This is a genomic window from Isoalcanivorax indicus (genome assembly GCF_003259185.1).
Taxonomy (GTDB): Bacteria; Pseudomonadota; Gammaproteobacteria; order Pseudomonadales; family Alcanivoracaceae; genus Isoalcanivorax; species Isoalcanivorax indicus.
In genome coordinates, this window is sequence record NZ_QGMP01000001.1 from 2572038 (window position 1) to 2629708 (window position 57671).

Genomic DNA, 57671 nt, shown 5'->3' on the forward strand with positions numbered 1-57671 from the left:
ATGGCCGGGAATGAAGGCGCCCTCGTACAACACCACAGCATTCCAGTCGCGATACCAGTGCAAGCCCAGCTCCAGCACCGGCACCACCGCCAGGGCGGCCACATGCATGCGCATGCCCTCGGTGACGGCAAACCCCGCGCCCCCCAGCATGTGCTTGCGCACCATGAAGCGCTGCGCCATGGCCCCTATTCTTGCCCGCTGCGCCTCACCATAACGCTGCAGCCAGGCCATCTGCGGGACCTGCCTCTGCCATAGCGCCTCCAGCCCGCGTTGGCGGATACGGCGCTGATCGTGCCACTCGCGGATACGTCCGATCATGTTGCCTCGCCCGGCGCTGACGGCATCTTGCCCCAGCGGTCTGCTACACTCGAAGCATCAGTATAGAGGTTAATCCAACGGGAGAGATTGCATGGCATTGACGCCCTCCACCATGGTCGAACTGGGCCGCCCGCTACCCGCCTTCCGCCTGCCCGACGCGCGCGGCACCCTGTTCGACTCCGCCGACCTGGCCGATGCGCCAGTGCTGGTCGCCTTCATCTGCAACCATTGCCCTTACGTCAAACACATCGCCACGGTCTTTTCGGCCCTGGCGCGCGAGCTCACCGAGCAGGGGTTGGCCGTGGTGGCCATCAACAGCAATGACTGGGACAAGCACCCCGACGACGCCCCGGAAAAGATGCGCGCAGAAATCCTGGCACGCGATTATGTGTTCCCGTATCTGGCCGATGCCGAACAGGATGTCGCCCGCGCCTTCGATGCGGCCTGCACCCCGGATTTCTTTCTCTACGACAAGGGGCACCGGCTGGTCTGGCGTGGCCAGTTCGATGACAGCCGCCCGGGCAACGAGATACCGGTAACCGGCAAGGATCTGCGCGATGCGGCCAGGGCCGTGCTCGCCGGGCGCGCGCCGGAGGGCGAGCAGCAGCCCTCTATCGGCTGCAATATCAAATGGCGCGTCTGAATCGTGCAAATACCGTGGAACCCGCGCCTTGCCGTGCCACTCACAGGAGCATGCTGAAACTGTAACGCGTTATCATTACGCTCCCTCCCCATCCTCTTTTCGGAGACAGGCATGAAGAAGCAAGCGGGTATCGCCACACTGGTGCTGCTGTGCGGCGGCATTGGCGCATATCTGCTCAGCCCGGCGGGTCGTGAAGAGGCCCCGGCAGGCGCCCGGCCGCATACGCCGGTGAACGTGGCAGAGCCGCGCGTCGGCCAGGTTCGCGATCGCGTCAGTGCGGTGGCAACGACAGCCGCCCGGGACGCGATCGACATCACCAGCGAAGTGGACGGGCGCGTGTTGCGGCTGCATTTCCGGGAAGGTCAGCGGGTCGAGGCCGGGCAACCGCTGGTCGAACTGGATGACCGCCAGGCACGCGCCGACCTGCGCGCGGCCGAAGCGCAGTTGCGCGACGCCAGAGCCAAATCAGATCGCGCCACCCGATTACCCAGCCAGAGCATTTCCCGCGCAGATGTGGAAGAGCTGCAAGCCGCCAGAGAGGTCGCCGAGGCGCGACTGCTGTCAGCCCGCACCGTGCTCGACAACCACACCATTATCGCGCCGTTTGAAGGGGCCCTGGGCCTGCGCTATATCAGCCAGGGCGCCTTCGTCCGCGCTGGCGACCGGATCACTACTCTGGACAGCATTTCTCCCATCGAAGTGGTGTTTTCAGTGCCCGAGCGTTACCTGGCCGAGCTGGAAGCCGGCCAGAGCGTCACCGCGCTCAACGATGCCTTTCCGGGGCACGAGTTCAATGGCACCGTCACCGAACTGGGCACACGGGTGGACCCGATCAGCCGCTCACTGCAGGTCAAGGCGGCACTGGATAACGAGGAGGGCCGTCTGCGCCCGGGGCAGTTCATGTCGGTGGTGCTGACCTTCCGCGAGCGCGACGCCCTGCTGGTGCCCGAGGAAGCGCTGATGAGCCAGGGCTCCGAGCAGTATGTGTTTGTCGTGGTCGAGGACAACGAAGTCGAACGCCGCAGCCTGCGCCTTGGGCAGCGTCTGGTTGGCGAAGCGGAAGTGCTGGAAGGTCTGGCCGAAGGTGAGCGTGTTGTGATTACCGGGCAGACGCGCCTGAGCGCCGGTGACCGGGTTAACGTGCTGGACGACCCGGATGCCCGCGTCTCGGTACGCGCCAGCCAGCAGGGCCACCGCCAATGATCCTGTCGGATACCTCGATTAAACGGCCCGTCTTCGCGACGGTCCTCAGCCTGCTGATTGTTGTCTTCGGTATCGCCGCTGCCCTGCAGCTGCCGATCAGGGAATACCCGGACATCGATCCCCCCGAGGTCTCCATTGCCACCAGTTACGAGGGCGCGGCCCCCGAGGTCATCGATTCACAGATTACCCAGCTGATCGAGGGCGCCATCAGCTCTGTCGACGGCATCCGCTCCATGGAGTCCCGCAGCCGCATCGGCTCAAGTCGCACCACGGTGGAATTCGAGCCCGACCGCGACGTGGACAATGCCGCCAACGATATCCGTGACGCCATCGCCAACATCCTCGACCGGCTGCCGGATGAAGCCGACCCGCCGATTGTGGCCAAGGCGAACGCGGACGCCCGCCCCATGATGTGGGTCACCATGGCCAGCGACCGCATGAGCCCGGACCAGTTGACCGATTATGCAGAGCGCAATCTGGTTGACCGCCTGTCGGTGCTGTCAGGCGTTGCGGAGGTCATGATCGGCGGCCAGCGCCGCTTTGCCATGCGTGTCTGGCTGGACCCGGATCGCATGGCCAGCCGTCAGGTCACCGTGCCGGACATCGAAAATGCGCTGCGGGCCAACAACATCGAACTGCCAGCCGGTCGCGTGGAATCCACCAGCCGCGAGCTGTCAGTGCGCGCGGACAACCGCCTTCAGGACCCGGCCGATTTTGCCCGCATCACCATCCGCCGCGAAGGGGATTACCCGATTCGCATCGGCGACGTCGCCCGGGTCGAGCGTGGCGTGGAAGATGATCGCAGCCGCCTCTCCACCAACGGCCAGCAAGCCATTGGCCTGGGCATCATCCGTCAGTCGCAATCCAATGTGGTGGCGATTTCGGATCTGGTGCAAGCCGAACTGGACGCCATTCGCGAAAACCTGCCCGCCGGTATCTCACTGGCGGTGAACTACGATGAATCCATCTTCATTCGTGCCTCGATCCGCGAGGTCCTGATTACCCTGGCGATTGCGATGTCACTGGTGATTCTGGTGATTTTCGTCTTCCTGCGTTCCGTCCGCGCCACCCTGATCCCGGCCGTGACCATCCCGGTATCCGTGATCGGCGCCTTCATCGCCCTGGGCATGTTCGACTTCTCGATCAACGTCTTGACACTGCTGGCGCTGATTCTGGCCATCGGCCTGGTGGTGGATGATGCCATCGTCATGCTGGAGAACATCCAGCGGCGCATCGACGACGGCGAGCCTCCGCTGGTGGCCGCCTATCGCGGCGCCCGGCAGGTCGCCTTTGCCGTGGTCGCCACCACCCTGACGCTGGTGGCGGTGTTCGTGCCGCTGTCGTTCATGGGCGGCAACATCGGGCGGCTGTTTACCGAATTCGGTTTTACTCTGGCCGCTGCCGTGATCGTGTCCAGCTTTGTCGCCCTGACCCTGGCACCGATGCTGTGCTCCAAATGGCTGCATCCGGCCAAGGATGACGAGGGCAAGCATTCGGCGCTGTGGGAATGGACCGAACGGGGCTTCGAGAAACTCAACAGCAGTTACCGCACCCTGCTCCTGAAAGCGCTGGGCGCACCGCTGATCGTGCTTGCCGTGGGGATGACCGGTATTTTCATGGCCGTCGCCATTTTCCCGCAGTTGCCGCAGGAACTGGCGCCGATCGAGGATCGCGGCGTGTTTATTGTGCCCAGCCGCGCACCGGAAGGCGCCAGCATTGATTACACCGACCACCATACGCGCAAGCTGCAAGACATCCTGCAACCCCTGGTGGACAACGGCGAGGCCCAGCGCGTGCTGTCCATCGTCGGCTTCCGCGGCGAAGTCGAGCGCGGCTTCACCATTGTCCGCCTCAAGCCCTGGGGTGAGCGGGACCGTTCCCAGCAGCAGATTGTCGCGGAAATCATGCCGCAACTGCCGCAGGTACCCGGCCTGCGTTCCTTTGCAGTGAACCCGCCCGGCCTCGGCCAGAGCGGCTTCAACGAAGCCCTGCAATTTGTGATTGGCGGCCCGGACTATGAGTCTGTGGAGGAATGGGCACGCATCATGCTGGCGCGCGCCGAAGCCAACCCCAACCTGTTGCGTCCCGACATCAACTATGAAGTCACGCAGCCGCAACTGGGGGTCGACATGAACCGCGATCGCGCCGCTGACCTGTCGATCAACGCCAGCGATGTCGGCACGACCCTGCAATCCATGGTCGCCTCACGGGTGGTGACCCGTTATCAGGATCGCGGCCGGGAATATGACGTGGTGGTCCAGGCCGAGGAAGGCAAACGCGCCACACCCGGCAACCTGCACAACTATTTCCTGCGCACCGGCGCCGGGGATCTGGTACCCCTGAGCGCCGTTGCCGAGTTGCGCGAGTTCGGTGCCGCCCCGGAGCTGCGCCGCGTGGACCGCCTGCCTGCGATTACCCTGAGCGCCACATTGGGTGAAGGCTATGACATGGGGGCGGCTCTGGCCTACCTGAACGCTGAAGCCCGCGAGCACCTGCCAGGCGATGCACGTATCAGCTACCGCGGCGTCAGCCGGGAGTTCGTGGAAACCTCATCGGCCATCTATATCACCTTCGGCCTCGCCTTCCTGATCGTGTTCCTGGTGCTCGCGGCCCAGTTCGAGAGCTGGATACATCCGATGATCATCATGCTGTCGGTGCCGCTGGCGATCACCGGCGCCCTGCTGGCGCTGTACTTCTCCGGTATTTCGCTGAATATCTACAGCCAGATCGGGATGATCATGCTGTTGGGGCTGATGGCCAAGAACGGCATTCTGATCGTCGAGTTCGCCAACCAGATGCGCGATCAGGGCCTTGCTGTGCGCGAGGCCATCATCGAAGGCGCCACCCTGCGCTTCCGGCCGGTGCTGATGACCACCATCTCCACCATCTTCGGCGCCATCCCGCTGGTGCTGGCCACCGGCGCTGGCGCCGAAAGCCGTGCCGCCATCGGCACCGTAATCCTTGGCGGACTGCTGTTTGCCACCGTGCTGACACTGTTCATCATTCCGGTGCTGTACAACCTGCTGGCCCGATTTGCCGGGTCCGTCAACAAGGTCAGCCTGCAGCTGGAAGCGCAGACAGCGCACCACGAAGCCCGTGCCGGTGGGGGTGCAGCAGGGGTCAATCGCAAGGCGCCCTGAACGGCGCCCTGCAGACATCGACTCAGCTTTCCTGGTCCGCCAGCGCCTCTATGGTCTTGCGCAGCTCGTCAGCCTTGTCATAGGACGGATACAGGTGCAGGTAGCGCTCATAGTAGGGAATCGCTTCCCGATAGCGCCCGAGCTTGACCATGACATCGCCCAGATTCAGATACAGAGGAATCCGTCGGGGGGACAATTCCACCGTGCGGAAGTACCACACCAGCGCTTCTTCATACTCGCCGAGGTTGTACAGCACATAGCCGTAATTGTTGACGATAGTGGGATTGAACGGATTCAGCCGCACCGCCTCTTCCCATTCACGGCGCGCCTCCTCCAGCCGTCCTTCCTGAAAGAACTCCAGGGCCGAGGCGTTGTAACGTCGCGCTTCGCGAATGCGATCCGCATCTGCGGCGGCATCCGTCGGTGCGACGGCCAGCGCATCCGGGTCCCGCTCCAGCGCCACCTGCAGATCAAGTCGGCGCCGCATGTCAGATTGCGTATCGCGGCGCAGCGCCTGCATCTGTTGTTCGACCTGCTCGGCTTCCCGCGACAGGGCCTGGCTCACTTCGGCCACTGCATGGGCTTCCAGGCGAAAAACAAAATCTCCGCCCTGGCTGCCCACCAGATTACCGAACACCGGGGTCTGGCTGGCATAGCTCGACACCACCGGCGCCAGGTACGTCCCCAGTTCCGAGGCGGTGACATAGCCGTTGTCGTCGGTATCGGCCAACCCCATCAGCCCCTGCAACAACGTCCAGGTAAAGATCGAATGGCCACCGGGCCCGCCGTCAGCCACTTCTTCATCAGCGCCACCGGCCGTAAGTATCTGCCGCGCACGGCGCTGGGTAATCCGCTCCAGATACCCCTGACTCTGGCCTGTCGTCACCCCCGCCCGCGTCAGCGCCAGGCCGCTGTAACAACTGTCCATAACGAAAAACACATGCTTGGCTGGAATCGACGCTGAAAAATCATCCAGTTCGCTCATGCTGATGCCACGAATCTGGTAGCGCTGCAGGTCGGCATCTGCCGGAATGATATAGCCCAGCGAGCCGCCATCCGGCATGGACCGGGTTGTGCCATGTCCGGCGAAAAAAACGAACACCCGGTCGTTTTCACCAACCCGTTCCGGGTCCGACAAGTGATACCCCAGCGCTTCGATAATACGCTCCCGGGTCGCCTCAGCATCGTACAACCGAATGATATTCTGCTCAGGAAAGCCGAGCTTGGCGGCCAGCATGTCACCGACCGCACGTGCGTCGTTGACGGCATACTGCAAGCGCGGCCAGTGCTGATAATCGTTGATGCCGATGACCACCGCCCAGCTGTTGGCGTAAAGACGCTCATCGCGCACCGGCAACGTCAGGGCACCACCGGTGACTTCGTTGAACGGTTGGCCATCAAGAGCCACCACACGATAACCACGCTGGGCCAACGCCGTGAGAATGGTCGGTAACGCCTCAACGGTCTGGCGATGTATGTCATGAAACAGCAGGATGCCACTACCACGCTGATCAAGGGCCCTCAGCGTGCGGTCAGCGATGGATTCCGGGATCGGATCCGCCCAGTCCATCGAGTCGATGTTCCACATGATGGAGGCCATGCCCTTGCGGGCGGCCAACGCGTCGAGATCCTTGTCCTTGACGCCGTAGGGCGGCCGGAACAGTGTGTTTTCCTCACCACCGATCGCCGAGATCAGCTGATTGGTCTTGCTCAACTCCCGTGCCCGCTCGTCCTCTGACAGGCGCGAAAACGCACGATGGCTGAAGCTGTGATTGGCCAGCACGTGCCCGTCTTCAACGATACGGCGCGCCGTGGCAGACGCATTCCCCAGAGTCACGACTCCCTCATCACTGACGCTGCCCAGCTTCTGGCCAAGGGTAAAAAAGTAGGCCGTGGCATCATATTCAGCGAGGATATCCAGAACGCGATTGGTACGCAGGGCATGCGGACCATCATCAAAGCTGAGCACCACTGTTTTTTCCGGCAACCCACCCCCCCATATGACCTGGGGAGCGCCCTGCACCGGAGCGGGGGAAGCCTCCTGGTCTGCCGCCATGGCTTCCAGTCGTTGCACCATCACCTCATCAGGCACTGATGCCAGCAGTTCCGGGAACGGATACCGGACGCTGATGGCGGCAATGTAGTGGTCCCAGCTTTCCCGCGCCCCTTCACCGCGCGTTATCAACTGGCTCATGGCACGGGTGTACTCTTCCCGATAGCTGCCAAGCACGGCGGCAATGCGCTCGTGCAGCTGTCGCACCGGGGCCAGCCGGGGGCCATCGCCCACACGGAACTGCTCCAGCGCCAGTAACTCGTCCACCAGCCCGCCCAGTGCCAGCAAATCACCGTCACGCAGATCATCGCGGCTGGCAATATGGTCCAGCAACGCCAGTGTCTGGGCGGTCAATCGACTTGACGGCGTCAGGACAGCATCGCGCTGCGCGCGACCGAGACTGGCCTCGACCAGCTCATGCTGGCGGGAATAATGAAAGCGTGCCACCGCCACAGCGCGCGTCTGTTGCGCCGGCTCCCATGACCCGCGCGCCGCACCATCGGCCAGAATAATCATCTTGCGATAGGCCGAGATGATGTCATCAAACGGCTCGGCAGCCGCCACCACCGGCACCCCGACCAGCAGGCACACGAGGGCTGTCACCCAACGGAACATGGTCAATCCCCCAAGACAATCCTGTCGTTCCCCAGCAGGAAGGATAACGGCTGCTTCCCCGGGAAGGAACCGCCCTCACAGAACGCCCACATGGCGCACATGCTGCCCCCATGCGCACACCGCAGACTGCACCTTCAACCACTTACCGGGAGACGCCCATGATACGGCTTGCTCATATCACCCTGTGGCTGCTGGTCGCCTCACTGGCGCATGCCGACAGCCGCACACGCTGGCTCAACGAAGCCGAAACCGGCCAGCTACTGTTCCATGACGCCGAAAACGGGCGCTATCAGAGCGCGCTGCTGCAACAGAGTGATGTGCTCGTCCAGGTCAGCGGGCCGGTAGCCCACGTCACCCTGACACAGCATTTTCATAATCAGGGCCGGGAATTCGGTGAAGCACTCTATGTCTTTCCGCTGCCTGAGAGTGCGGCCATTCATCACATGGAAATTCAGGTGGGCGAGCGCCGTATCACAGGCGAAATAAAGGAACGTGCCGAGGCGCGCGCCCGCTACCAGCAAGCACGCGCCGAGGGCCGCCATGCCGGCCTCACCGAACAGCTACGCCCCAACCTGTTCACCACCAGCGTTGCCAACATTGCCGGCGGCGAAACCGTCAGCGTGACACTCCGCTACTCGCAGGTCCTGACACGAGATGGCGCCAGCTTCAGCCTGCGTCTGCCGCTGACCGTGACGCCCCGCTACCAGCCATTGATGCGCACACACCCGCTGGATGACGTGACCGGACACAATGATCACCATGGCCATCCGGTGACACTGCCTCTGGATATACACGAGATGGCAGACGCCACGGCACGGATGTCCGCCCGCGCCCAACAGGCCACCATCGCCGTTCATGTGGATGCCGGATTGCCCATCAGCAATCTGCACAGCTCAAGTCATGACGTTCGCCAGACCTTCGACGGCAACGGCTACCTGGTGGCCCTTGAACAGGAACAGACCCCCATGGATCGTGACTTCCTGCTCTCCTGGACACTGGAAGCGGGCGCCCGGAGCGAAGCCGCCCTGTTCACGGAAACCGTGAACGACGCCCATTACGGTCTGCTGATGCTGATGCCGCCCGCCCCTGCAACTCTGGAGCGCTTGCCACGCGAACAATTGCTGATCGTCGATACGTCCGGCTCCATGCACGGCCAGCGCATGCAACAGGCGCGGGAAAGCCTGGAGTACGCGCTCGCGCGCCTGACCCCGGGTGACCGGTTCAACGTACTCGAGTTCAACCATGTTCACCGCAGTCTCTTTCCTGAGCCGATGCCGGTCACTGCCGAGAACCTTGCCCTGGCCCGAGGCTTCATCAACGGCCTGCGTGCTGGCGGCGGCACGGAAATGCTGCCGGTACTGCGCACCGCCCTGAACATGCCGACCTCTGCCGAACACCTGCGGCAAATTCTGTTCATCACCGACGGTGCCGTCTCGAATGAACATGCCGTGCTGGCGCTGGTGCGCCAGCGCATCGGTGAGGCACGTTTCTTCAGTGTCGGTATTGGCGCCGCGCCGAACAGTTTCCTGATGCGCGAGCTGGCCTCTGCCGGGCGCGGCACCTATACCTATATCCACAACACCTCGGAAGTGCGTGCCCGGATGAACCGTCTGCTGGACAAGGTCGCACACCCGGTCATTCGCGATATCACGCTGACACTCCCGGAAGGCATCGAGTGGTCGCTGGCCGCCGACGAGATACCCGACCTGTATCTGGGCGAACCGGTCATGCTCAGCTTGCGCATGGACAAACTGCCGTCGTCTCTGACTGTTCGCGGCCAAACGCCTGAACCCTGGGCACGCGTGGTGACACGCACCCCGATACCCCATGCCGGCATCGGCAGTCTCTGGGCACGGGAACGGCTGCGCACACTGATGGCGCAGCAAGGCCCTGGCCAGATCGACAGCCGCCTGCGTGACGACATTGTGGATGTCGCTCTGACACACCGTCTGGTCAGTCGGTACACCAGCTTTGTTGCCGTCGATGACACCCCGGTGCGCGATCCCGATACGCCGCTGGAGAGCGGCCATATTTCGGCCCGCCTGCCCGTGGACATGGCCACCGCCGATCACACCCATGTTCCGTATCCGGCAACGTCACTAGGGTTGAAATCGCGACGGAACCTGGCCCTGGCCCTGCTGCTGCTCGGTGTGCTACTGCACCTGACCACCCGGAAACAGGCTCATGCGCGCTAACCGGCTGCTGGCTATCGGCCTGCTGATCTGCGCTGCGCTGCTGCTGGGCCAGAACGGCTGGCTGCATGCCAAGGCCTGGCTGGCCGGGCAACTGATCGAGGCCGCCTGGGCCAGAACACTGCAAGGCGATGACGCCGTGCGCCCCTGGCCGTGGGCAGACACCTGGCCAGTCGCCCGCCTGACGCTGCCCGGCGGCCGCCACCACATCGTGCTGCACGATGCCTCGGGCCAGAGCCTGGCTTTCGGCCCCGGGCTGCTCCCCGGCAGCACCCCGGCGGGCACACCCGGCACGCTGGCCATCGCCGGCCATCAGGACACCGTCTTCCGGGCACTGGAAAACATATCCATGGATGATCTGCTGCATATTCAGCGCCGCAGCGGCGACATGCTGGCCTACCGGGTGACCCGTATCGACATCGTGGACAGCCGCACACAGATGGCCGTGCTCTCCCCGGCGAGCGACACCCTGATGCTGGTCACCTGCTATCCTTTCGGGGCACCGGCGGGCACACCGTGGCGTTACGTGATTCATGCCCAACGGGATATTTGAAGTATGCTGTCAAACCTGAATCCCTTCAGCACAGGCGCTCCCCCTACCCACCCAGGCAAGGACGCAACAGGCATGCCCGAAACAATACTGCTGGTTGAAGACGAAACTGCCATCGCCGATACCCTGGTCTACGCCCTGGAAAGCGAGGGCTTCACCGTAGTGTGGCGACGACTGGCAGGCGAAGGCCTGAACTATCTGGCCTCTGCTCACGCCGATCTGGTCATTCTGGATGTGGGCCTGCCCGACGAGAACGGCTTTGATGTCTGCCGCCGCCTGCGCCAGCAATGGTCCATGCCGGTGATTTTCCTCACTGCGCGCAAGGAGGAAGTGGATCGTATCGTCGGCCTGGAGATCGGTGCCGATGACTATGTCACCAAGCCATTCAGCCCCCGCGAGGTGGCCGCGCGCGTACGTGCGGTGCTGCGCCGCACGTTGCACCAGGCTGTCTCACCTGCAGAAAGCGGTAAGCCGCACACGGCGTTCGCTCTGGACGACGATGGCAAACGCATCGCTTTTCGAGGTCGATGGCTGGACCTGACGCGCTACGAATACCAGGTACTGCGCGTACTGGCCGAGCGCCCCGGCCGCGTATTCAGCCGCGCCCAGTTGATGGACCAGGCCTGGGAAGACCCGGCACAGAGTTTTGATCGCGCCGTCGACACCCATATCAAGACGCTGCGCGCCAAGTTGCGGCAGATCGACCCGGACTGCAACCCCATCCGGACCCATAGAGGCCTGGGTTACAGCGTCGCCAGCGAGCCCTCCGCATGACACTGAGCCTGCGCATATTCATCGGATATTTTCTGCTGGTCGGGCTGGGCATGATGGTCTTCCTGTACAGCACCTACGATCAGCTTCACCCTGTGTTGCGCCAGGCCAGCGAGGAAACCCTGGTCGACACCGCCAACCTGCTGGCCGAGTTCGCACCAGCGGCCCTGGCCGAAGACGACCCGGCCAGCAGCGCCTTCGCCTCCACCATCGAACGCTATACACAGCGGCCCCTCAATGCGCGCATCTGGTTGCGGGAGAAAACCACCCCCGGTATCGATGTCTACCTGACCGATGCGCAAGGCCGGGTGGTATTTCATACGCGCCCGGAAGAAACCGGGGCCGACTACGGACGCTGGCGCGACGTCAGCCTGACGCTGGCAGGTGAGTACGGCGCGCGCACCACCCGCCTCGACCCCGACGACGAACTCACCAGCGTCATGTACGTTGCCGCCCCGGTCCGGCGTGACGGCGAGATCATCGGCGTACTCACCGTGGCCCAGCCGAATCTGAACATCCAGCCCTTCCTTGACTATGCACGACGGCAGATCCTGCAGCTGGGCAGCGGCATCCTGTTGGTGTCGCTTTTGCTTGGCGGGGTCATCTCGGTGTGGCTGACCCGCTCGATACGCCAGCTGGTGCAATACGTGGAGCGCGCTGGCCGCGGCGACAAGGTACAACCCCCCATTCTGCGCGAAACGTCCCTGGCGCGGCTGGCCGCCTCCACCGAGCGCATGCGGCGAGAGATCGAGGGTAAAGCCTACGTAGAGCGCTATGTCGAGAATCTGGCGCATGAAATGAAATCACCGCTGTCAGCCATTCGCGGCGCTGTGGAGATTCTCCAGGAACCCGATACCGGCGCAAGAAACCGGGAGCGCTTCCTGGATAACATTGATCTGGAGTCACGGCGCATGCAGCGCCTGATCGATCGCCTGCTGTCACTGGCAGCACTGGAGAACCGGCATACCCTGAATGCGGTGGAAACCGTGGATATGGCCACATTGGTCCGCGATGAGATCACACGACGGGCGCCCCATACCGAAGCCCGACAGATTCAGGTACTGGTCTCCACCAGCGGCTCCCCCCGGCTTGAGGGCGAGCGCTTCCTGCTCGCCCAAGCCGTCAGCAACCTGCTCGACAACGCCCTGGACTTCTGCCCGCCCGGGGGCACCGTCATGCTTCACCTGGCCCGGCGTGGGGATGAGCTGGTCCTGAGCCTGCACAATGACGGCGACCCGATCCCCGACTATGCCCGCCCCCGGGTATTCGAGCGCTTCTACTCCCTGAGCCGCCCGGACAGCGACCGCCGCAGTACGGGCCTGGGTCTGAGCTTCGTCCGCGAGATCGCCGAGCTGCATCAGGGCCGGATAGCGCTGGACAATGCCGTCGGCGGCGGGGTGATTGCTGTCCTGACGCTACCGGCACTAGCGGAAGGTCGGGTGCAGTAACGGCGCGGGGTTGCTATAATCCCGCGCCATCCGCAACTGCATCGGACTCGACCCATCATGGATTTTGCAAAAGTGCCTGCTGGCAAGGACATTCCCAACGATATCAACGTCGTCATCGAAATTCCGGCCAATGCCTCCCCGATCAAGTACGAGATCGACAAGGACAGCAACGCCATCGTGGTAGATCGCTTCATGGCAACGCCGATGTTCTACCCGGCCAACTACGGCTATATCCCCAACACCCTGTCCGAGGACGGTGACCCGCTGGACGTACTGGTGGTGACCCCCTACCCGGTGGTGCCCGGTGCCGTGATCCGCTGCCGCCCGGTGGGTGTGCTCAACATGAGCGACGAATCCGGCCAGGACGCCAAGCTGATTGCTGTGCCCCACGACAAGCTGACCAGCCTCTACAAGGACGTGCAGGAATACACCGACCTGCCGACCCTGCTGATCCAGCAGATCGAGCACTTCTTCGAGAACTACAAGGATCTGGAAGCAGGCAAATGGGTGAAGGTAGACGGCTGGGACAATGCCGAGGCCGCCCGCAAGGAAGTCATCAAATCCGTCGACGCCTACAAGAACGACCAGTAAGGCCGACCCGCCGGCCCGGCGCTGCCCGGGCCGGTGCTGCCACCCGCGCCACCGCGCTATTCCTGCTGTACCTGCACATCAACCTGATACAGGCTCGCCCTGAGCTCCTGCAATGACAGGTTGGCCCCGGCAATATGGTTGGCCATCACCAGGGAATGATTGGCAAACAGGCCGAAACCCCGCCCGTTGAGGATCACCGGGCTGCGTACCGGCGCCTGGGTGTACTCCAGCTGATGAATGACCCGCCGCAGGTGGACGCGCCCCGAGGGGGTCAACTGCCGACCGAAATCCTGCTCGGCACCGCGCATCAGATGCAGCAGGGCCCAGGTGCTGCCACGGGCCTGATAGAAGACGTCATCCACCTGAAAGCGCGGTGTGCGGGACAGCGGCACCGATTCATCGTCCAGCAGACCGGCGTCGGGCAGCGGCCGCCCCACACTGCCCGAAAGCTCTCTGCTCAGGGCTTTCAGGCGGTCGTGCACCTCGGCCAGCCAGAAATCGAGCGCCGCCGGATCCAGGTGAAAGCTGGCTGGCACCTCGGCCTCCTGGCCCTCACGCCGCCGCACCAGATAGCGCTCCAGCGCACGAATGCCGCGCCGGTATTCCCGCTCGGCCGACGGGAACGCCCAGCTCTTGTGGTCAAACGCCAGTTGCGGGGCGGCGACCCTCAGATCCGGGTCCTCAACCAGCGTTACGCCGCGCGGACGGCCCAGCTCCTTCTGCAGTGCCCGGCTCAGGTCACGGGCCTGGGTCAGTGCCCCGTATTCCCAGTTGGGCATGTTATCCAGCCACAGGCGGTGCGGCAGAATATCGTTGCTCAGGTAGCCACCCGGCTTCTCCAGCAGCGTCGTCATCACGTTGATCAATGCCTGGGTCGTGGCCTCCCCGGGCACCGGCTGCGCCGCCACAATCAGGTCCGGCTGGGCCGGTTCACGGCTCCAGTGCCAGCCCATGAGAATATTCAGCGACAAGAGCCCGCCCAGCACAGCGGGGATCAGCACGCGACCCCGGTCACGGGCCTGGTACAGCAGGGGTTGCAGGCGGTCAGGCATCTCGAATCCTTGTAAGCCACCGGGGGCGTGCCCCCCGACTATCATGCCCCCCGACTATAGAGGAACACCGTGACCAGACAAAACCGGTGCGGCAGATCACCGCAGAGCGCGCCCCTGCCGACTCTGGTATCCTGAGCGCGCCGTGCGAGGCGCTGAACTTTCTCGCCGAGGGGAATTCCAAAGACCGCCATGACCCGACTTCATACCATGCTCGTCACAGTGCTGCTGGTCGCCCTGAGCCTGCCCGCGCAGGCCCTGCTGGGCCGTTCAGACAGCGGCAGCAGCCTGCTTGGCGGCAGCAGTCAGCAGGACCTGCCACGCCCGGAAGAGGCCATCAGTATCCAGGCCGAACCGGACCTGCCCGAGCAGGCCATCACCCTGACCTTCCGCATGATCCCCGAGGTGTTCCTCTACGAGCATGGCTTCGGCTTTCGCCTGCGCGATACACACGGCAACCTGATCAGCGATTTCAGCGACTTTCGCGTGCCCGAGGGCGAGCACAAGGACGACGAGCTGTTCGGCCCGGTGCAGGTGTACTACGACACCCTGACCCTGTCGCTGCCGCTGGATTCCGTGCCGCTGACGCCCACCGTGCTGGAGGTCGATTATCAGGGCTGCATTGAGGATGTGCTCTGTTACCCGCCCTTGACGCGCGACGTGCCGCTGACGTTCGTCAGTGCCGAGGAACTGTCCTTTGCCGCGCCGGCGGACCGCCCCGGAGACAGCCAGGAGCGCGGCGGCTTCTTCAGCACCCTGGGCTCGGAAGACGCCAATGCCTTTTCCCGCTGGATGGGCGAGCAGAATCTGGCCATGGTGGTCACGCTGTTCTTCGCTGGCGGGCTGCTGCTGGCGTTCACCCCCTGCGTATTTCCCATGGTGCCTATCCTGTCAGGCATCATTGCTGGCCAGAGCCACCCCACTGCCCGGCGCGGCTTCATGCTCAGCAGCGCCTATGTGCTCGGCATGGCGGTGCCCTACACGGTGGCAGGCTTGCTGGTGGCGGTGTTCGGCGCGCGGCTGAACCTGCAATACCTGCTCCAGCAACCGGCGGCCATCATCACCTCGGCCAGCATCTTTGTCATTCTGGCGCTCGGCATGTTCGGCCTGTTTACCCTGCAATTGCCGGAGAAACTCCGCAGCCGCCTGGCCAACGCCGGTAGCCACCGCCGGGAAGGCTCACTCAGCGGTGCCGCGCTGCTGGGCCTGATCTCAGGGCTGGTGGTATCGCCCTGCGTCACACCGATCCTTGCAGGCGCCCTGCTCTACGTGGCGGGCAGTGGCGATGCCGCCACCGGTGGTCTGTCGCTGTTTGCCCTGGCGCTGGGCATGGGGGTGCCGCTGATCGTTTTCGGCACCGGTGGCAGCCACCTGCTGCCCCGTGCAGGCACCTGGATGGAAGGCATCAAGCACTTCTTCGGCGTGGTGATGCTCGGCGTCGCCATCTGGCTGCTCGATCGCATCATTGCCGACAGCGTGACCCTGGCGCTCTACGGGCTGCTGCTGGCCGTCTACGGCATCCAGCTCGGCGCCTTGCAGCCGACGCTGGACACCAGCCGCCTGAAGCGCGGCGTGGCGATGGTGCTGGCATTGTACGGGGCCATCATGGTGATCGGCGCTGCCGCCGGAGGCACCGACCCCTGGCAACCGTTGGTAACGCAGGAACGGCAGGCCGGCACGGGGAGCCCACGTGGCGCCGACACCGGGGCCGTACAGCGGCCTGCTGAAGGGGTTTACGATTTCATCGACGTCACCGGGCGTGAGCCGCTGCAAGCACTGCTGGCCGAGGCGCGCGACAGCGGTCAGCCGGTCCTGGTGGATTTCTTTGCCGAATGGTGTGTCGCCTGCAAGGTGCTGGAAGAGACCACGCTGAGCGACGCCGCGGTACTGCAAGCCATGCAGGATCGTGACCTGATGCTGGTGCGCGCTGACGTCACGCGCATCACCCGCGATAATCAGGCGATCATGGCGGATTATGGTATTTTCGGCCTGCCCAGCCTGATCTTCATCGATCCCCGGGGGGAGGAGATCGCAGATAGCCGGGTACTCGGCGAAATGAGCCCGGAGCGCTTCCTGAATCACCTGAAAACGCGGGTATTTCCGTCGATATGACAGGGAAAAGACCATGACCGCCCAGTCAGAGATGTAAGTAAAGGTGTAAACCTCTTTCCAGCCCCGTTTTTTCCCCCTAGTATTGGGCAGCATTGAGCCAGAACTGCAACAGCCGCCTGATTGGGCGGTTTTTGCCGTCCAGTTCACAACTTTTCACTGCTTTTCGCTGACAGGTTTGTTCCACAGGAGATCCACGTGGCTTCCATTCTGGTACTGCATGGCCCCAATCTGAATCTGCTGGGCACACGGGAACCCGAGACCTACGGCCACACGACCCTTGATGACATCAACCTGCGTCTGCAAGCGCTGGCCCAGGACAACGGCCATCACCTGCAGTGGCTGCAAAGCAACGCCGAGTATGAACTGATCGAGCGCATCCACAGCGCCCGTGTCGAAGGCATCGACTTCATCATCATCAACCCGGCCGCGTTCACGCACACCAGCGTGGCGCTGCGGGATGCCCTGCTGGGCGTGAACATTCCGTTCATCGAAGTGCACCTGTCGAACACCCATCGCCGCGAAGCCTTCCGCCAGCATTCCTATTTTTCCGACATCGCCACGGGCGTGATTCTGGGGCTGGGCGCAGAGGGTTACCGCCTGGCACTGGAGGCGGCCATGGCCCACCTGAATCCTGATCCGACTGAGAAGAAGTAAAGGACACCATTTATGGATATTCGCAAGGTCAAGAAACTGATCGAGCTGCTTGAGGAATCCGGTATCGACGAACTGGAGATCCACGAGGGCGAGGAATCCGTGCGCATCAGCCGCAACAGCCGCAATGCAGCACCTGCGCCGCAGATGTATGCCGCCCCTGCGCCCGCACCGGCACCAGCGCCCGCTGCAGCGGCTGCACCGCCCAGCGCAGGCAGCAAGGAAAAGACCGGTGACGATGCATTGCCCCCCGGACATATCGTGCGCTCGCCGATGGTCGGCACTTTCTATCGTGCCTCTTCTCCCGGCGCCGCCAACTTCACGGAAGTCGGCCAGCAGGTCAAGGCCGGCGACGTCCTGTGCATCATCGAAGCCATGAAGATGATGAACCAGATCGAAGCCGACAAATCCGGCACCATTGAAGCCGTACTGGTGGAAAACGGTGAACCAGTGGAATACGACCAGCCAATGTTCGTCATTGGCTAGGCCCTGTTCGCCCAGGAGAATCCGACACCATGCTACGAAAAGTTGTCATCGCCAATCGGGGCGAAATTGCACTGCGTATCCTGCGCGCCTGCAAGGAACTCGGCATTCGCACCGTTGCGGTCTACTCCAAGGCCGACCGGGAGCTGATGCACGTGCGCCTGGCCGACGAGTCGGTGTGCATCGGCCCGGCCCCGTCTGGCGAATCCTATCTGAACATTCCGGCCATCATCAGCGCGGCGGAAGTCACCGACGCCGATGCCATCCACCCCGGCTACGGGTTTCTGGCTGAGAACGCCGATTTCGCCGAATGCGTTGAGCGCTCCGGCTTCATCTTCATCGGCCCGAAAGCCGACACCATTCGCCTGATGGGCAACAAGGTCTCCGCCATCAATGCCATGAAAGAAGCGGGCGTGCCCACCGTGCCCGGCTCGAACGGCCCGGTCGGCGAAGACAGCGACGAGGCCCTGCGTCTGGCAGAAATGATCGGCTTCCCGGTGATCATCAAGGCGGCCGCCGGGGGTGGCGGGCGCGGCATGCGCGTGGTGGAGAAATCCGCCGCCCTGCTCAACGCCATCACGCTGACCCGTTCGGAGGCCAAGAATGCCTTCGGCGACGATACGGTCTATATGGAGAAGTTTCTCCAGCATCCCCGCCATGTGGAAATCCAGGTGCTGGCCGATGGTCAGGGCAATGCGATCCATCTGGGTGATCGCGACTGCTCGCTGCAGCGTCGCCACCAGAAGGTGGTCGAGGAAGCCCCGGCACCGGGCATCCCGGATGATATCCGCAACGAAGTGGCAGAGCGTTGTGTTCGCGCCTGTATCGAGATCGGTTATCGCGGCGCCGGCACCTTCGAGTTCCTGTATGAAGACGGCCAGTTCTACTTCATCGAGATGAACACCCGCGTGCAGGTGGAGCACCCGGTGACCGAAATGGTCACGGGGGTCGATATCGTCAAGGAACAGCTGCGCATCGCCGCGGGCGAGCCGCTGTCGCTGCGCCAGAGCGATATCCAGATCAACGGCCATGCCATTGAAGTACGGATCAACGCTGAACACCCGGAGCGCTTCACACCCTGCCCCGGCACTATCCGCTATTTCCATGCCCCTGGCGGCAACGGCGTGCGGGTGGATTCGCACATCTACGGCGGCTACACCGTACCGCCCTACTACGATTCGCTGGTGGCCAAGATCATCACCTGGGGCCCGGACCGTGCCAACGCCTTTGTGCGCATGCGCAACGCCCTCGACGAAGTGGTGATCGACGGCATCGACACCAATGTGCCGTTGCACCGCGAAAAGATCTTCCGCGACAAGGCCTTTGAAGCGGGTGGCGTGGACATCCACCACCTCGAATCGAAGCTGCGCAACTGATGGCCTGGCTGCAAGTGCACATTCCTTCCACCGCCTCACAAGCCGAAGCGGTGGAGGATGCCCTGCTGGCACTGGGTGCGCAGGCGGTCACGCTGGCGGATGCGGCTGACCAGCCCTTGTTCGAACCGCCGCTGGGCGCCACGCCCCTGTGGCGGGAAACCATTATCAGTGCCCTGTTCGATGCCGACACGGATACCGATGCACTGCTGACGGGCCTGACCGCGCAACTGGGTGAGGCGCCCGCTGATTACCGCATGGAGCAACTCGCCGACCAGGCCTGGGAACGGGCCTGGATGGACGACTTCAAACCCATGCAGTTTGGCGAGCGGCTGTGGATCGTGCCCAGCTGGGCGGAACCGATAAGCGGCGACGCCGTCAATCTGCGCCTTGACCCCGGCCTGGCCTTCGGCACCGGCACCCACGAAACCACCGCCATGTGCCTGCGCTGGCTGGACGGCGCCGACCTCACCGGCAAGACCGTGCTGGATTTCGGCTGCGGCTCCGGCGTGCTGGCAATCGCGGCACTGCTACTCGGCGCCGAACGGGTGCTGGCCTGTGACATTGATCCCCAGGCACTGATGGCCACCCGGGAGAACGCCGCCCTGAACGGCGTCGCGCATCGCCTGGACGCCTGCCTGCCCGGGGACCTGCCCACCAGCGCCACCTTTGATCTGGTCATTGCCAACATCCTTGCTGGCCCGCTGGTGGAACTGGCTCCGCAATTGCTCGGCTTCTGCGGACCCGGCAGCGAGTTGGTGCTGTCCGGCATTCTGGCCGAACAGGCCGATAACGTAGAGGCTGCCTACACCCCCTCGATCCGCTTTGCAGCGCGTGGGCGTGACGGCGACTGGGTGCGCCTGGCAGGGCGCCATTCGTAAGGCACCGTGACGCAAGCCCTTGCCAGAACCCCGGTGTTTCCGTAAAACCACACAGACAATGCCCGCGCGCTGACGGATTCCCATGGCAACTCAGTACAAGACGCAATGCCCGCACTGCGGCGCCCAGTTCAAGATTGGTGAACAACACCTCCGCCAGGCCCGGGGCGCCGTGCGCTGTGGCAGTTGCCTGCAGGTCTTCCAGGCCACAGACCATCTGATCGAAGCGCCCGCCCCGACGGCCGCGCCAGCGGCGCCCTCTCCGGCAAGCCCTCCGGCGAGGAAGAAACGGGCCACGGATGACGAATCCTGGGCCGAAGATCTGCTCGCCAGCGAAACGCCTCCCCCCGCACCCGCGCCCCCCCAGGCCCCGGCCCGGCAGTGGACACTGGACGACGATGCGCCCCCTGCGGCTGCCGCGCCGGGCGAGAGCAAGCCATCGCTGGATGACGACCGTAACGATACCCGTGTCTCTCTGGGCGGGCGTCTTGAACTGAGTGATTCCTTCCTGTCGCTTGATGAAGACAGTGCCGACGGCCTCGGCGATGAAGACTTTTCCGACATGAGCGGCGCCGGACGCAGCACTCAGGGCCAGGGCTCGGACGAATCCTGGGCCGAAGCCCTGCTTCAGGAACTGGAGGAAGAAGACGCCCCGCCCCCGCCGCCCCGCTCCGCTGCGGAGATGCGTCTCGACGGCGATACGCCGCCTTCTCGCCAGCGTGCGTCGAAGGCACGCGCGAAAAAAGAAGATGATCTGTTCGAGGACAATTTCGACCTGTTCGGCGGGTCCGGGGATGACGACCTCGACGCACTGGCCCTGGAGGAGCTGGATGAGCCGCCCGTCCGAAAGGCGCCCCGCGGCGAACCGCTGTTCGCCCGTGAGCGACTCGATATCGGCCAGGCGATAAAATGGACCACCCTGTCACTGGCCGCATTGCTGGTGCTCACTACCCAGTATCTGGTGTTCAACCACGACCGGCTGGCGCGCACACCGCAGTGGCGGCCACTGTACGCCACAGCCTGCGACCTGTTTGGCTGCAGCCTGCCCAATCCCTCGGACGTGCGCACGTTGCGCGGCGCCAATCTGGTGGTGCGCAGCCACCCCGATGTCGCTGACGCGCTGGTGGTGGACGCCATCCTGTTCAACCACGCCGACTATGAGCAGCCCTTCCCGATTCTGGAGTTGAGTTTCAGCTCGTTGCGCGGGCAGCCGGTGGCCAGCCGGCGCTTCCTGCCACAGGAGTACCTGCGCGGAGAACTGCTCGGCATGCAGACCATGCCCAGGGACGTGCCGATCCGGGTGTCCTTCGAAATCATGAATCCCGGCGAGCAAGCCGAGAACTACCGCCTCTACTTCCACCCCAACAACGGCCAGGCGAACCACCCCGGGGCCTGAATCCGGCCCCTTCGGGCCTTTCCCCCGGCCGGGCACAGCACTATCATGTGCGCCCTCGCCCTGCCGCCCCCTCGCGCAGGGCGATCCCGGCCCCGGAGGCGACCGTGCAGATCGGCCCCTACACACTCGACAACCCGCTGGTGCTGGCCCCCATGGCCGGCGTCACCGACCGCCCGTTCCGGCAACTGTGCCGTGACCTGGGCGCCGGGCTGGTGGTGTCCGAGATGGTGACCGCCGACACCCGCCTGTGGCAGTCGCGCAAGAGCCGCACCCGCCTTCCCCATGCCGATGAACCGGGCCCGGTGTCGGTACAGATCGCTGGCGCAGACCCGGCCATGCTGGCGGATGCAGCACGCGCCAATGTGGACCTGGGCGCGCAGATCATCGACATCAACATGGGCTGCCCGGCAAAAAAAGTCTGCCGCAAGGCGGCGGGCTCGGCATTGCTGCGCGACGAAGCGCTGGTCGCGGACATCCTGCAGGCGGTGGTACGGGCGGTAACGGTGCCGGTAACACTGAAAATCCGCACCGGCTGGAGTCCCGACGAACGCAATGCGCTGACCATCGCACGCATTGCCGAAGACGCAGGAATTCAGGCACTTGCCGTTCATGGTCGCACCCGCGCCTGCCGTTTCAACGGCCACGCCGAGTACGACACGATCGCCCGGGTCGCTGCGGCGGTGCGCATCCCGGTACTCGCCAATGGTGATATCGATTCACCGGAAAAAGCCAAACGGGTACTGGAAACCACCGGCGCCAGTGGTATCATGATCGGCCGCGCTGCTCAGGGTAACCCCTGGATCTTCCGCGACACGTTGCACTACCTCGCCCATGGCGAGTTACCGCCGTCGCCGGAAGTCGGAGATGCCGCCCACCGGGTGCTGGGCCATCTCGGGGCGTTACACCAGTTGTACGGCGAGGATGCCGGCGTACGCATCGCACGGAAGCATCTGGGCTGGTACACGCAGTCCCTGCCCGGGGGCGAAACGTTCCGGCAAGGATTCAACCGACTGGATAGCGCCGCTGCACAGCGGCATGCGATTGAGCAGTATTTCCACAATCTTGAACAGCACACTGACCGTATCCCCATTGGTCAGTACAGAGTGTCTGCCGCCGACACCGGGGAAGGCGTTGCGCAACACGGAGACATGGCCGCATGACCAGCACAGCTGCATGGACACTGATTGACATGAACACCGCTGAAGACCGTACACCCCACCTGACACTGGCCCAGACCGACAGTCAGGATACGCTGCGCAATTGCGTGCGCCGCTCGCTGATCGAATACTTCAACAATCTGGAAGGCGAATCCGTCAACGACCTGTATCAGATGGTCCTGGCCGAAATGGAGATCCCCCTTCTGGAGAAAGTGCTGGAGTACACCCGCGGCAACCAGACCCGGGCCGCCGAGATGCTCGGCCTGAACCGGGGCACCCTGCGCAAGAAACTCAAACAGTACGGCCTGCTCTGACCTGCAGGCCTGACCGAGAAGGGCAGTCATGGCTGCCCTTTTTTATTCGTAACACGTTCAGCACGAAGGTAGACAAGGCATGAGCACAGCCGTCCAGCGCGCCCTCATCAGCGTTTCCGACAAGACCGGCGTGGTCGATTTCGCCCGCGCCCTGCAACAGCGTGGCATCGAACTCCTTTCCACCGGCGGTACCTTCCGCGCCCTGTCCGAGGCCGGCATCCCGGTGCGCGAAGTGTCCGACTACACCGGTTTCCCGGAGATGATGGACGGCCGGGTCAAGACCCTGCACCCGAAAATCCACGGCGGCATCCTCGCCCGCCGCGGCCAGGACGACGCCGTGATGGCCGACAGCGACATCCAGCGCATCGACCTGGTGGTGGTCAACCTGTACCCCTTCGAACAGACCGTGGCGAACCCGGACTGCTCCCTGGAAGACGCCATCGAGAACATCGATATCGGCGGCCCGACCATGGTCCGCGCCGCCGCCAAGAACAACGCCCATGTCGGCATCGTCACGGACCCGAAGGACTACGCCCAGGTCCTGGCCGAGCTGGACCAGCACGAGGGCGCCCTGAGCGACGCCTTCCGCTTTGACCTGGCAATCCGCGCCTTCGAGCATACCGCCGCCTACGACAGCGCCATCGCCAACTATTTCGGCCAGCGCGTCGGCAACGGCAACGACCCCTTCCCGCGCACCCTGAACCTGAACTTCGTCAAGGCGCAGGACATGCGCTACGGCGAAAACCCGCATCAGCGCTCTGCCTTCTACACCGAGCGCCACCCGCAGGAAGCATCCATCGCCACCGCCAGCCAGTTGCAGGGCAAGGCGCTGTCGTACAACAACATTGCCGATACCGACGCCGCCCTGGAGTGCGTCAAGCAGTTCGTCGAGCCCGCCTGTGTCATCGTCAAGCACGCCAACCCCTGCGGTGTGGCCGTGGCCGACAACATCCTGGCGGCCTATGACCTGGCCTTTCACACCGACCAGGAATCCGCCTTCGGCGGCATCATCGCATTCAACCGCGAACTGGATGAAACCACCGCGCGCGCCATCGTCGACCGTCAGTTCGTTGAAGTGATCATCGCACCGTCGGCCACCGAGAAAGCGGTGACCACCGTGGCCGAGAAGAAGAATGTGCGCCTGCTGGTGTGCGGCGAATGGGACCGCAACCTGCCTGCCTTCGACTACAAGCGTGTCAACGGCGGCCTGCTGGTGCAGGATCGCGACCTGGGCATGGTCGGCGCCGCTGACCTCAAGGTGGTCACCAAGCGTCAGCCTGATGAGCAGGAGATCCGCGATCTGCTGTTTGCCTGGCAAGTGGCCAAGTTCGTCAAGTCCAACGCCATTGTCTATGCCCGCGACGGCCGCACCATCGGCGTCGGCGCCGGCCAGATGAGCCGCGTCAATTCGGCCCGCATCGCCGCCATCAAGGCCGAGCATGCCGACCTGCAGGTCCAGGGTGCCGTGATGGCCTCCGATGCCTTCTTCCCGTTCCGCGACGGCATCGACAATGCCGCCAAGGCAGGCATCCGCTGCGTCATCCAGCCCGGCGGCTCGATCCGCGACGAGGAAGTGATTGCCGCCGCCGACGAGGCCGACATGGCCATGGTATTCACCGGCATGCGCCACTTCCGCCACTGAGCCGAAGACTGGATAGCACCACAGGAGACATCCCATGAAAGTGCTGATTATCGGCAACGGTGGCCGCGAGCATGCGCTGGCCTGGAAAGTGGCCTGCTCGGAAGCTGTGGAGCAGGTGTTTGTGGCCCCCGGCAATGCCGGCACCGCCCGTGAAGCGAAAGTGGAAAACATCGCCATCGCCGCCACCGACAAACAGGCCCTGGCCGACTTTGCCGAGCAGAACGGCGTCGCCCTGACCATCGTCGGCCCCGAAGCGCCGCTGGTGGATGGCGTCGTGGACCTGTTCCAGTCGCGCGGCCTGCGCTGCTTCGGCCCGACAGCCGGCGCGGCACAACTGGAGGGCTCCAAGGCCTTCACCAAGGATTTCCTGGCCCGCCACCAGATTCCTACTGCCGCCTACGGCAACTTCACTGATCTCGACGCCGCGCTGGCCTATCTGCGTGAGCAAGGCGCTCCCATTGTGGTCAAGGCCGACGGCCTGGCGGCGGGCAAGGGCGTCATCGTCGCCATGACCCTGGAAGAGGCCGAAGCGGCCGTACGCGACATGCTTGACGGCAATCGCTTCGGCGACGCGGGCCACCGCGTGGTCATCGAGGAGTTCCTGGAAGGCGAAGAAGCCAGTTTCATTGTCATGGTCGATGGCGAGCATGTACTGCCGATGGCCACCAGCCAGGACCACAAGCGCGTCGGCGACGGCGACAGCGGCCCCAACACCGGCGGCATGGGCGCCTACTCCCCGGCGCCGGTGGTCACCCCCAGTGTACACCAGCGCATCATGAACGAGGTTATCCTGCCCACCGTGCGCGGCATGGCGGCGGAAGGCCATCCGTATACCGGCTTCCTGTATGCCGGTCTGATGATCGATGCCAGCGGCACGCCGAAGGTGATCGAATACAACTGCCGCTTCGGCGATCCGGAAACCCAGCCGATCATGCTGCGCCTGCAAAGCGATCTGGCCAGCCTGTGCCTGCTGGCCCTGGACGGTGAGCTGGATCAGGCCGACGCTGAGTGGGACCCGCGCCCGGCGCTGGGTGTGGTCCTGGCGGCAGGTGGCTACCCGGGCGACTATCGCCAGGGCGATGTCATCCGCGGTCTGGACCAGGTGGATGCGTCTGACCTGAAGGTCTTCCACGCCGGTACCGCCGAGCAGGACGGCCAGGTGGTCACCCGGGGCGGCCGCGTCCTCTGCGTCACCGCCCTGGGCGACTCTGTCGCTGCGGCCCAGACCCGCGCCTACCAGGGCGTCGAGCAGATCCGCTGGGACGACGTCTACTACCGCACCGACATCGGCTACCGCGCCATCGCTCGCGAAGCCTGACCTGCTTGCCTGCTCTCACCGGAGCGGGCCCCGTCCCCCCCCTGGGCGCGTGGTTGCCATTCTTTGACGGTTTGGTGGTTGTGGCCCTCGGGGGGCGGGTAAGGGTTTTCTGGACACGCCGTGAACCCGTCCCTGGGGGCTCTCGTTCGGCATCCATGCCTCTCGAAGGTCCAGAAAACCCTTACCCGCCCCCCGAGGGCCGTCACGCGCAGCCCGGTTAACAACTTCAAGCCAACCGAAAGTCTGGTTCCTCCAGAAAGTCTCGTAGGCTGGGCTGAGCGCAGCCCAGCCTACAAGCTACGAAGTGCCGCACGTGCCGCACGTGCCGCTGGCACTGAACTGAGGCCTTGGTGCGGGGTAACCCCTTCCAGAAGTGTGTGAGGCAGGATGCCGAACGCAAGCCCCCATGGACGGGTTCACGGCGGCTTCTGGAAGGGGTTACCCCGTACCGAGGCCGGGCTACGAAGCCCCCAACTGTGAGGGCCCTCACCAGAGGCGTGCGTTCGCTCCCCGGATTGGCACAAGCGCCCGCTCACATGTCATAATAAATTCGTACCCGTAACACACAGAGGTGCCCGCAGGCACCCATCCCCCGGGGAGAGCGCCCAACATGACCGATACCACCATCGACCTGGACAAACTCAAGCACTTCATACCGTTCGACAGCCTCAGCGACTCCCACCTGGAGGAGATCCGCAGCCGCCTGTCCGTCGAAACCGTGCTGCCCGGCCGTCTGGTGTTCAAACGCGGCGAACAGGACCCCCGCGCCTGGTTCCTCATTGATGGCGCCGTCGACCTTACCGATGCCAGTTTCCAGGTCCGGCACTTCCCCGCCGACGACGACGAAAATTATCTCGCCCTGGACAACTATTCCCAACACACCGTGAACCTGATCACCACGGAAAAAACCACTTTCTATACGATGGACCGTAATCACCTGGACCTGCTGATGACCTGGACCCAGGCCGCAGAATCCATGCTTGATGAAGGCGAAGACCGGCATCAGGGTGACTGGATGGATGCACTGCTGGAATCCGAGTTGTTCTCGCAAGTGCCCCCCGCCAAGATCCAGTCGCTGTTCGTTCAGTTCGAGGAACGTGAGGTGGCCCTGGGGGATATCATCGTGCGCGAGGGCGAAGCGGGTGATACCTTTTATGTGATCAAGCAGGGCAAGGCCATGGTGACCCGCAAGCAGAGCGGTCGCAGTGAAACCCTGGCCGCCCTGACCGCCGGTGATTTTTTCGGTGAGGACGCGCTGATTTCCGATGCGCCACGCAACGCCACTGTCACCATGACCAGTGATGGCACTTTGATGTGTCTTGGCCAGCAGGATTTTCGCGATATATTACAGCAGTCAGTGATTCGCCGGGTGACGGCGGAAGCGATGAATGCCATGAGCGAGGAAGGCGACAGAGCCTGTGTATTGCTGGATGTCCGTCTGCCCATGGAGTTCAAACACGACCGCACGCCGGGTGCACGCAACCTGCCGCTGACCGAGTTACGCCGCGACGTGCGCAATCTGGAAAAGGATTTTGTCTATGTGGTCTGCTGTGACGGAGGACGCCGGAGCGAACTGGGCGCCTACCTGCTCTCCGAAGCCGGCTTCGACGCCTATGTGCTGGACCACCGCCCAGCGACAGAAGACGCCGCGCAGCAGACGGCGACCACCACGGCCTGACCTCCGTCTCCTTACCCGCCTGTGCCTGATACTGGGTGGGCTGCTGGCATGTCTGCTGGCCCTGCCCGCCCAGGCGGTTTCGCCGCTGCCACCGTTTGTAATCACCGATACACTGGATAGTGCGCGCATCACCGTGTACTCGGAATATATCGAGGATGTCGAAGGCGACATCCGACTTCAGGATCTGCTCGCAGGACAACACGACGCGCGCTTCCGACCCGCCAGAGCGTCATCCGAATTTCTCGGTTTCAGTGCCAACACCTGGTGGCTGAGAATTGCGCTGGGCAACAGCACCGACCGTATGCAGCATCTGCTGCTCAATCTCACGCCGGGCCTGTTCGGGGATATCCGTTTTTACTACGCGGACGACACCGGCCATTACCAGGAAAAACGCGCCGGCACGCGAAATGATCCGCCCTGGGCCGACCTGCGCTATCGCTCACCGGTTTTCAATGTTGATCTGCCACCCGGTGCGACCCGGACCTACTACCTGCGCATCGTGCCGGAACGGCACATGACCTATACGTTACGGCTGAACACGGTGGAGCATCAATTGCAGAGCAGCCTGCGTATTGATGGCCTGTTCTTGTTGCTGACCGGCGTCATTCTCGGCCTGGTACTCTACAACGCCGCCCTGTTTGCACAGTATCGCGGCTGCGCGCACCTCTACTATTCTGCGTTCCTGTCTGCCCTGGCACTGGCCGCACTGAGCGGCGGTGGGTTTATCGGTGTGCAGTATCTGCCGCTGCCGCATCTGCAGCCGCACATGGAAGCGACCGCAACCTTGCTGGCGGTGGCCGCCAGCACGGCCTTCAGCCGTACTTTCCTGAACAGCCGCGAACAGGTCCGCGAGGCGGAGCCGTGGCTGCTGACGCTGATTGCCTGTGCGCTGGTCAGTGCCCTGCTCAACTGGATACTGCCCGCCATCCTGGCCTTGCAGATCGCCTACATGCTGGCGCTCGTCTGCGTTGCCCTGTTGCTGTGGGTCGGTTTTGCCTGCTGGTTCCGGCAGAGTGATCACGCCAGTCTGTATCTGCTTGCCCGCAGTCCGTTGATCGTCTGCGTGACCCTGACCGTGCTGGCCAGCTTCGGGGTACTGCCGGTATCCATCAATGGTCCGTTACTCATCCTGACCACGGCCACCATCGAAGCACTGCTGTTTGCGCTCGGCCTGTCGCGCAAGAGCCGTGACGAACTCGAGCAGCGTCTGAGCGCGGAGCAACATGATGCGCTGACCTCCGCGACCTGGCGTATTCGCGGTGAAACGCTGGCGCGCCTCAGCCACGAAATCCGCACCCCCATGAGCGGTGTACTGGGCATGGCTGAAATTCTGCGCGATACGCCACTGACACCAAACCAGAAAGACTATGTCCAGGGCATCCAGAATGCCGGCGAAAGTCTGCTGAAAATTCTCAATGATGTACTGGAGTATTCCCGTCTGGAACAGGGCCATACCGAACTGGAAGTCAGCCGCTTCGATCTCAATGAACTGGTGATGGAGGCTGTCGCGCTGTTCCGTGAGCGTGCTGAAGAAAAGCAGATCGAGTTGATCCCGCATATCCACACCAATGTGCCGCAGGAGGTCGAGGGCGATGCTGCCCGGCTCAAGCAGGCGCTCACCAACATGCTCGGCACCTGCATCCGCCACGCCCAGAGTGGTGAACTGGTCATCGATGTGGCCCGCGATGCCTCGGGCCGCGCCGACCATCTGCGTTTCGAGTTTGAAGGCAGCGCGCTGCATCACGAAGCCGATCTGTTCGAGCCCCTGGCCAGCCACGAGACGACACCGCCGCCCGCTGACAGCAGTCAGCTCGGTCTGGCGATCGCCCGGCAGCTGGTAGAAGCCATGCAGGGCCGCTGTGGCCATCGCACCAGCCGGGGAGGCCCGGCGGGCTGGTTCACGCTGCCGCTGCCCGCGACGGAGCAGCCGTCACCGGCGGCCATCGACGATTCCCTGCTGCGCGGCCGTGCCATTCTGGTGGTGGACGACTCCAGCACGGTGACCCGGGTCATTCGCCAGCAGGCGCTCGCCTGGGGCATGCGCGTCACGGCCTGCCATGATCCCCGCGAGGCGCTGGCCAGTATCCGCACCCAGGCCAACCTGAACGATCCCTACGATGTGGTGCTGCTGGATCACCAGATGCCGGGCATGACCGGCATGCAGCTCGCGGCACGCATTCACGAGGACCCGATGATTACCCGCACGCCGCTGCTGGTGATGCTGACCGGCATGAACGATGCCCCCACGGCCACCATGGCACGCAATGTCGGTATTCACCGCGTGCTGGGCAAGCCGGTCTCCGGGCCACGGCTGCGACAGGCCCTGGCGGAGGAACTGGGCGCCGTGGCCGACCGCCAGGAGACGGATCTGGAGCATCAGTCGCCGGATCCGGGGCTGCGTATCCTGGTGGCGGAGGATCATCAACTGAGCCAGAAGGTGATTCGCGGCATGCTGGCCAAACTCGGCCTGGATGCGGACGTGGTGGCCAACGGCCGAGAGGCGCTGGATGCCGCGCTCAAGGGGAGCTATGACCTGGTGCTGATGGATTGCGAGATGCCGGAAATGGACGGTTTCGAGGCCACACGGCGCATCCGCGAGTGGGAGCGCCAGCACGGGCGCGCGCCACTGCCCATCGTCGCGCTGACTGCGCACATCCTGCGCGAGCATCGCGAGCGCAGCCTGGCCGCGGGTATGAACGCCCATGTGCCCAAGCCGGTGGAGCTGGATACCCTGCGGCGCGCGATCGTGCAGTTCACGTCTGCTGCCGGAACGCCGCCGGGCTCATCCCGCGCCAGCGCCGAAACGCCCGGGTAAAGGAGCTCTGTTCGGCGAAGCCCAGCAGCAGTGCAATCTCGGTCAGGCTCAGCCGTGCATCGCGCAGGTAGATCTCGGCCAGTGACCGGCGCAGGCCATCCAGCACTTCCTGAAAGCTCACCCCCTGACGTCGCAGGCGCGCCTGCAGGGTGCGCACGGCCAGCCCCATGCGCTGCGCCACACCCTCGATGCCCGGCTCGCCATCCGCCAGCATGCGGTACAGCTGGCTGCGCACGGCGTTGACCAGATTGGTGCCGATATCGTAGTCCGCCAGCAGGGCGCTGGCTTCGCGCTCCATCAGGCCGGACAGTCCCGGATCGGCATTGGTCAGGGGGAGCGCCATCAGCGCGCTGTCGAACTCGACGCCGTCAAAATCTGCCGCAAAGACCACCGGGCAGCCGTAGGCATCACGGTAGCGGTCCTGGTCCTGCGGCGCCTCGTGCCGAAAACAGACCCGTTGCGGGGCCACCTGGACGTCCACCAGTTGCTGACCAAGCGTCACCCAGCCGGTAATGGCGGCTTCCGTGATGAAACGCTGCGGCGCACCCGCCAGGGGGCAATGCCAGTGCAGACACACGCTGTCACCCTCACGACGCATCTCGGTACGGCCCACATTGCCGGCCAGCTTCTCGAAACGCAGCAGGCGCTCCACCGCCTCGCCCAGGGTGGCGCTGGACAGTACGGCATAGCCAAGCACCTGATAGGAACGCGGCCGCACCCGGCGGCCGATCTCGAAGCCCAGCCCGGCGTCCCCGGTACGCTCCAGCACCACGAGAAACAGGCGCAGGGCATCCAGCAGCGGCAACAGGGCGTCGCTGCGCTGCAACAGCGCCGGATCAATGCCGGCCTGGGCCAGCACCGCCGCCTGATCCAGCCCATAGTGCTGCAACACCTCAGGCAGCACCGAAGCCAGATAGGCCGCCGACAGACTCTGCGGCTGGCCCGCCAGGGACGGATCGATCTGCATCATTCCGCCGGTACCGCGCGGCCGTGGCACCAGGCCCGCAAGGCCTCAAGCCGCTCCGACATGGTCACAGACAGGGGCACCGTGCTGCGAATCTCATCCAGCAGATGGGCGCCGGTCAATGGCTGCTCCTGAGCCCTGGCGCTGTAGAGACCCGCGACGATGGCCTGTTCGATCTCGGCCCCGGTAAAGCCGTCACAGGCCGCCGCCAGGGCGGGCAGGTCGAACAGCGCCGGGTCCTGATCGCGACGCGCCAGATGGATACGCAGGATGACTTCGCGGGTCTCCGCCCCGGGCAGGTCAACAAAGAACAATTCGTCGATCCGGCCCTTGCGGATCAGTTCCGGCGGCAACTGGTCGATCTCGTTGGCGGTGGCCACCATGAACACGGGCGCCTTGCGCTCGGCCATCCAGGTCAGCAGGGTGCCGAGCAGGCGCCGTGAGGTGCCGCCATCGTTGTCGGCCGTCGCCAGGCCCTTCTCGATCTCGTCCAGCCACAGCACGCAGGGCGCCATGGTTTCCGCCATTTTCAGCGCCTCGCGCAGGTTCCGCTCCGATTCGCCGATGTACTTGTTGAACACGGCCCCCATGTCCAGGCGCAGCAACGGCAACTGCCAGAGCCCGGCCACTGCCTTGGCGGCCAGCGACTTGCCGCCGCCCTGCACGCCCACCAGCAGGATGCCCTTGGGGGTATCCGCCGTCACACCCCCCTGGGCGGCGCCCATGAAGGCGCTCTCGCGCCGGGCCAGCCACGCCTTCAGACGGCCCAGCCCGCCCACCTGGGCGAAGTTGGCGGTGTCATACTCGAAGCTGAGCACGCCGTCCATGTCCAGCAACCGGAACTTGGCCTTGTTGACCTCGGGCAGGTCGTCCTCGGTGATGGCGCCGTCGTGGATGATCGCGCCCCGGGCCAGACGCCGGGCATCTTCCTTGGTCAGGCCACGCAGGTTGCGCACCAGCTTGTCCAGCACCTCGCGGCCAGTGCGCACCCGGTCCCCCCGCTCCCGGGCAAAGGCGCGGGCTTCCTCCTGGACAATGTTCAGCAATTGATCCTCGTCAGGGAGGCTCAACTCGAAGCGGGCACAATAGCGGCTCAGTTCCGGCGGAATGGTCAGCGCATGGCTGATGAATACCAGTGTATGGGGTACCACATCGTGACGCAGGGCGATGTCCTTGATCAGGCGCACCACCTTGGGGGCATTGACCAGATAGGGGTGGAAGTCACACAGGGCATAGATACCCGCTTCGGCATTGCTGCGGATCTGCCCCAGCGCCGCATCCGGCTCGATGGTATGCCGCTGGCCGCTGGCATCGGCGAGTTCCAGCCGCTTGAGCCCTTCGGTGATGGTCCAGCTAAATACCGGCAGCGCCTTGCGCATGCCGATACGCTTGAGCAGCTCCAGGGCGCGCCGCTCTTCCCAGGTCTCGATGACGATGACCGGATAGCGCGACATCACCATCAGCCGCAGGTCCTGCAGATCCTTCATGCCTTGCCCCCGTACCCTTGTTATCCCCGTTGTGCGGCAAGGTTATCATGACATTCACCTGACCGTGGTAGACTGACACCATGACCGAATCACACTCCCGACACGCGCCGCCACAGCGCCGCCTGAGCCCGCTCGACCAGCTGTTGTCGCGGGCCGACAACGCCCTGCGCACCCTGACCCCCGGCAGCACCCGGGGCGAGCGCCCCAGCCCGGCACAGCACGCCACCGTCAGCAGCACACCGGCCGACCCGCACCAGGCACGCCATCTGGCCGGGCTGATGCGTATCAACCACACCGGTGAAGTGTGCGCCCAGGCGCTGTATCAGGGCCAGGCCACCACGGCGGGGCTGCCCCATGTGCGACGTGCCATGGAAGAAGCCGCCCGCGAGGAAGAGGACCACCTGGCCTGGTGCGAAGACCGGATCCGCGAACTGGGCAGTGTACCCAGCCGCCTGAACCCCCTTTTCTATGCCATGTCCTTCAGCATCGGCGCCCTCGCCGGGCTGGCCGGAGACCGCTGGAGCCTGGGATTCGTCAGCGAAACCGAGAAGCAGGTGGTGCGGCATCTGGACAGCCACCTGGCCCAGGTGCCGCTGGAAGATGAGCGTACCCGCGCCATCCTGGAACAGATGCGTGATGACGAGTTGCGCCATGCGGTCACCGCCGAGGAGGCTGGTGGCGCCCCGCTGCCGCCCCCGGTGCGCCGATTGATGACGCTGATGAGTCAGGTGATGACCTTCAGCACCTATCGCGTCTGAGCGCGCCGCCGGTCAGCGCTCGAAATCGCCGCTGTCACGGAACAGCGGCATGTCGTTCATGAAGGGCACCTCCTCCGCGACATGGCAGGCCATGCAGGCATCACGGGCGTCCAGAAACGCGGACTGCACCGTATCGCGGTCTTCCTCCTGCAGTGCCCTGTCCAGTGCCTCCCAGGCCCCCTCCAGGAACATTGCCTCGGCATTGTGCTGGCGCCCCGGGCGCTTCATGTAGCCGTTTTCAATGGCACCGCGCAGTTTGCCCCAATGGTAGTCCGCCAGCGCCAGGTTGCCGTCGACAATCGCATCCCGGGTGCCCTGATAGCGGTACCCGGTTTCCCACATGGCCGATGAGAAGCCACCCAGATAGCCTTCCAGCCGCTCGAAGCGCGCCGTGTTGTCCTCCTGGCCCGTGAGCCAGCCGTCCCCCATGCGGCCTTCGGGCGATGGCGCGGCGTCGCACGCTGTCAGCAACAGGGTCGTCGACATCAGCAGGATCATTGTGCGGGTTGCAGGTCTCATCGTTGCGGGCTCCTCGTTACAGAGTCTCAATGTAAAAAAACTGCTTAGCCTTCCGAAATATCGCGCACTGCGTCCGCGCACTGCACGCTGTCCTGCCAGTCTGCACGGACCCCAGGGGTATTTCCAACTCAAACTACCTGCTTGCCGGTATCGCGAAGTACGACGGTTCCGGTTTGTGCACGGCTGTTTTTCTCTGCTAGGTTCAAGGGAGAGCCATTACAGGAGTTCTGCATCATGAGCCTCGACGCGCTGAAGGATCGCCATCTGTTTCGCCAGCAGTGTCACATTGGCGGCCGCTGGTGCGACGCCGACAACGGTGCCACCGTGGCGGTGGACAACCCTGCTTATGGCACGCCACTGGGCACCGTGCCCCGAATGGGTGCAGCAGAAACCGAGAAAGCCATCGCGGCGGCGGATCAGGCCCTGCCTGCGTGGCGTGCGCGCACCGCAGCAGAACGTGCGGCGGTGCTGTATCGCTGGTACGAGCTGATGCTCGAACATCAGGATGACCTCGGCCTGCTGATGACGCTGGAGCAGGGAAAACCGCTGGCAGAAGCCAAAGGTGAAATTGTCTACGCAGCATCATTTCTGCTCTGGTTCGCCGAAGAAGCGCGACGCGCTTACGGCGATACGATTCCCGCCCCCAAAGCGAACCAGCGCATCGTCGTCATCAAGCAGCCGGTGGGCGTCACCGCAGCCATCACGCCATGGAATTTTCCGTCGTCGATGATTACTCGCAAGGCGGGCGCCGCCCTGGCTGCTGGCTGCACCATGGTGGTCAAACCGGCGAGTGCCACGCCCTACTCCGCCTTGGCACTGGCCGAACTGGCACAGCGCGCCGGCATGCCTGACGGGGTACTGAATGTGATCACCGGCAGCGCCAGTGACATCGCCAACACCCTGACCGGCAACCCCGTTGTACGCAAGATCAGCTTCACTGGCTCTACCGAGGTTGGCAGCGGATTGATGGCCAACGCCGCGAAGCACATACAGAAAATATCACTGGAGCTGGGCGGCAATGCACCGTTCATTGTTTTCGACGATGCCAACCTGGATGCCGCCGTGGCCGGTGCCATGGGCTCGAAGTTCCGCAACACCGGACAAACCTGTGTCTGCGTGAATCGCTTCCTGGTACAGGACAGTGTGCATGACGCCTTTGTTGAAAAACTGTCTGCGGCCATCAGCAAACTCAAGGTGGGCGACGGCCTGGCAGATGGCGTCAATCAATCTGCGCTGATCAATCCTGCTGCGGCAGACAAGGTGCATGCCCATATTGATGATGCGCTGGCCAAAGGCGCGCGCTGCCAGCTCGGTGGCAAACGCCATCCCGATGGCGGCAGCTTTGTGACGCCGACGCTGATCACCGGCGTCACGCCGGACATGCAACTGTGCCAGGAAGAAACCTTCGGCCCGCTCGCCGCCATCATGCGCTTTGATAGCGAAGACGAAGCCATACGCGAGGCCAACAATACGCCCTACGGGCTGGCCGCGTATTTCTACAGTGAAAATATCAGCCGCTGCTGGCGCGTGGCCGAAGCACTGGAAGCAGGCATGGTGGGCGTCAATGAAGGCATGATCTCCAACGCTGCCGCACCGTTTGGTGGCGTCAAGGCATCTGGCCTCGGCCGCGAAGGCTCGAAGTATGGGCTGGATGAGTTCATGGAAGTGAAGTACCTGTGCATGGGTGTGGGTGAGTGAACGGCCAGCGCACGAAAACCTGGCGCGTGGCCGTGCTGCCCGGCGACGGCATCGGTGTTGAAGTCAGCCGTGCCAGCCTGCGTGTACTGGAAGCGCTGTGCGAGCACACCGGGGCGCCGCGCATCGACTGGCACTGGTTGCCCTGGCCGGCAACCGCCTGGCATCAGCAGCACGGCCAGATGATGCCTGACGATGCACTCAGCCAACTGCGCGATTTCGACGCCCTGCTGCTGGGCGCCCTGGGCGATCCCGGCCCCAGCCGCGACCGGCAGCGTTACCGGCTGCCAGATGGCATCTCGCTGGCGCCACTGCTGACACTGCGCAAGGGCTTTGATTTGTGGGCCTGCGAGCGCCCGGCACGCTGGTTCCCGGGCGCGCCGCGCTATCTGGCCGATGAACGCGCACGCGATATCGATATGCTCGTGATTCGCGAAAACAGTGAAGGCGAATACGTCAATCAGGGTGGCCGTCTGCACCGGGGGCAGCCAGAAGAAGTGGCGACACAACTGGAAGTCTTTACTCGCCGGGGCACCGAGCGGTTGATCCGCCATGCCTTCGAACGGGCACAGCAGCGACGCACTGCCCGGCGCCACGCCGAGGCAACGCGGCAGTATCAGAATGCCGCCGGTGACACCGCCGAGGCACAGGTCTGCCTGATTACCAAACGCAATGCGCAGCGTTACTGGGGCGAGCTCTATACCGACGTGTTCGAACAGGTGGCCGGCGACTACCCGGACATCGGCACGCATCATGAACTGGTGGATGCGGCCTGCATGAAATTCGTGCAATGCCCATGGCGCTTCGACGTGGTCGTGGCGAGCAACCTGCATGGTGACATTCTTACCGATCTGGCGGCGGTGTTGTGCGGCGGTCTGGGTGTGGCGCCGTCGGCCAATATCAATCCGGATGATCGCCACACCCCGCCGCTGTTCGAACCCACCCACGGCAGTGCGCCAGACATCGCCGGAGAGGGGCTGGCCGACCCGCGCGCGATGCTGTTCAGCGCTGCCATGCTGCTCGACTGGCTGGGCGAGGACGACCCGAGTGCCAGAACGGCCGCCACGCGCCTGCGCGACGCCTTGTGCCAGGACCTGGCCGACAACGCCGACCATCCACGCGGCACCGATGCCATTGCCGCCAACCTGAACCGATTGCTCACGACATGACGGAGGTCAGCATGAGTCACCTGTCACCGCTTCTGAAACCGTCCAGCCGCATCCAGGCCGATCACGGCAAGGGTTGCTATCTGTACGACGAGGCCGGCAACAGCTGGCTGGATTTCACCTCCGGTATCGGCGTGACCGGCACCGGCCATTGCCATCCGACCGTGGTGGAGGCCGTGCGGGAGCAAGCGGGCAAGCTGATCCACGGCCAGTACACCACCATCAGTCACGACGGTATGCATACCCTCACCGATCGGCTGTATGAAAAGTTGCCGACATCGCTGGATGCGATTGCGCTGTTCAATTCCGGCAGCGAAGCCGTCGAAGCCGGTATTCGCCTGGCGCGGCATGCCACCGGGCGCACCAATATCATTGCCTTTACCGGCGGCTTCCACGGTCGCACCAACGCCGCAGCAGCCCTGACCACCTCGACCACGAAAGTACGCACCGGCTTTCATCCGTTGATGGCGGGTGTCTGCTTCAGCCCGTTTCCCCACACCTACCGTTATGGCTGGAGTGAAGAGGAGACCGTGGCGTTCTGCCTGCGCGAACTCGATCATCTGTTTCTGACCCAATCCACCCCGGCCGACACGGCCGCGATGATCATCGAGCCCGTGCAGGGTGAATACGGCTACTACCCCGCCACCGTGGCCTTCATGCAGGGGCTGCGCGAGCGTTGTGATCGCCATGGCATTCTGCTGATTGCCGATGAAATCCAGGCGGGTTACGGACGCACCGGGGCGTTCTGGAGCCACAGCCACTTCGATATCGTCCCGGACATCCTGCTGACCGCCAAGGGGCTGGCCAGCGGTTTTCCGCTGTCCGGGATGGCCGCCAGCACGGCACTGATGGGCAAAGGGCTGCCGGGCTCCCAGGGAGGCACCTATGGCGCCAACGCGGTGTCCTGTGCCGCAGCACTGGCCACACTGGATGTCATCGAAGAGGAAAGCCTTGTCGATAACGCCCGGCAGCGCGGTGCCCATATGCTCAAGCAACTGCATGATCTGCAACAACGGCATAGCTGCATTGACGAGATCCGTGGCATGGGCCTGATGCTGGGTATGGAAATCACTAACCGCGAGCGACAGCCCGATGGCGAACTGGCGGGCAAACTGGTCAGTGCGGCGGAGGACGAAGGTCTGTTGCTGTTGCGTTGCGGCACCCACGGCCAGGTGGTGCGCTGGCTACCGCCCCTGACCGTGCAGAATACCGAGATTGATGACGCCGTGCGTGCCTTTGAAGGCGCCCTGACCCGTGCGGGGGCCTGAGCTTATGAATACGCCCGTGATCGCCGTGCTCACCGCCGAAGATGAAGAGCTGCTGCCAGGGCTGGAAACGCTCGACGCCCAGTGCACGCTGCTGCATGTGCGTGATGACACCGGGCTGACGGAGGCGCTGACACGCGCTGACATTCTGGTGGTCACGGATTTCCGCACCGGCATGCTGGAACGGTGCTGGCCCGCGCAGACACCGCTGCGCTGGATTCATGCCACCAGCGCCGGGGTCGATGCGGTGATGATCGAGCCGGTGCGGCGCAGCGATATTGTCGTGACCAACGCGCGCGGCCTCTTCGATCGCGGTATTGCTGAATATGTGCTCGGCGCCGTGTTGCTGTTTGCCAAGGACACGCTCGGCAACCTGCGACACCAGCGGGCGCGCCGCTGGCAGCACCGTGACACGGCGTTGATCCGCAATGCTCAAGCGCTGATCGTGGGCGCTGGCAGCATCGGCAGTGAGGTGGCGCGGCTCTTGCAGGGCGTGGGCATGCAGACATCTGGAATTGCCAGCCGCGCACGCGAGGATGCGGTCTTCGGCCAGTTGCATGACAACAGCGCCCTGCCGGAGCTGTTGGCCGAGGCCGATTATGTGGTCATCACCGCACCGCTCACCGAGGCCACCCGCAACCTGTTTGACGAGGCCATGTTCCGGCATTGCAAACAGGGCGCCGTACTGATCAATGTCGGGCGTGGCCCCATCGTGAACACCGACGCCCTGATGGCGGCGCTGGATCAGGGGCTGCTCGCCGGCGCCGCCCTGGATGTGTTCGAGCAGGAACCCCTGCCTGAATCGCACCCTCTCTGGGCCTGTCCCAATGTCATGATATCGGCGCATATGGCTGGCGATTTCATCGGCTGGCGCGCCGCACTGGCAGAACAGTTCATCGACAATCTGGCTCGCTGGCAACGCGGCGAGGCCCTGTTGAATCAAGTGAAATCCCGGAACACGATCTAGGAGGCGCACGATGAGCCAGGCACTGCTGACCCTGACCGCCACGCAAATGCTGCAACAGTTTCGCGACGGCACCCTGTCTCCGGTACAGGTCACGGAGGCCATGCTGGCGCAGATCCAGCGCCTGGACCATCACACCAATGCCTGGTGCCTGGTCGACCCGGATACCACGCTGGAGTATGCCCGCGCTTCGGAAGCGCGCTACCGCAAAGGCGCGCCGCAAGGGCTGATCGACGGCGTGCCGGTTGCGGTCAAGGATGTGTTCCTGACGCCCATGTGGCCCACCGTCAAAGGTTCGCGCGTGATCGACCCGGACAGCACGCTGGGCAAACGCTCGCCATGCGTGGCTGCGCTGGAACGCAACGGTTATGTGCCCCTGGGCAAGACGACCACGCCAGAGTTCGGCTGGAAGGGCGTCACCGACAGCCCGCTGTGCGGCACCACCAACAATCCCTGGGACCCGACCCTGACCGCTGGCGGCTCCAGTGGCGGCAGCGCGGCGGCGGTGGCCCTGGGCATGGGCCCGCTGGCGCTGGGCACCGACGCCGGCGGCTCGATCCGCATCCCGGCGGCCTTCTGCGGTATCACCGGCCTCAAGCCCACCTGCAGCGAAGTGCCGCACTGGCCGGCCAGCCCGTTCGGCAGCCTGGCCCATGCCGGCCCCATGACCTGGACGGTGGAAGACTGCGCCCTGATGCTCAACGTACTCTGCGAGGCCGATCCACGCGACAGCCAGGCCGCGCCGCGCCGCTACATCGACTACCTGCAGGGCCTGGATGACGGCATACGCGGCCTGCGCGTCGCCTTCAGCCCGTCACTCGGTTACGTGGACGTGCATCCGGATATCGAAAAGGCGCTCAATGAGGTCGCCAGCGTGTTTCGTGAGCTCGGCGCTGAAGTCGTGGAAGTGGACCCCAGTTTCAGCGACCCCCTCGCCGCTTTCGGCCACCTGTTCTACGGGGGCGCGGCCAATGCCATGCGCGATCTCAGTGCCCGCAAACGGGCCCTGATGGACCCGAATCTGGTCAGCGTGGCGGAAAAGGCATCGCAGCTGTCGATGCTGGATTATCTCGGCGCGGTCAATGAACGCATGGCGCTGAGCGAGCGCATGGCGGTATTCCATACCAAGTATGATCTGTTGCTGACCCCGACCCTGCCAATCACGGCCTTCGAAACCGGGCGAGAAGTGCCGCGCGACTGGCCCAGCACCCGCTGGCCCACCTGGACCCCGTTTACCTATCCCTTCAACCTGACCGGCCAGCCTGCGCTGTCCGTGCCTTGCGGACTGGCCAGCAACGGCCTGCCCATCGGCCTGCAGATTGTCGGCCGTCGTTTCGAGGATGCGCTGGTGCTGCGTGCCGGACAGGCCTGGCAAAAGGCCAGGCCCGATACGCTGCGACGGCCGCCATTGTTTGATGACACCCGCGCGTTTGATAACGCCAGCCCGGCCGCTCGCACGGCGAACCAGGAAGGTGCCGCATGAGCAAACTCGACCTGGACTTCTATGAATCCGAAGACCCGATCTGGAATCCGGCACTGCTGACCATTCCGGTACCGGGCATTCGCCGCATGGTGAATCTGGCCGCCAATCTGGACGACGTCATTCACCTGTCCATCGGTCAACCGGACATGTCGGCGCCCCAGCACGTCGTGGACGCCGCCGTGGAAGCACTGCAAGCCGGGCAGACCGGCTACACCATGGACGCCGGCCTGCCAGAGCTGCTGGAGGCACTGGCGGAATACTACGGTGAGCGTTGCCAGCGCCCCCTCACACCGGAAAATATTCTGGTGACCACCGGCGCCACCGAGGCCATTTATCTGGCGCTGACCGCCACCTCAGCGCCGGGGCGCGAGTTTATCGTCCCGGACCCGTCCTTCATGCTGTACGCGCCATTGATCCGCATGAACGGCGGCATTGTCAAAAGCATACCGACGCGCGCCGAGAACAATCACCAGCTCGATCCGCAGGAAGTGATCGACGCCATCGACATGAACACCTATGCCATCGTGCTCAACTCACCGAGCAACCCCACCGGCACCATCTATCCACGCGAAACGGTGGAAGCCATCGTCAAGGAAGCCGCCTATCGGGGTGTCTATGTGATCAGCGATGAGGTCTATGACCATCTGGTGTATGACGGCCGCGATTATCCCAGCGTGCTGTCCTGCTGCAGCGATCTGGACCATGTCATGGTGGTGTCGAGTTTTTCCAAGACCTTCAGCATGGCCGGCATGCGCATCGGCTGGCTGATGGCCAGCCAGGGCGCTATCCGCAAGTTGCGCCGCTATCACATGTTCACCACGACCGTCGCCAACACACCATGCCAATGGGCGGGCGTGGCGGCACTGCGTGGCGAACGCACCTTCGTCAATAACATGCTGGCTGAATATACGCGACGCCGGGACCGGCTGGTGGAGCTGGTGGCGCAGACGCCCCATCTGACCGGCTACACGCCGGAGGGCGCCTTCTATCTGTTTCCGTCACTGCCCGAGGGGATTGATGGCGACAATGTAGCGCTGCGCATGCTCAAGGAAACCCGCGTCTGCACCATCGCCGGGAATACCTTCGGCGACAGTTGCAGCAACGCCTTGCGCATCAGTTACTCCACCTCACTGGACAATATCGAGCGCGCCTTCGAGCGCATCATCCCGTGGATGGCCAAACAGGATTTCTAGACCCGGGACGAGATGGCCCTAGGGCATCTCGTCCAGTTCCTCCTGCTGGGGCACCATGAAGTCTTCCTTGCTGACGTTCATCAGCATCAGCACGTTGCTGGCCACATAGATGGAGGAATAGGTACCGATCACCACACCCGCCATCAGCGCCATGGAGAAGCCACGCATGGTCTCGCCGCCAAACACGTACAGGGCAACCAGTACCAGCAAGGTGGTGAAGGAGGTGACGACCGTCCGGCTCAGGGTGCGGTTCAGCGCCTGATTGATGATCGCCACCGGATCGGTCATGCGCGAATGCCGGAAGTCATCGCGAATATGATCCGCCACCACGATGGAGTCATTCAGCGAATAACCGATCAGCGCCAGCACCGCCGCCAGCACCGTCAGGTCGAACGACCACTGGAACAGGGAGAAGAGCCCCAGCACCACGATCACGTCGTGCAGCAATGCTGCCACGGTGGCCACACCGAACTTGTTGGTAAAACGGAACCAGACATACAGCAGCATCAGCCCCAGTGCCATGAGCATGGCGAGGCCGGACTGGTCGCGCAGCTCATCACCCACCTGGGGGCCGACAAACTCCACCCGGCGCAGTTCCAGATCCGGAACGGCGTCACTCACCAGCGCGAACACTTCCAGGCCAGCCTGGTCCGGTTCGTCAGTCTCCTGGGGGGGGATACGCACCATGACATCGCGGCTTGAGCCGAAGTGCTGGACCACAGCATCGCCATAGCCCCCTTCCGCCAGCACACCACGTACCTCCGACAGGGAAATATCCTGCGGCGCCCCCACTTCCACCACGGTGCCGCCGGTAAAATCCAGGCCGAAATTCAGACCACGGGTGCCCAGCAGGAAGATCGACGCCACGACCAGCACGACCGACAGGATGCCCAGCGGTTTCGCTATGCGCAGAAAATCGACATTGGTATCAGGAATCGCAATAGCCATGGCTCAAATACTCAACGCTGTGGGTGCACGCGCACGTCCACCGTAAATCAGATCGATGATCGCCCGGGTACCGACAATCGCCGTGAACATGGAGCTGACGATACCGATGAACAGCGTCACGGCGAAGCCCTGCACCGAGCCGGTACCGGCGGCGAACAGGATCACCGCCACGATCAGCGTAGTGATATTGGCATCCAGAATGGTCTGGAAGGCACGCCCGTAACCGGCCTCGATGGCCTGTAACGGCGGCTGGTTGTTCCACTTCATTTCCTGACGGATACGCTCGAAGATCAGCACGTTGGCGTCCACCGCCATCCCCACCGTCAACACGATACCGGCGATACCGGGCAACGTCAGGGTGGCGCCGGGAATCAGCGACATGACACCGACCAGGATCACCAGGTTGCCCACCAGCGCGACATTGGCCACCAGGCCAAACACCTTGTAGCGCAGCACCATGAACAGCAGCACCAGGGCCATGCCCAGCATCATGGAATTCAGACCGGCTTCAATGTTGTCTGCGCCCAGGCTGGGGCCCACCGTCCGTTCTTCCGCAATATAGATCGGCGCGGCCAGACCCCCCGCACGCAGCAGCAGCGCCAGTTCGGCGGCCTCCGCCGGGCTGTCCAGCCCGGTAATCCGGAAGCGGCTGCCCAAGGTGTCACGGATATTGGCGACGTTGATCACGTAGGCTTCGCGGCTGCTGGTCGCCACCTGCTCGCGCTCGCCCTCTTCATTGATCACGGTTTCGATATCGGTGCGCGTTTCGATAAACAGCACCGCCATCGGCTTGTTGATGTTGCGCATGGTGACCCGCTGCATATTGCGAGCCCCGGCCGAATTCAGGGTGATATTGACCTCGGGCATGCCGTTTTCGTCATAGCCCATACGCGCGTTGGTCACCTGATCCCCGGTGACGATGTTCTGCCGACGCAGGATCACCGGGTTACGCTCGTCGCCCTTGAACGGGAATATTTCGGTACCCGGCGGAGCAATGCCCGACTGCGCGCGGCGCGGATCGACATCATCCGCCACCAGACGGAATTCCAGCGTCGCGGTACGGCCCAGGATACGCCGCGCCTGACTGGCGTCCTGAACGCCCGGCAACTGCACCACGATGCGATCGGCGCCCTGGCGCTGCACCACCGGCTCGGCCACACCCAGCTCGTTGACCCGATTGTTCAGGGCGGTACGGTTCTGATCCACCGCATAATCCTGAATCTCGGTGATGGCGTCCGAGGTCAGGGTCAGCACCAGCGTGTGGTTGTCGGAGTCACGGCTGACGGAGAATTCGCGGAACTCATTGCGGATGCGCGTGTTGGCCGCATCCAGATCGCCGCTGTTATCGAAGCGTGCTGTCAGCGTGCGCTCGTCGTAGGTGACTTCACGGTAGCGGATGTTTTCATCGCGCATCAGCAGGCGCAGTTCATTGGCCCAGGATTCCAGCCGCTGCTCGATGGCGGTTTCCATATCCACCTGCAGCAGGAAGTGCACACCGCCGCGCAGATCCAGACCCAGGTTCATCGGGCTGGCGCCGATCCGGCGCAACCATTGCGGCGTGGTGGGTGCCAGGTTCTGGGCGACCACCACATCACGACCCAGAGTACGCTGGGCCAGTTCGCGGGCGCGCTGCTGGGCTTCGCTATCGGTCAGCGGCAGCAGCCAGGAGTCCCCGACACGCTCGGGGGCGCTGTATTCGATACCCGCCTCGTCCAGCGCGCGGAACAGCCGGTCCATCTGGCGCTCATTCACCTCGCCCCCCGCCTGGGAGCTGGTGATCTGGATCGCCGGCGCGTCCGGGTACAGGTTGGGCAGGGCATACAGGCCACAAATGGCCAGCACGGCCACCAGCAGGAAAAATTTCCAGCGCGGGTAGCGGGTCATGGGACTCTCCGGCAGATCAGACTGACTTGATGGTGCCTTTCGGCAATGTGGCCTGGACGGCGTGCTTCTGCACCTTCACTTCCAGATTGTTGGCGATCTCGATCACCACATAGTCCTCGGTCACCTTGTTGATCTTGCCGAGGATGCCACCGCTGGTGACGACTTCATCGCCCTTGGCCAGGCCACCCACCAGTTCGCGGTGTTCCTTGGCGCGTTTGGTCTGCGGACGAATCAGGAAGAAGTAGAACACCACCATCATCACGATGATGAAGATCAGCTCGAAACCGCCGCCACCAGGGCCGCCCTCTGCAAACGCCGGGGAAGCCATCAGGATACCGGCCAGAGCCAACAGGGTGCGCGCCGGCAGGCGGGCAAACAGGGTCATCAGGTGCATGGGTTTACTCCGTTCTGAAAATCGGTGAGGGCGGGGGTCTGCTGCCCCCGCGCCTGATAGAAGTCATCGACAAAGGCGGACAATGTACCCGCTTCAATAGCCCCTCGCAATCCAGCCATCAGTTGCTGGTAGTAGCGCAGGTTGTGAATGGTCGCTAACTGCGCGCCCAGCATTTCGCCGCAACGATCCAGATGATGCAGATAGCTGCGACTGAAATGCTGGCAGGTATAGCAGTCACACTGCTCGTCCAGCGGGCGCTGGTCGTGCCGGTGGGCGGCATTGCGGATGCGGATCACGCCTTCACGGGTGAACAGATGGCCGTTGCGGGCATTGCGCGTCGGCATCACGCAGTCGAACATGTCGATGCCACGACGCACGGCCTCGACGATGTCTTCGGGGCGCCCCACGCCCATCAGGTAGCGCGGCCGCTGCGCCGGCATGTCGGGCGTGATCTCGCCCAGAATGCGCAGCATCTCTTCCTGCGGCTCCCCCACCGACAGACCGCCGATGGCGTAGCCGTCAAAGCCGATATCGGTCAGGCCCGCCAGTGAAGCGCGCCGCAGCGTCGGGTACATGCCGCCCTGGACAATGCCGAAGCAGGCCGCATCGTTGCCCTCATGGGCCGCCTTGCTGCGCGCGGCCCAGCGCAGCGACAGCTCCATCGAATCGCGCGCCTGTTGCTCGGTGGCCGGGAACGGCGTGCACTCGTCGAAGATCATGCAGATATCGCTGCCCAGGCTGTGCTGCACCTGCATGGCGCGCTCCGGAGACAGGAAGACCTTGTCGCCATTGACCGGCGAGCGGAAGGTCACACCCTCTTCGGTGATCTTGCGCAGCTCTCCCAGGCTGAACACCTGGAAACCGCCGGAGTCGGTGAGGATCGGTTTCGGCCACTGCATGAAGCCATGCAGGGAACCGTGCGCCTCAACGATCTCGGTGCCGGGCCGTAACATCAGATGGAAGGTATTGCCCAGGCAGATCTCGGCGCCGGTCTCCAGCAGATCCCGGGGCAACATCGCCTTGACCGTGCCGTAGGTGCCCACCGGCATGAAGGCCGGGGTCTCCACGGTGCCCCGGGGGAAGGTCATGCGCCCGCGACGGGCCGCGCCGTCGCGGCCCAGCAGATCAAACGTCATGCGCGACATCCGTCGTCCTCCCCTCTGCGCTCGATGAACATGGCATCGCCGTAACTGAAGAATCGGTATTCCTGCGCCACCGCCTCGGCGTAGGCCGCCAGAATGCGCTCGCGACCTGCCAACGCGCTGACCAGCATCAGCAGGGTGGAGCGCGGCAGGTGGAAATTGGTGACCAGCGCATCGACACAGCGGAAACGATAGCCCGGATAGATGAAGATATCGGTTTCGCCCTGCCCTGCCGCCAGCGCCCCGCCCGCACTGGCGGATTCCAGCGCGCGCAGCGAGGTGGTGCCCACCGCCACGACACGGCCGCCAGCAGCGCGCACCCGGGCCACCTGATCAACCAGACTGGCCGGTACCTGATAGCGCTCGCTGTGCATGATGTGATCTTCCACCGCTTCCGCCCGGACCGGCTGGAAGGTGCCCGCCCCCACATGCAGCGTCACGAACGCTGTCTGCACGCCCTGTTCCGCCAGAGCCGCCAGCAGGGCCTCATCGAAATGCAGCCCGGCGGTGGGAGCCGCTACAGCGCCGGGGTGGCGCGCGTAGACCGTCTGGTATCGGGTCAGGTCCTGCTCGTCGTCCGGGCGATCGATATAAGGCGGCAGCGGCATATGGCCGATACGATCCAGCACCGCGAGCAGGTCCTCGTCGCCGTCGAAGGCCAGCTCGAACAGCTCGCCCTGGCGCGCCACCATGGTGGCGCTGACCCCCTCGTCAAACAGCAGACGGGTGCCCGGCTTCGGCGCCTTGGAGGCTCGCACATGGGCCAACGCCCCGTGCGTGTCCAGCAGTCGCTCGATCAGTACCTCGATGCGCCCGCCGCTGGCCTTGTGGCCAAACAGGCGTGCCGGAATCACCCGGGTATCGTTGAACACCAGCAAATCACCGGGGCGCAGCAGGGTCAGCAGGTCGGGGAAACGGCGGTGGGCCAGACCGTCACGGGTGAGGGTCAGCAGGCGTGAACCGGGCCGTTCCGGGGTGGGGCGCCGGGCAATCAGGTGCTCCGGCAGGTGGAAATCAAAATCAGCAACTTGCATCGTACTTTACCGGCACGTGCTACTCAGCGGGACCGCAAGGATACAGATCATCCCCGCCATCTGCCAGTTACGGCTTCCAAGCCGCCCCAGTCTTGGTATACTGCCCGCCCGTGCCAGAGTGGTGAAATTGGTAGACACGACGGATTCAAAATCCGTTGGGGTAAAACCCGTGCCGGTTCGAGTCCGGCCTCTGGTACCAGATACAAAGAAAAGGGGCGGCCAACGGGCCGCCCCTTTTTGTTTATTGCAGGCTCACCCGCCTCAGCGCTGTTCCAGCACCTCGACCAGATTCCAGACGCCGTTCTGCACCTGCGACACATAGACGCCGCTGATAGCTTCGTGGTTGTCCGCATTCATGACCACACGCGCGCCGGAGATCGGATCTTCGTAATCCAGCGTTTCCAGCGCAGCCACCAGCGAATCCACGGTCAGGTCACGCCCGGCCGCCTCGAGACCGCGCACAAAGACCTCAGCGATGGTCCGGCCCAGGGCCGCGCCGGTATTCGGCCGCTCGCCATGTGCCTTGCGATAGGCTTCAACCCACTCGGCCACAGCCGGCTCATCAATGCGGCTGTAGATGTCCTCACCCGCCGCCGGGCCGTACAGGCCTTCGGTCACACCACCAGGCGCCGCCGCCACGGCGGAATGGAAGCCTGCCGGGGAGACCATGAACTTGACGTCATCCCAGCCCATGTCCCGCGCGGTGGCCATCACGGAAATGATCGGGCGAATAGCCACTGCCAGCACGACCAGTTCGCAGTCGCGTGAACGCAGGCGTGACAGGGTGCCCGAGAAATCACTCTCGTCCGGGCGATGCGAGGTCGCGGCGACCAGACTCATGCTGGTATTTTCCGCCACGTCCTTGCTGGCCTGGTGTACTTCCTCCCCGAAGTCGGACGGGATATACATGATGCACAGGCGCTCGATGCCCTTCTCTTCGGCCATCCACTCCAGGGCCGTACGCACCTGGTGGTAATAGCTGGAGGAATAAACGAAGCGGCGATTGAAGGCGCCTTCTTCCTGCATCTGGCGAGACAGCGCCAGCGGGAACAGGTTCGGCACATCCTGACGGTCCATGACCCGGAACGCTGCCAGATTGTGCGGAGTGCCCATGTTCATCAGCATGGCAAACACGCGGTCACGGTTGACCAGCTTGTTCGACGCCTGCACCGCACGCGGCACCTGATAACCGTGATCTTCCACAATGTAGCGAATACGTCGGCCATGCACGCCGCCTTCTGCGTTCACTTCGGCGAAATACTGCTGGGCGGCACGCACTGCCGGCACGGAAAATGCCGAGAACACACCGGACAGGTCATGCATGCCACCCACCACGATTTCGTTGTCGGTAACGCCACGCTGTGCCGATACTGCTGAAGCTGCCGTCAGGGCCAGAAGCCCTATCAGTACACGTTTCATCGTCTCTCTCCTGCGACCGGAACGGTCGCGTCTCCATTACCTGGGGTCAGTACATATCGTCAATCAGGGCCTTGTGCTTCTTCTCCACGAAGGAGCGCTTGAGCTTCATGGTGGCCGTCAGCTCTTCATCCTCGGCGGTGAGCAGCACATCAATCAAGCGGAAATACTTGATCTGTTCCACCTGGGCGAAGGACTTGTTGGCCTCCTGCACAATCCCGTCCACCAGCTCGACCACTTCCTTCGCCCGGCACAGTGACGCAAAGTCCGAGAAGGGCACCTGGCGCGCCTGGGCATACTTCTCCACATTTTCCTGGTCGATCATGATCAGGCAGGTCAGATACTTGCGCTGGTCGCCGATCACGACGGCATCAGAGATATAGGGCGAGAACTTGAGCTTGCTCTCGATCTCGGCGGGCGTGATGTTCTTGCCGCCTGCCGTAATGATGATGTCCTTGATACGCCCGGTAATGGTCAGCATGCCATCTTCAAACCGGCCCATATCGCCGGTGTGCAACCAGCCATCGCGAATATCTTCGGCGGTCTTTTCCGGCTTGCGCCAGTAGCCGGCAAACACATGGCCGCCACGCACCAGCACTTCGCCTTTTTCAGAAATACGCACCTCGGTGCCGGGCAGCAGATGACCCACGCTGCCCACCTGGCTGCGTTCCTCGGTATTCAGGGAAATCACGCCGGTGCTCTCGGTCATGCCGTAACCTTCGAACAGCGGCACACCCAGTGCATCGAACCAGCGAATCAGGTCCGGTGCAATCGGCGCCGCGCCGGTGGTGGCCCGGCGGATATTGGCCATGCCGATCATTTCCCGCACGTTGCGCAGCACCAGCAGGTTCCAGAGCCCATACTGCAGGCGCTGCACGAACGAGGGTGTTTTCGTGCCCCGATAGGCCAACCCTGCTGCGATGGCACGGTCGAACGCCCACTGCCCCAGGCGGGTGCCTTCATTACGCTGGTTGATCAGCGCGCTGTAGATCTTTTCCCACAAGCGAGGCACGGCGGTGAAGGTGTGCGGCGACACTTCGCGCAGGTTGTCGAAGACGGTTTCCGGGCTCTCGGCAAAGTTGACGGTGGAGCCGACATAAGTCGGCATTTCCACGGACACCAGTCGCTCCAGAATATGACACAGCGGCAGGAAGCAGAGCTGCTCATCGCTGTCGTTGATGCCCAGCATCTTCTCGCCAGCCTGCAACTGGAACAGGATGTTGCGGTGGCTGATCATGGCCCCTTTCGGTGCGCCGGTGGTGCCGGAGGTGTAGATCAGCATGCGGATATCATCCGGCTGACTGGCCTCGATAGCGCCACTGAAACGTGCCTCCGCATCGGCCACGCCGTTACCCAGGGCATACAGGTCATCAATGAACATCACCATGGGGTCATCGAAATCACGCAACCCCTTGCGATCAAACACGATCACCTTTTTCAGGGTGGGCACCTGATCGCGCACCTGCAGGTATTTGTCCAGCTGCTCATCGTTCTCGACAAACAGGAAGGCAGATCCGGAATCATTCACCAGGTAGGCAAGCTGCTCGGCGCTGTCCGTGGTATAGACGCCGTTGGAGATACCGCCCGCCCCGGCAATGCCCATGTCGCAGTAGAGCCACTCCTTATTGTCCTCACTGAGGATCGAAACCGGTTGGCCACGCTCCAGGCCCAGCTCAAGCAGCGCCACACCGATGGCGCGAGCGCGCTCGTAGTAGTCCTGCCAGGTGCTTGCCTGCCAGATGCCCAGATGCTTTTCCCGATGGGCGATACGCGCGCCGCGCTCCAGGCACTTCTTGCGCCAGAGTTTGGTCATGGTGTCGCAGCCATCGACGTATACTGTGGTGTCGTTTTTTGTCGTCATCAGCGCCAGGTCTTCTTGCGTTTCCAGCGTTTTTCCGGTCGGTCACTATCAGCCGACTGGCCAAGATAAAACTCACGGATATCTTCCGAGGCGAGCAGCTTGTCCGCCGAGCCGTCCATCACGATACGGCCGGTTTCCAGCACATAACCGTGATCGGCGGTCTGCAATGCCACCCGGGCATTCTGCTCCACCAGCAGCATGGTCACGCCCTGCTCCTGGTTAAGTCGGCGGATAATGGCGAAGATTTCTTTCACCAACAGCGGCGACAACCCCAGGGACGGTTCGTCCAGCAGCATCAGCCTCGGTCGCGACATCAGCCCCCGGCCAATGGCCAGCATCTGCTGCTGGCCGCCGGACAGGGTGCCCGCCGGCTGGCTGCGCCGCTCGCGCAGTACCGGGAAATAGTCGTAGACCATCTCGATGTCGGCGGCCACACCGTCCCTGTCGCGGCGCGTATAGGCGCCCATGGCCAGGTTCTCGGCCACCGTCAGGAATGGAAAGACTTCGCGCCCTTCCGGCACATGGGCAATGCCCTTGCGCACCAGCACATCCGGCTCGCTGCCACCGATCTGCTCGCCATGAAACGTCACGGTGCCCTTGCGGGGCGCCAGCGATCCGGAGACCGTTTTCATCAGGGTGGTCTTCCCTGCCCCGTTGGAACCGAGAATGGTCACGATCTTGCCTTCCGGTACCGACAGCGACACCCCGCGCAGGGCCATCACCGGGCCATAGAAGGCTTCCAGGTTGCGGACTTCCAGCGTAATCGTCATGCCGTTTCCTCCGCACCCAGATAGGCTTCGATCACACGCGGGTCTGCCTGCACTTCAGCAGAGGTGCCCAGCGCCAGCGGCTTGCCTTCGGCCACCGCCAGCACGCGATCGGAGACCCGCGATACCAGACTCATATCGTGCTCCACCATCAGGATGGTCAGGCCCAGATCCTTCTGCATGTCCTCGATCCACCAGGCCATGTCCTTGGTTTCTTCCACGCTCAACCCCGAGGCCGGTTCATCCAGCAGGATCAGGCGCGGCCCCGACGACAGGGCGCGAGCGATTTCCACCACCTTGCGCACGCCATAGGGCAAACCGGCGATCAGCTTTTCGCGATAGGCGGCCAGCCCCAGGAAATCGATCACTTCTTCCACATGGCGACGATGCTCGCGCTCAGCGCGACGCACGCGTGGCATGAACAGCATGTCTTCCAGCCATAGCGTCTTGCGGCGCACATGCCGCCCCATCAGCAGGTTCTGCAGCACCGTAGAGTGATCGAACAGCTCGATATTCTGGAAGGTCCGGGCGATGCCCAGTGGCGCGATCTTGTGCGCTGGCAGACGAGTGATCTCCTGACCGTCGAAAACGATACGGCCGCCACTGGGTTCGTACAGTCGGCTGATCAGATTGAAGATGGTGGATTTGCCGGCGCCATTCGGCCCGACAATCGTGAAAACTTCACCGGCTTCCACAGTGAAACTGACGCCATCGACGGCCTTGACGCCGCCGAAGGCAATGGACAGATTCTCGACCTGTAACAGACTCATCGCATGCGCTCCGTTTTCAGGTAAGTACGGGAGCGGCGGAACATGCCCTTGCGGTACAGCGGAAACAGCTGGAACCAGGTGCGCACCTTCAGCCAGACACCATAAAGGCCACGCGGCTCATAGATCACCATGATCAGAATGATCAGGGCAAAGGCCGCCATGTCCATACCCGGATAGTTGCCCAGCGCAATCGGGGTGTGCGCGTTGACCAGGTCTCGCAGGGTCGCGATCACCTGGGGCAGCAGCACCACCACCATAGCCCCCAGGAAAGCACCGTGCATGGAGCCCAGCCCGCCGATCACCACCTGCAGCAGCAGCGTGATGGAAATCAGGATCAGGAAGCTTTCGTAATTCACCACCTGCACCATGTGGGCGTACAACGCCCCGGCAAGCCCGGTGATGGCGCAGGACAAGGTGAAGGCCAGCGTCTTGGTATTGGCCACGTTCACGCCCAGCGCCCGCGCGGAAACCTCGCTGTCACGCACCGCCAGAAAGGCACGACCGGTGGGTGAGCGCAGCAGATTGGCGTACATCAGCGTCACCAGCAGCAACACCCCCAGACACAGATAGTAGAAAGCGGTGGGCGTGCCGTAGCGGTCGATCTCGTAGCCGAACAGCTCGATGATGGGCGCAAACACACCGCTGACCCCGCCCGTCACCGGTTCGGCGATGATGGCGATATCCTCGATAATCACGCTCAACGCCAGGGTAGCGATGGCCAGGTAAATGCCGGTCATGCGCAGCAGCGGCCGCGCCAGTACCGCCCCGGCCACCCCCGTAATCACGGCACTGGCAATCAGCGCCGGGATAAACGGCCAGCCGCGCGTCATCAGCGCGATATTGGCAAAAGCACCGATGGCCATGAACGCCGCATGGCCGAGGCTGACCTGGCCGGTGTGACCCACCAGCAGCATCAGGCCGAGACCGGCCAGCGACCAGATGGCGATCTGGGTCAACTCACCGACAAAGTACTCTGGCAACACGAAAGGCGCCGCGATCGCCAACAGGATCAGGATGCCGTACTGGATGCGATGCCGGTTGTCCTGAAACAGATTGATGTCGTCGTCGTAACTGCTCTTGAACTGAACTCTCATTGATTGCGCCCCCGCCCTACACTTTCTTCTGGCTGACCTGGGCGAACAAACCGCCCGGACGCAGGATCAGCACCGCCAACATCAGCACGTAAGGCGCGACCTGCCCGAAACCGCTGGGCAGATAACGCCCGGCGAAGGGCTCGACGATACCCACCAGCAAGCCCCCCACCAGCGCGCCCGGCAGGGAGCCCAGCCCGCCAATCACGGCGGCGGCAAAGGCCTTGATACCGAACAGCAGACCAACTGACGGCTCCACCGCCCCCTTGGCAGCGAACAGCACCCCGGCAATGGCCGCGACGACCCCCGCCAGGGCCCAGACGATGGCGTTGACCCGCTTCACGGGAATGCCCATGTAGTAGGCCGCCATCTGATTCTGGCTGCTGGCCTGCATGGCCACGCCAAGGCGAGTACGCGCGAAAAAGAAGTAAAGCACCGTGGTCAGCAATACCGTCGCGCCGATGATCACGGCATCCACCATCGGGATGATCAGCCCCCCGGCGCGCAGCACCTGCCCGGTGAACGGCGTCTCCAGCGACATGGGGTTGTGACCCCAGACCGTGCCGGCGAAGAAGCGCATGAGGAAACCCAGCGCAATGGTCAGGATCACCATGGCAAACTGCGGCTGACCAAAAATGCCGCGCAGCACGAAGCGCTCCAGCAGATAGCCGAACACCCCGAGCACCAGCGCCGCGCACACCAGACCCAGCAGGAAGGGCATGTCCGCGTAACCGGTATTGATAAAGGTGATCCCGAGAAATGCCCCGAGCATGAGCATATCGCCCTGGGCAAAATTGACCGCTTCCGATGCCTTGTAGATCAGCACGAAGCCCAGCGCCAGCAGACCGTAGATACAGCCGTTGGCGATGCCGCTGACCAGAAGCTGCAGCACATCCATCAAACATGTCCCGTATCGGTTGTTGTTATCGCGGCCAACAGGGCCGCGCAATATTCACGCTGTCAGATCGAAGGGGTAGCGCTTCAGCATGTTGACCTGACAGTCAGAACGTGGACCCAAGCATGCCGCATATTGTCAATCGGCGCAAAACACGGGAGACTGCCCGCCCGTTTGGCTCATTTGACAAAGGGTGAGGTTTCATGACACCGCTACCCCCGGCCCCGCTGTGGCGCCGTTTCGCGGCATTGGGCTACGACTTGCTGTTGCTGATCGCCCTGGTGATGATCACCACCGGGCTGCTGATCACCCTGTACAACACCCTGGGCCTGCCGATGGAAGACCGTGGCGGGATCGAGCGGCCACCGCAATGGGTCTTGCAGGGCATACTGCTGCCGATCCTGCTGCTGGAGATCTGGGCCTTCTATGCCTGGTTCTGGCTGCACGGCGGCCAGACCCTGGGCATGCGCGCCTGGCGTATCCAGGTGCAGGCCACGGGCGGCGAATCGCTGCGTCTGAAACACACCCTGTTACGATTTTTTGCGGGCTTGTTGACCTGGATCACACTGGGCGCAGGCTATCTGCTGGCGCTGTTGCCGCCGCGCCAGACACTGCACGACCGTCTCTCCGGCACCTGCACCCTGACGCTGCCGAAGCCGCCCAAAGCGCGCAAATAGCGCCTTTACGCTTCAGCGGATACGGCCCAGCAACCAGATGCCGGTGACCAGACAGGCCAGGGCCGGGACCAGGGCCGCCATCAAGGGCGGCATATTGAAGATCAGTGAGACATGGCCGATGAACTGCTGGCCATAATGGAACACCATGCCGGCGATGATGCCGGTGGTCAGGCGCAGGCCCATGCTGACTTCCCGCAACGGCCCGAAGATGAAGGATACGGCGATCAGGATCATCCCCAGGGTCGCAAACGGCATCAGCAGCTTCTGCCAGAACGACAACAGATACTCGCCCGCTTCAAGCCCCTGGCGGCGCAGGTAGCTGGCGTACTCCCAGATTTTCACCAGCGCAAGACTGTCAGGGTCGAGCACAATGATCGACAACAGGTCCGGAGTCAGTTCCGACTCCCAGACATCGTCGTCACGGGCATAGGGTTCCGTACGGTCGTCATAAAGCCGTGTGCCCACCACATCCACCGTATGCCAGCGACCGTCGCGGTACTCACCACGGCGAATGAACTGGGTTTCCGCCAGCGTACGGTCATCCTCGAACCGGTAGCGGGTCACGCCATGCAGCACATCCGACTGCACGGCGCTGATATGAATGAACTCACTGCCCTCGCGGTGCCAGAAGCCGGAACGGGACCGGAAGGTGATATCCTCGCCACGCTCGGCAATGGCACGGCGACTCTCTGCCACCCGCTCGGTCCAGGGCACCACATACTCCCCCACCAGCATCCCGACCAGCAGCAACAGTACGGCGGGACGTATCACCAGCCAGCTGATGCGCCGTGGCGACAGTCCGGCGCCGCGCACAATGGTCAACTCGCCGCTGCTGGCCAGCACCCCCAGCCCGAGCAGCGTGCCCAGCAACACCGCCATGGGCAGGAATTCATGCGCTGTACCGGGCATGGTGGTGACAACATACTGCAGCGCCTGCATGACCTGATAATCAGCGCGCAGGCTGCCCAGTTCATCAATGAAACCGAACAGGCCATCCAGTGCCAGCAGGATGCCCAGCACCGCCAGCGACGGCAGCATCACGGCATTCCAGAGATATCGCCGGATCAGCTTCATCCGCTGGAGACTCCCTTGCTGCGGGCGCGCATCACCGGCCACAGATACAGGCTGGCCACCAGCAGGATCGCCACCAGATGCACCCAGCCGGTGTGATACCAGAAGGGCCGCTCGGCCGTGGGGGTATCTTCCACCCAGCCGCGTACCACCATGATCAGCCCCACATAGAACAGATAGACGAGCACGGCCGGGATCAGCTTGCCGAAGCGTCCCTGACGTGGATTGACCCGGGCCAGAGGGATAGCCGCGATGGTCATCACCGGCACCAGCAGCACCAGCGCAATGCGCCACTGCAGTTCGGCATAGGCTTCGGGTTCATCCATCCGCGCCAGCAGGGCATCGGTGCCCTGTGCACGGATCGCTGGCGGACGCGGCATGCTGCGCTCCTCGCCCACCCGCACCAGCGCACGCTCGAACAGCACCCGGCGGAAATCGCCATCGCCAGGCTGGCCGCTGTACTGGTGACCATCCAGCAATTCCAGATAGGTCAGGCCTTCGTGATTGATCAGCCGCCCGGTCTCCGCCCAGACCGTCAGCATCTCACTCTGCCCGTCGTCATCCGTGGTGCGGAAATCAGAAATGAAGACGCGCTCAAGCAGGCCCTTGTCGCGATCCAGGCCTTCGGCATAGGTCGCCTGGTAGCTGTTACCGGAGCCGCGCACGTGAAAGCGACCCGGCGTCAGCAGCTCCAGCACCGAGCGCCCGCGCTGTTCCTCGAAGATGCGCGTGACCTCGCCGTCTGCCATCGGCGTGACGTACAGGGCGAAGAAACCGATTACCAGGGTAGTGACCGCCAGCGGCGCCGCCATGGCGCGGATCAGCCGCTGCTGGCTGACGCCGCAGGCGCGCAGCACCACCATTTCGTTCTCGGCATACATGCGCCCCAGCACCAGCAGGACACCGATGAACAACGACAACGGCAGGATCATCTGCATGAATTCGGGCAAACGGAAGGCCATCACCAGAAACAGCGCATTGACGTCAATGTCGCCCACCGCCGCTGACGCCAGATAGCGAATGAAACGGCCGCTCACCAACACCATCACCAGCACAAAGGTGACGACCACGGTGGTCATGAACAACTGCCTGTTGATATAGCGGTAAAGAATCAAGGGGCGTCCTGAATGCCAGGGTGTGAGTGCCGGAATCATGCCAGCGCGCATTGTAACCCACGTCCGGCGCTTCAGGCACATGCCGTTGGCGCGGCTTATCTGCTAGCATCAACAGCACTTTCATCCCGCCTTTATACTTACGGAGTCTCCATGGACTACACGGTCAGCAGCAAACAGCCAGCTCAACTCAAGGTGGACTGCCTGGTGGTCACCCTCAACAAGGGCGCCGAGACCCTGCCCGCCGCCCTGCCCGAGGAAACCCGTGCACTGATCAGCGACTGCGTGAAGGACGGCGATTTCAAGGGCAGCAAGCACCAGACCCTGCTGCTGCAACGCCCCGCCGGACTGGCCGCGCGACGTCTGCTGCTGGTGGGCACCGGCAGCGACGCACCGCTGAATGTGGTGGCCTTCCTGCAACTGGCCGCCAGTGTGGCCAAGGGCGTGGCCAGCACCGGCGCCAAAAGTGCCGCCTGGTGGCTCGGCAATATCGAAGTGAAGGAACAGGACGGCGCCGGTGTACTGCGTGAAGCGGCCCGCGCCGTGGCCGATGCCGGCTACCGCTACGACATCTACCGCGGCGATGCCGCGCCAGCCCCCGCCCTCAAGCGCTTCACCTTCCTCAGCGAACTGCCCGCCGCCCAGGCGAAAAAAGCCGTGGCGGCCGGCACCGCCATCGCCGCCGGCATGGCGTTGGCCAAAGATCTGGGCAACTGCCCGCCGAA

48 protein-coding genes and 1 tRNA gene (2 of these 49 cut by a window edge) are annotated in these 57671 nt (G+C 63.5%); 30 read left to right on the forward strand and 19 right to left on the reverse strand.

Annotated elements, in window-relative coordinates; genetic code table 11:
- Positions 1-318: the 5' portion of a M90 family metallopeptidase gene (locus DKW65_RS11610; protein WP_111657398.1), read on the reverse strand. It extends 480 nt beyond the left edge of the window; the window shows 318 of its 798 coding nt (coding positions 1-318); the start codon lies at positions 316-318; its stop codon lies beyond the left edge, outside the window.
- Between the two features lie 91 nt (positions 319-409).
- Here DKW65_RS11610 and DKW65_RS11615 point away from each other — a divergent pair, with 91 nt between their 5' ends.
- The 3 genes from DKW65_RS11615 to DKW65_RS11625 all read left to right on the forward strand — a co-directional run bounded on the left by DKW65_RS11615 (position 410) and on the right by DKW65_RS11625 (position 5304).
- Positions 410-961 (forward strand): thioredoxin family protein, encoded by a 552-nt coding sequence (locus tag DKW65_RS11615; protein WP_111657399.1) that lies wholly within the window; start codon positions 410-412, stop codon positions 959-961.
- 111 nt (positions 962-1072) lie between these two features.
- Positions 1073-2164: an efflux RND transporter periplasmic adaptor subunit gene (locus DKW65_RS11620; RefSeq protein ID WP_111657400.1), complete on the forward strand. Its 1092-nt coding sequence runs from the start codon at positions 1073-1075 to the stop codon at positions 2162-2164.
- On the forward strand, positions 2161-5304 hold the full coding sequence (locus tag DKW65_RS11625; protein ID WP_111657401.1) for an efflux RND transporter permease subunit: 3144 nt from the start codon (positions 2161-2163) through the stop codon (positions 5302-5304). Before DKW65_RS11620 ends, DKW65_RS11625 begins: the two co-directional genes overlap by 4 nt.
- Positions 5305-5326: 22 nt before the next feature.
- Here DKW65_RS11625 and DKW65_RS11630 read toward each other — a convergent pair whose 3' ends face one another.
- Positions 5327-7972, reverse strand: coding sequence for a polysaccharide deacetylase family protein (locus DKW65_RS11630; protein WP_111657402.1), 2646 nt, complete (start codon positions 7970-7972; stop codon positions 5327-5329).
- Between the two features lie 158 nt (positions 7973-8130).
- Here DKW65_RS11630 and DKW65_RS11635 point away from each other — a divergent pair, with 158 nt between their 5' ends.
- The 5 genes from DKW65_RS11635 to ppa all read left to right on the forward strand — a co-directional run bounded on the left by DKW65_RS11635 (position 8131) and on the right by ppa (position 13524).
- On the forward strand, positions 8131-10167 hold the full coding sequence (locus tag DKW65_RS11635; protein WP_162925828.1) for a marine proteobacterial sortase target protein: 2037 nt from the start codon (positions 8131-8133) through the stop codon (positions 10165-10167).
- Complete coding sequence (locus DKW65_RS11640) at positions 10157-10717, forward strand: class GN sortase (RefSeq protein ID WP_111657404.1); 561 nt, start codon at positions 10157-10159, stop codon at positions 10715-10717. Before DKW65_RS11635 ends, DKW65_RS11640 begins: the two co-directional genes overlap by 11 nt.
- A 72-nt stretch (positions 10718-10789) precedes the next feature.
- Positions 10790-11488 carry a two-component system response regulator CreB gene (gene creB / locus DKW65_RS11645; RefSeq protein WP_111657405.1) on the forward strand — a complete coding sequence of 233 codons (699 nt, stop codon included), beginning with the start codon at positions 10790-10792 and terminating at the stop codon, positions 11486-11488.
- Positions 11485-12933 carry a two-component system sensor histidine kinase CreC gene (gene creC, locus DKW65_RS11650; RefSeq protein WP_111657406.1) on the forward strand — a complete coding sequence of 483 codons (1449 nt, stop codon included), beginning with the start codon at positions 11485-11487 and terminating at the stop codon, positions 12931-12933. The genes creB and creC overlap by 4 nt, the downstream gene beginning before the upstream one ends.
- Before the next feature lie 57 nt (positions 12934-12990).
- Positions 12991-13524 (forward strand): inorganic diphosphatase, encoded by a 534-nt coding sequence (gene ppa / locus DKW65_RS11655; protein WP_111657407.1) that lies wholly within the window; start codon positions 12991-12993, stop codon positions 13522-13524.
- Between the two features lie 56 nt (positions 13525-13580).
- On the opposite strand, the gene DKW65_RS11660 is transcribed toward ppa, so the two are convergent.
- The gene (locus DKW65_RS11660) at positions 13581-14576 is read right to left on the reverse strand and encodes a DUF2333 family protein (protein WP_162925829.1); all 996 of its coding nucleotides are present in this window, start codon (positions 14574-14576) and stop codon (positions 13581-13583) included.
- 189 nt (positions 14577-14765) lie between these two features.
- Here DKW65_RS11660 and dsbD point away from each other — a divergent pair, with 189 nt between their 5' ends.
- The 12 genes from dsbD (at position 14766) to DKW65_RS11720 (ending at position 30390) form a co-directional block, all read left to right on the forward strand.
- Entirely contained in the window at positions 14766-16685 is a 1920-nt protein-coding gene (gene dsbD / locus DKW65_RS11665) for a protein-disulfide reductase DsbD (protein ID WP_111657409.1), read from the forward strand.
- A 195-nt stretch (positions 16686-16880) separates the two neighbouring features.
- Complete coding sequence (gene aroQ / locus DKW65_RS11670; RefSeq protein ID WP_111657410.1) at positions 16881-17339, forward strand: type II 3-dehydroquinate dehydratase; 459 nt, start codon at positions 16881-16883, stop codon at positions 17337-17339.
- Positions 17340-17351: 12 nt separating this feature from the next.
- Positions 17352-17822, forward strand: a complete 471-nt coding sequence (gene accB / locus DKW65_RS11675) for an acetyl-CoA carboxylase biotin carboxyl carrier protein (RefSeq protein WP_111657411.1) — start codon at positions 17352-17354, stop codon at positions 17820-17822.
- A 29-nt stretch (positions 17823-17851) separates the two neighbouring features.
- A complete protein-coding gene (gene accC, locus DKW65_RS11680; RefSeq protein WP_111657412.1) occupies positions 17852-19195 on the forward strand; it encodes an acetyl-CoA carboxylase biotin carboxylase subunit in 1344 nt (447 codons plus the stop codon).
- Positions 19195-20073: a 50S ribosomal protein L11 methyltransferase gene (prmA, locus tag DKW65_RS11685; protein ID WP_111657413.1), complete on the forward strand. Its 879-nt coding sequence runs from the start codon at positions 19195-19197 to the stop codon at positions 20071-20073. Before accC ends, prmA begins: the two co-directional genes overlap by 1 nt.
- Positions 20074-20155: 82 nt before the next feature.
- A complete protein-coding gene (locus tag DKW65_RS11690) occupies positions 20156-21466 on the forward strand; it encodes a zinc-ribbon and DUF3426 domain-containing protein (protein WP_111657414.1) in 1311 nt (436 codons plus the stop codon).
- A gap of 104 nt (positions 21467-21570) precedes the next feature.
- Positions 21571-22626 (forward strand): tRNA dihydrouridine synthase DusB, encoded by a 1056-nt coding sequence (gene dusB / locus DKW65_RS11695; protein WP_111657415.1) that lies wholly within the window; start codon positions 21571-21573, stop codon positions 22624-22626.
- A 29-nt stretch (positions 22627-22655) separates the two neighbouring features.
- Entirely contained in the window at positions 22656-22937 is a 282-nt protein-coding gene (gene fis / locus DKW65_RS11700; RefSeq protein ID WP_111657637.1) for a DNA-binding transcriptional regulator Fis, read from the forward strand.
- A 79-nt stretch (positions 22938-23016) separates the two neighbouring features.
- Positions 23017-24579 (forward strand): bifunctional phosphoribosylaminoimidazolecarboxamide formyltransferase/IMP cyclohydrolase, encoded by a 1563-nt coding sequence (gene purH, locus DKW65_RS11705; RefSeq protein ID WP_111657416.1) that lies wholly within the window; start codon positions 23017-23019, stop codon positions 24577-24579.
- A 34-nt stretch (positions 24580-24613) separates the two neighbouring features.
- Positions 24614-25897, forward strand: a complete 1284-nt coding sequence (purD, locus tag DKW65_RS11710; RefSeq protein ID WP_111657417.1) for a phosphoribosylamine--glycine ligase — start codon at positions 24614-24616, stop codon at positions 25895-25897.
- Between the two features lie 610 nt (positions 25898-26507).
- On the forward strand, positions 26508-27575 hold the full coding sequence (locus tag DKW65_RS11715; RefSeq protein ID WP_111657418.1) for a cyclic nucleotide-binding domain-containing protein: 1068 nt from the start codon (positions 26508-26510) through the stop codon (positions 27573-27575).
- Positions 27511-30390, forward strand: coding sequence for a hybrid sensor histidine kinase/response regulator (locus DKW65_RS11720; RefSeq protein WP_111657419.1), 2880 nt, complete (start codon positions 27511-27513; stop codon positions 30388-30390). Before DKW65_RS11715 ends, DKW65_RS11720 begins: the two co-directional genes overlap by 65 nt.
- Here the strand turns inward: DKW65_RS11720 and DKW65_RS11725 are convergent.
- Positions 30329-31360 (reverse strand): AraC family transcriptional regulator, encoded by a 1032-nt coding sequence (locus tag DKW65_RS11725; protein ID WP_245932485.1) that lies wholly within the window; start codon positions 31358-31360, stop codon positions 30329-30331. The two genes, DKW65_RS11720 and DKW65_RS11725, sit on opposite strands and share 62 nt — an antisense overlap.
- Entirely contained in the window at positions 31357-32841 is a 1485-nt protein-coding gene (locus tag DKW65_RS11730; RefSeq protein WP_111657421.1) for an AAA family ATPase, read from the reverse strand. Before DKW65_RS11730 ends, DKW65_RS11725 begins: the two co-directional genes overlap by 4 nt.
- Before the next feature lie 80 nt (positions 32842-32921).
- Here DKW65_RS11730 and coq7 point away from each other — a divergent pair, with 80 nt between their 5' ends.
- A complete protein-coding gene (coq7, locus tag DKW65_RS11735) occupies positions 32922-33599 on the forward strand; it encodes a 2-polyprenyl-3-methyl-6-methoxy-1,4-benzoquinone monooxygenase (protein WP_111657422.1) in 678 nt (225 codons plus the stop codon).
- Positions 33600-33611: 12 nt separating this feature from the next.
- Here coq7 and DKW65_RS11740 read toward each other — a convergent pair whose 3' ends face one another.
- Positions 33612-34118 carry a hypothetical protein gene (locus DKW65_RS11740; RefSeq protein ID WP_162925830.1) on the reverse strand — a complete coding sequence of 169 codons (507 nt, stop codon included), beginning with the start codon at positions 34116-34118 and terminating at the stop codon, positions 33612-33614.
- A gap of 234 nt (positions 34119-34352) precedes the next feature.
- Here DKW65_RS11740 and DKW65_RS11745 point away from each other — a divergent pair, with 234 nt between their 5' ends.
- The 6 genes from DKW65_RS11745 to DKW65_RS11770 are packed head-to-tail and all read left to right on the forward strand — an operon-like array spanning position 34353 to position 41884.
- Positions 34353-35816 (forward strand): NAD-dependent succinate-semialdehyde dehydrogenase, encoded by a 1464-nt coding sequence (locus DKW65_RS11745; protein ID WP_111657424.1) that lies wholly within the window; start codon positions 34353-34355, stop codon positions 35814-35816.
- On the forward strand, positions 35813-36982 hold the full coding sequence (locus DKW65_RS11750; protein WP_111657425.1) for an isocitrate/isopropylmalate dehydrogenase family protein: 1170 nt from the start codon (positions 35813-35815) through the stop codon (positions 36980-36982). Before DKW65_RS11745 ends, DKW65_RS11750 begins: the two co-directional genes overlap by 4 nt.
- An 11-nt stretch (positions 36983-36993) precedes the next feature.
- Positions 36994-38247, forward strand: a complete 1254-nt coding sequence (locus DKW65_RS11755) for an aspartate aminotransferase family protein (RefSeq protein WP_111657426.1) — start codon at positions 36994-36996, stop codon at positions 38245-38247.
- Positions 38248-38251: 4 nt separating this feature from the next.
- The gene (locus DKW65_RS11760; protein ID WP_111657427.1) at positions 38252-39211 is read left to right on the forward strand and encodes a D-2-hydroxyacid dehydrogenase; all 960 of its coding nucleotides are present in this window, start codon (positions 38252-38254) and stop codon (positions 39209-39211) included.
- Between the two features lie 10 nt (positions 39212-39221).
- Complete coding sequence (locus DKW65_RS11765; RefSeq protein ID WP_111657428.1) at positions 39222-40691, forward strand: amidase; 1470 nt, start codon at positions 39222-39224, stop codon at positions 40689-40691.
- Positions 40688-41884, forward strand: a complete 1197-nt coding sequence (locus DKW65_RS11770) for a pyridoxal phosphate-dependent aminotransferase (protein WP_111657429.1) — start codon at positions 40688-40690, stop codon at positions 41882-41884. The genes DKW65_RS11765 and DKW65_RS11770 overlap by 4 nt, the downstream gene beginning before the upstream one ends.
- 18 nt (positions 41885-41902) lie before the next feature.
- Here DKW65_RS11770 and secF read toward each other — a convergent pair whose 3' ends face one another.
- The 5 genes from secF to queA are packed head-to-tail and all read right to left on the reverse strand — an operon-like array spanning position 41903 to position 47286.
- Positions 41903-42832 (reverse strand): protein translocase subunit SecF, encoded by a 930-nt coding sequence (secF, locus tag DKW65_RS11775; RefSeq protein ID WP_111657430.1) that lies wholly within the window; start codon positions 42830-42832, stop codon positions 41903-41905.
- A gap of 3 nt (positions 42833-42835) precedes the next feature.
- A complete protein-coding gene (gene secD, locus DKW65_RS11780) occupies positions 42836-44716 on the reverse strand; it encodes a protein translocase subunit SecD (RefSeq protein ID WP_111657431.1) in 1881 nt (626 codons plus the stop codon).
- Between the two features lie 16 nt (positions 44717-44732).
- The gene (gene yajC, locus DKW65_RS11785; RefSeq protein ID WP_111657638.1) at positions 44733-45101 is read right to left on the reverse strand and encodes a preprotein translocase subunit YajC; all 369 of its coding nucleotides are present in this window, start codon (positions 45099-45101) and stop codon (positions 44733-44735) included.
- On the reverse strand, positions 45101-46246 hold the full coding sequence (gene tgt / locus DKW65_RS11790; RefSeq protein WP_111657432.1) for a tRNA guanosine(34) transglycosylase Tgt: 1146 nt from the start codon (positions 46244-46246) through the stop codon (positions 45101-45103). Before tgt ends, yajC begins: the two co-directional genes overlap by 1 nt.
- A complete protein-coding gene (gene queA, locus DKW65_RS11795; protein ID WP_111657433.1) occupies positions 46243-47286 on the reverse strand; it encodes a tRNA preQ1(34) S-adenosylmethionine ribosyltransferase-isomerase QueA in 1044 nt (347 codons plus the stop codon). Before queA ends, tgt begins: the two co-directional genes overlap by 4 nt.
- 112 nt (positions 47287-47398) lie before the next feature.
- Between queA and DKW65_RS11800 the strand changes: the two genes are divergently transcribed.
- Positions 47399-47485, forward strand: a tRNA-Leu gene (locus DKW65_RS11800).
- A gap of 62 nt (positions 47486-47547) precedes the next feature.
- On the opposite strand, the gene DKW65_RS11805 is transcribed toward DKW65_RS11800, so the two are convergent.
- From DKW65_RS11805 to DKW65_RS11830, 6 genes are read right to left on the reverse strand one after another with little or no spacing between them, the layout of a single operon-like run.
- Entirely contained in the window at positions 47548-48705 is a 1158-nt protein-coding gene (locus tag DKW65_RS11805; RefSeq protein WP_111657434.1) for an ABC transporter substrate-binding protein, read from the reverse strand.
- 46 nt (positions 48706-48751) lie between these two features.
- Positions 48752-50563, reverse strand: coding sequence for an AMP-dependent synthetase/ligase (locus DKW65_RS11810; RefSeq protein ID WP_111657435.1), 1812 nt, complete (start codon positions 50561-50563; stop codon positions 48752-48754).
- Complete coding sequence (locus DKW65_RS11815) at positions 50563-51333, reverse strand: ABC transporter ATP-binding protein (RefSeq protein WP_111657436.1); 771 nt, start codon at positions 51331-51333, stop codon at positions 50563-50565. The genes DKW65_RS11810 and DKW65_RS11815 overlap by 1 nt, the downstream gene beginning before the upstream one ends.
- Complete coding sequence (locus tag DKW65_RS11820; RefSeq protein WP_111657437.1) at positions 51330-52100, reverse strand: ABC transporter ATP-binding protein; 771 nt, start codon at positions 52098-52100, stop codon at positions 51330-51332. The genes DKW65_RS11815 and DKW65_RS11820 overlap by 4 nt, the downstream gene beginning before the upstream one ends.
- Positions 52097-53194: a branched-chain amino acid ABC transporter permease gene (locus DKW65_RS11825; RefSeq protein WP_111657438.1), complete on the reverse strand. Its 1098-nt coding sequence runs from the start codon at positions 53192-53194 to the stop codon at positions 52097-52099. The genes DKW65_RS11820 and DKW65_RS11825 overlap by 4 nt, the downstream gene beginning before the upstream one ends.
- A gap of 16 nt (positions 53195-53210) precedes the next feature.
- Positions 53211-54089: a branched-chain amino acid ABC transporter permease gene (locus tag DKW65_RS11830; RefSeq protein ID WP_111657439.1), complete on the reverse strand. Its 879-nt coding sequence runs from the start codon at positions 54087-54089 to the stop codon at positions 53211-53213.
- 200 nt (positions 54090-54289) lie between these two features.
- Between DKW65_RS11830 and DKW65_RS11835 the strand changes: the two genes are divergently transcribed.
- The gene (locus DKW65_RS11835) at positions 54290-54763 is read left to right on the forward strand and encodes an RDD family protein (protein ID WP_111657440.1); all 474 of its coding nucleotides are present in this window, start codon (positions 54290-54292) and stop codon (positions 54761-54763) included.
- 12 nt (positions 54764-54775) lie between these two features.
- On the opposite strand, the gene lptG is transcribed toward DKW65_RS11835, so the two are convergent.
- Positions 54776-55837, reverse strand: a complete 1062-nt coding sequence (gene lptG / locus DKW65_RS11840) for an LPS export ABC transporter permease LptG (RefSeq protein WP_111657441.1) — start codon at positions 55835-55837, stop codon at positions 54776-54778.
- The gene (gene lptF, locus DKW65_RS11845; RefSeq protein ID WP_111657442.1) at positions 55834-56949 is read right to left on the reverse strand and encodes an LPS export ABC transporter permease LptF; all 1116 of its coding nucleotides are present in this window, start codon (positions 56947-56949) and stop codon (positions 55834-55836) included. The genes lptG and lptF overlap by 4 nt, the downstream gene beginning before the upstream one ends.
- A gap of 150 nt (positions 56950-57099) precedes the next feature.
- Between lptF and DKW65_RS11850 the strand changes: the two genes are divergently transcribed.
- Positions 57100-57671, forward strand: partial view of a leucyl aminopeptidase gene (locus DKW65_RS11850; RefSeq protein WP_111657443.1) — the 5' end (the start) only. 907 nt of this gene lie beyond the right edge of the window; 572 of the gene's 1479 nt are visible here — the first part of the coding sequence; it begins with the start codon at positions 57100-57102; its stop codon lies beyond the right edge, outside the window.

What these genes read in the sequence shown, in the direction of transcription:
- DKW65_RS11615 (WP_111657399.1), top strand. Translation starts at nt 410, where the DNA reads ATGGCATTGACGCCCTCCACCATGGTCGAACTGGGCCGCCCGCTACCC.
- DKW65_RS11620 (WP_111657400.1), top strand. Translation starts at nt 1,073, where the DNA reads ATGAAGAAGCAAGCGGGTATCGCCACACTGGTGCTGCTGTGCGGCGGC.
- DKW65_RS11625 (WP_111657401.1), top strand. Translation starts at nt 2,161, where the DNA reads ATGATCCTGTCGGATACCTCGATTAAACGGCCCGTCTTCGCGACGGTC.
- DKW65_RS11630 (WP_111657402.1), bottom strand. Translation starts at nt 7,972, where the DNA reads ATGTTCCGTTGGGTGACAGCCCTCGTGTGCCTGCTGGTCGGGGTGCCG.
- DKW65_RS11635 (WP_162925828.1), top strand. Translation starts at nt 8,131, where the DNA reads ATGATACGGCTTGCTCATATCACCCTGTGGCTGCTGGTCGCCTCACTG.
- DKW65_RS11640 (WP_111657404.1), top strand. Translation starts at nt 10,157, where the DNA reads ATGCGCGCTAACCGGCTGCTGGCTATCGGCCTGCTGATCTGCGCTGCG.
- creB (WP_111657405.1), top strand. Translation starts at nt 10,790, where the DNA reads ATGCCCGAAACAATACTGCTGGTTGAAGACGAAACTGCCATCGCCGAT.
- creC (WP_111657406.1), top strand. Translation starts at nt 11,485, where the DNA reads ATGACACTGAGCCTGCGCATATTCATCGGATATTTTCTGCTGGTCGGG.
- ppa (WP_111657407.1), top strand. Translation starts at nt 12,991, where the DNA reads ATGGATTTTGCAAAAGTGCCTGCTGGCAAGGACATTCCCAACGATATC.
- DKW65_RS11660 (WP_162925829.1), bottom strand. Translation starts at nt 14,576, where the DNA reads ATGCCTGACCGCCTGCAACCCCTGCTGTACCAGGCCCGTGACCGGGGT.
- dsbD (WP_111657409.1), top strand. Translation starts at nt 14,766, where the DNA reads ATGACCCGACTTCATACCATGCTCGTCACAGTGCTGCTGGTCGCCCTG.
- accB (WP_111657411.1), top strand. Translation starts at nt 17,352, where the DNA reads ATGGATATTCGCAAGGTCAAGAAACTGATCGAGCTGCTTGAGGAATCC.
- accC (WP_111657412.1), top strand. Translation starts at nt 17,852, where the DNA reads ATGCTACGAAAAGTTGTCATCGCCAATCGGGGCGAAATTGCACTGCGT.
- prmA (WP_111657413.1), top strand. Translation starts at nt 19,195, where the DNA reads ATGGCCTGGCTGCAAGTGCACATTCCTTCCACCGCCTCACAAGCCGAA.
- DKW65_RS11690 (WP_111657414.1), top strand. Translation starts at nt 20,156, where the DNA reads ATGGCAACTCAGTACAAGACGCAATGCCCGCACTGCGGCGCCCAGTTC.
- fis (WP_111657637.1), top strand. Translation starts at nt 22,656, where the DNA reads ATGAACACCGCTGAAGACCGTACACCCCACCTGACACTGGCCCAGACC.
- purH (WP_111657416.1), top strand. Translation starts at nt 23,017, where the DNA reads ATGAGCACAGCCGTCCAGCGCGCCCTCATCAGCGTTTCCGACAAGACC.
- purD (WP_111657417.1), top strand. Translation starts at nt 24,614, where the DNA reads ATGAAAGTGCTGATTATCGGCAACGGTGGCCGCGAGCATGCGCTGGCC.
- DKW65_RS11715 (WP_111657418.1), top strand. Translation starts at nt 26,508, where the DNA reads ATGACCGATACCACCATCGACCTGGACAAACTCAAGCACTTCATACCG.
- DKW65_RS11720 (WP_111657419.1), top strand. Translation starts at nt 27,511, where the DNA reads ATGTGCTGGACCACCGCCCAGCGACAGAAGACGCCGCGCAGCAGACGG.
- DKW65_RS11725 (WP_245932485.1), bottom strand. Translation starts at nt 31,360, where the DNA reads ATGATGCAGATCGATCCGTCCCTGGCGGGCCAGCCGCAGAGTCTGTCG.
- DKW65_RS11730 (WP_111657421.1), bottom strand. Translation starts at nt 32,841, where the DNA reads ATGAAGGATCTGCAGGACCTGCGGCTGATGGTGATGTCGCGCTATCCG.
- coq7 (WP_111657422.1), top strand. Translation starts at nt 32,922, where the DNA reads ATGACCGAATCACACTCCCGACACGCGCCGCCACAGCGCCGCCTGAGC.
- DKW65_RS11740 (WP_162925830.1), bottom strand. Translation starts at nt 34,118, where the DNA reads ATGAGACCTGCAACCCGCACAATGATCCTGCTGATGTCGACGACCCTG.
- DKW65_RS11745 (WP_111657424.1), top strand. Translation starts at nt 34,353, where the DNA reads ATGAGCCTCGACGCGCTGAAGGATCGCCATCTGTTTCGCCAGCAGTGT.
- DKW65_RS11755 (WP_111657426.1), top strand. Translation starts at nt 36,994, where the DNA reads ATGAGTCACCTGTCACCGCTTCTGAAACCGTCCAGCCGCATCCAGGCC.
- DKW65_RS11760 (WP_111657427.1), top strand. Translation starts at nt 38,252, where the DNA reads ATGAATACGCCCGTGATCGCCGTGCTCACCGCCGAAGATGAAGAGCTG.
- DKW65_RS11765 (WP_111657428.1), top strand. Translation starts at nt 39,222, where the DNA reads ATGAGCCAGGCACTGCTGACCCTGACCGCCACGCAAATGCTGCAACAG.
- DKW65_RS11770 (WP_111657429.1), top strand. Translation starts at nt 40,688, where the DNA reads ATGAGCAAACTCGACCTGGACTTCTATGAATCCGAAGACCCGATCTGG.
- secF (WP_111657430.1), bottom strand. Translation starts at nt 42,832, where the DNA reads ATGGCTATTGCGATTCCTGATACCAATGTCGATTTTCTGCGCATAGCG.
- secD (WP_111657431.1), bottom strand. Translation starts at nt 44,716, where the DNA reads ATGACCCGCTACCCGCGCTGGAAATTTTTCCTGCTGGTGGCCGTGCTG.
- yajC (WP_111657638.1), bottom strand. Translation starts at nt 45,101, where the DNA reads ATGACCCTGTTTGCCCGCCTGCCGGCGCGCACCCTGTTGGCTCTGGCC.
- tgt (WP_111657432.1), bottom strand. Translation starts at nt 46,246, where the DNA reads ATGACGTTTGATCTGCTGGGCCGCGACGGCGCGGCCCGTCGCGGGCGC.
- queA (WP_111657433.1), bottom strand. Translation starts at nt 47,286, where the DNA reads ATGCAAGTTGCTGATTTTGATTTCCACCTGCCGGAGCACCTGATTGCC.
- DKW65_RS11805 (WP_111657434.1), bottom strand. Translation starts at nt 48,705, where the DNA reads ATGAAACGTGTACTGATAGGGCTTCTGGCCCTGACGGCAGCTTCAGCA.
- DKW65_RS11810 (WP_111657435.1), bottom strand. Translation starts at nt 50,563, where the DNA reads ATGACGACAAAAAACGACACCACAGTATACGTCGATGGCTGCGACACC.
- DKW65_RS11815 (WP_111657436.1), bottom strand. Translation starts at nt 51,333, where the DNA reads ATGACGATTACGCTGGAAGTCCGCAACCTGGAAGCCTTCTATGGCCCG.
- DKW65_RS11820 (WP_111657437.1), bottom strand. Translation starts at nt 52,100, where the DNA reads ATGAGTCTGTTACAGGTCGAGAATCTGTCCATTGCCTTCGGCGGCGTC.
- DKW65_RS11825 (WP_111657438.1), bottom strand. Translation starts at nt 53,194, where the DNA reads ATGAGAGTTCAGTTCAAGAGCAGTTACGACGACGACATCAATCTGTTT.
- DKW65_RS11830 (WP_111657439.1), bottom strand. Translation starts at nt 54,089, where the DNA reads ATGGATGTGCTGCAGCTTCTGGTCAGCGGCATCGCCAACGGCTGTATC.
- DKW65_RS11835 (WP_111657440.1), top strand. Translation starts at nt 54,290, where the DNA reads ATGACACCGCTACCCCCGGCCCCGCTGTGGCGCCGTTTCGCGGCATTG.
- lptG (WP_111657441.1), bottom strand. Translation starts at nt 55,837, where the DNA reads ATGAAGCTGATCCGGCGATATCTCTGGAATGCCGTGATGCTGCCGTCG.